This window comes from Marinovum sp. 2_MG-2023 (assembly GCF_030548265.1).
GTDB lineage: Bacteria > Pseudomonadota > Alphaproteobacteria > Rhodobacterales > Rhodobacteraceae > Marinovum.
The window spans coordinates 228,418-273,714 of sequence record NZ_JAUOSD010000004.1 but is presented as its reverse complement, the minus strand read 5'-3'; the positions used below and the strand labels follow the sequence as shown (position 1 = coordinate 273,714).

General features: G+C 59.5%; 44 protein-coding genes (1 of these 44 only partly in view). 13 read left to right on the top strand and 31 right to left on the bottom strand.

From position 1 onward, the window contains the following. Positions 1-278 (bottom strand): CoA transferase subunit A (locus Q4577_RS07520; RefSeq protein ID WP_303469096.1); only part of this gene is annotated, 278 nt, incomplete at its 3' end. Positions 279-480: 202 nt separating this feature from the next. Between Q4577_RS07520 and Q4577_RS07515 the strand changes: the two genes are divergently transcribed. Beyond that, on the top strand, positions 481-1,191 hold the full coding sequence (locus Q4577_RS07515; RefSeq protein ID WP_303469095.1) for a GntR family transcriptional regulator: 711 nt from the start codon (positions 481-483) through the stop codon (positions 1,189-1,191). 16 nt (positions 1,192-1,207) lie between these two features. Here the strand turns inward: Q4577_RS07515 and Q4577_RS07510 are convergent, their stop codons facing one another. Further along, positions 1,208-1,972, bottom strand: coding sequence for an SDR family NAD(P)-dependent oxidoreductase (locus tag Q4577_RS07510; protein WP_303469094.1), 765 nt, complete (start codon positions 1,970-1,972; stop codon positions 1,208-1,210). Positions 1,973-2,191: 219 nt separating this feature from the next. Here Q4577_RS07510 and Q4577_RS07505 point away from each other — a divergent pair, with 219 nt between their 5' ends. The 3 genes from Q4577_RS07505 to Q4577_RS07495 all read left to right on the top strand — a co-directional run bounded on the left by Q4577_RS07505 (position 2,192) and on the right by Q4577_RS07495 (position 5,897). Further along, entirely contained in the window at positions 2,192-3,073 is an 882-nt protein-coding gene (locus Q4577_RS07505; RefSeq protein WP_303469092.1) for a 3-keto-5-aminohexanoate cleavage protein, read from the top strand. A gap of 81 nt (positions 3,074-3,154) precedes the next feature. After that, on the top strand, positions 3,155-4,759 hold the full coding sequence (locus Q4577_RS07500) for a GMC family oxidoreductase (protein ID WP_303469091.1): 1,605 nt from the start codon (positions 3,155-3,157) through the stop codon (positions 4,757-4,759). Positions 4,760-4,775: 16 nt separating this feature from the next. After that, a complete protein-coding gene (locus Q4577_RS07495) occupies positions 4,776-5,897 on the top strand; it encodes a mandelate racemase/muconate lactonizing enzyme family protein (RefSeq protein ID WP_303469089.1) in 1,122 nt (373 codons plus the stop codon). A gap of 100 nt (positions 5,898-5,997) precedes the next feature. On the opposite strand, the gene Q4577_RS07490 is transcribed toward Q4577_RS07495, so the two are convergent. Then, on the bottom strand, positions 5,998-6,726 hold the full coding sequence (locus Q4577_RS07490; protein ID WP_303469088.1) for an SDR family NAD(P)-dependent oxidoreductase: 729 nt from the start codon (positions 6,724-6,726) through the stop codon (positions 5,998-6,000). A gap of 42 nt (positions 6,727-6,768) precedes the next feature. Next, on the bottom strand, positions 6,769-7,791 hold the full coding sequence (locus Q4577_RS07485) for a zinc-binding alcohol dehydrogenase family protein (protein ID WP_303469087.1): 1,023 nt from the start codon (positions 7,789-7,791) through the stop codon (positions 6,769-6,771). Between the two features lie 149 nt (positions 7,792-7,940). Here Q4577_RS07485 and Q4577_RS07480 point away from each other — a divergent pair, with 149 nt between their 5' ends. Then, on the top strand, positions 7,941-8,312 hold the full coding sequence (locus Q4577_RS07480; protein WP_303469086.1) for a helix-turn-helix domain-containing protein: 372 nt from the start codon (positions 7,941-7,943) through the stop codon (positions 8,310-8,312). Between the two features lie 54 nt (positions 8,313-8,366). Here the strand turns inward: Q4577_RS07480 and dctP are convergent, their stop codons facing one another. The 4 genes from dctP to Q4577_RS07460 form a co-directional block, all read right to left on the bottom strand. Then, on the bottom strand, positions 8,367-9,419 hold the full coding sequence (gene dctP, locus Q4577_RS07475; protein WP_303469085.1) for a TRAP transporter substrate-binding protein DctP: 1,053 nt from the start codon (positions 9,417-9,419) through the stop codon (positions 8,367-8,369). Positions 9,420-9,464: 45 nt separating this feature from the next. Next, positions 9,465-10,751: a TRAP transporter large permease gene (locus Q4577_RS07470; RefSeq protein ID WP_303469084.1), complete on the bottom strand. Its 1,287-nt coding sequence runs from the start codon at positions 10,749-10,751 to the stop codon at positions 9,465-9,467. Positions 10,752-10,827: 76 nt separating this feature from the next. Continuing rightward, positions 10,828-11,370: a TRAP transporter small permease gene (locus tag Q4577_RS07465; RefSeq protein WP_244683822.1), complete on the bottom strand. Its 543-nt coding sequence runs from the start codon at positions 11,368-11,370 to the stop codon at positions 10,828-10,830. A 69-nt stretch (positions 11,371-11,439) separates the two neighbouring features. Further along, positions 11,440-12,228 (bottom strand): SDR family NAD(P)-dependent oxidoreductase, encoded by a 789-nt coding sequence (locus tag Q4577_RS07460; RefSeq protein WP_303469083.1) that lies wholly within the window; start codon positions 12,226-12,228, stop codon positions 11,440-11,442. A gap of 393 nt (positions 12,229-12,621) precedes the next feature. On the opposite strand from Q4577_RS07460, the gene Q4577_RS07455 reads away from it, so the two are divergent. Further along, on the top strand, positions 12,622-13,476 hold the full coding sequence (locus Q4577_RS07455) for a DUF4437 domain-containing protein (RefSeq protein ID WP_303469082.1): 855 nt from the start codon (positions 12,622-12,624) through the stop codon (positions 13,474-13,476). 113 nt (positions 13,477-13,589) lie between these two features. On the opposite strand, the gene Q4577_RS07450 is transcribed toward Q4577_RS07455, so the two are convergent. The 5 genes from Q4577_RS07450 to Q4577_RS07430 all read right to left on the bottom strand — a co-directional run bounded on the left by Q4577_RS07450 (position 13,590) and on the right by Q4577_RS07430 (position 22,211). Next, on the bottom strand, positions 13,590-15,032 hold the full coding sequence (locus tag Q4577_RS07450; protein WP_303469081.1) for an NAD-dependent succinate-semialdehyde dehydrogenase: 1,443 nt from the start codon (positions 15,030-15,032) through the stop codon (positions 13,590-13,592). Between the two features lie 501 nt (positions 15,033-15,533). Further along, positions 15,534-17,573, bottom strand: a complete 2,040-nt coding sequence (locus Q4577_RS07445; protein ID WP_303469080.1) for a hypothetical protein — start codon at positions 17,571-17,573, stop codon at positions 15,534-15,536. Further along, positions 17,570-20,335: a DUF4159 domain-containing protein gene (locus tag Q4577_RS07440; RefSeq protein WP_303469078.1), complete on the bottom strand. Its 2,766-nt coding sequence runs from the start codon at positions 20,333-20,335 to the stop codon at positions 17,570-17,572. The genes Q4577_RS07445 and Q4577_RS07440 overlap by 4 nt, the downstream gene beginning before the upstream one ends. After that, on the bottom strand, positions 20,332-21,207 hold the full coding sequence (locus tag Q4577_RS07435) for a DUF58 domain-containing protein (protein ID WP_303469077.1): 876 nt from the start codon (positions 21,205-21,207) through the stop codon (positions 20,332-20,334). The genes Q4577_RS07440 and Q4577_RS07435 overlap by 4 nt, the downstream gene beginning before the upstream one ends. After that, complete coding sequence (locus tag Q4577_RS07430) at positions 21,204-22,211, bottom strand: MoxR family ATPase (protein WP_303469075.1); 1,008 nt, start codon at positions 22,209-22,211, stop codon at positions 21,204-21,206. The genes Q4577_RS07435 and Q4577_RS07430 overlap by 4 nt, the downstream gene beginning before the upstream one ends. 69 nt (positions 22,212-22,280) lie before the next feature. Between Q4577_RS07430 and Q4577_RS07425 the strand changes: the two genes are divergently transcribed. Further along, complete coding sequence (locus Q4577_RS07425; protein ID WP_303469074.1) at positions 22,281-22,871, top strand: DUF1285 domain-containing protein; 591 nt, start codon at positions 22,281-22,283, stop codon at positions 22,869-22,871. Positions 22,872-22,966: 95 nt separating this feature from the next. After that, positions 22,967-23,170: a CsbD family protein gene (locus Q4577_RS07420; protein WP_244683843.1), complete on the top strand. Its 204-nt coding sequence runs from the start codon at positions 22,967-22,969 to the stop codon at positions 23,168-23,170. Between the two features lie 102 nt (positions 23,171-23,272). Here the strand turns inward: Q4577_RS07420 and polA are convergent, their stop codons facing one another. Then, positions 23,273-26,071: a DNA polymerase I gene (gene polA / locus Q4577_RS07415; protein WP_303469072.1), complete on the bottom strand. Its 2,799-nt coding sequence runs from the start codon at positions 26,069-26,071 to the stop codon at positions 23,273-23,275. Between the two features lie 180 nt (positions 26,072-26,251). On the opposite strand from polA, the gene Q4577_RS07410 reads away from it, so the two are divergent. Both Q4577_RS07410 and Q4577_RS07405 read left to right on the top strand, forming a co-directional pair. Continuing rightward, positions 26,252-26,809, top strand: a complete 558-nt coding sequence (locus Q4577_RS07410) for a GAF domain-containing protein (protein WP_303469070.1) — start codon at positions 26,252-26,254, stop codon at positions 26,807-26,809. Positions 26,810-26,920: 111 nt separating this feature from the next. Then, positions 26,921-27,481: a GAF domain-containing protein gene (locus tag Q4577_RS07405; protein WP_303469069.1), complete on the top strand. Its 561-nt coding sequence runs from the start codon at positions 26,921-26,923 to the stop codon at positions 27,479-27,481. Positions 27,482-27,490: 9 nt separating this feature from the next. Here Q4577_RS07405 and Q4577_RS07400 read toward each other — a convergent pair whose 3' ends face one another. Beyond that, positions 27,491-28,114 carry a Pr6Pr family membrane protein gene (locus Q4577_RS07400; RefSeq protein ID WP_303469068.1) on the bottom strand — a complete coding sequence of 208 codons (624 nt, stop codon included), beginning with the start codon at positions 28,112-28,114 and terminating at the stop codon, positions 27,491-27,493. Next, entirely contained in the window at positions 28,114-28,299 is a 186-nt protein-coding gene (locus Q4577_RS07395; RefSeq protein WP_244683860.1) for a zinc-finger domain-containing protein, read from the bottom strand. The genes Q4577_RS07400 and Q4577_RS07395 overlap by 1 nt, the downstream gene beginning before the upstream one ends. A 127-nt stretch (positions 28,300-28,426) precedes the next feature. On the opposite strand from Q4577_RS07395, the gene Q4577_RS07390 reads away from it, so the two are divergent. After that, positions 28,427-29,359 carry an ABC transporter ATP-binding protein gene (locus tag Q4577_RS07390; RefSeq protein WP_303469065.1) on the top strand — a complete coding sequence of 311 codons (933 nt, stop codon included), beginning with the start codon at positions 28,427-28,429 and terminating at the stop codon, positions 29,357-29,359. A 7-nt stretch (positions 29,360-29,366) separates the two neighbouring features. On the opposite strand, the gene Q4577_RS07385 is transcribed toward Q4577_RS07390, so the two are convergent. From Q4577_RS07385 to Q4577_RS07340, 10 genes are all read right to left on the bottom strand, one after another. Beyond that, positions 29,367-29,858, bottom strand: a complete 492-nt coding sequence (locus Q4577_RS07385; protein WP_244683862.1) for a murein L,D-transpeptidase family protein — start codon at positions 29,856-29,858, stop codon at positions 29,367-29,369. A 62-nt stretch (positions 29,859-29,920) separates the two neighbouring features. Next, positions 29,921-30,694 carry an ion transporter gene (locus Q4577_RS07380; RefSeq protein ID WP_244683864.1) on the bottom strand — a complete coding sequence of 258 codons (774 nt, stop codon included), beginning with the start codon at positions 30,692-30,694 and terminating at the stop codon, positions 29,921-29,923. Positions 30,695-30,717: 23 nt separating this feature from the next. Beyond that, positions 30,718-31,941 (bottom strand): class I SAM-dependent RNA methyltransferase, encoded by a 1,224-nt coding sequence (locus Q4577_RS07375; protein ID WP_303469063.1) that lies wholly within the window; start codon positions 31,939-31,941, stop codon positions 30,718-30,720. 22 nt (positions 31,942-31,963) lie between these two features. Then, positions 31,964-32,491 carry an AAA family ATPase gene (locus tag Q4577_RS07370; RefSeq protein WP_303469061.1) on the bottom strand — a complete coding sequence of 176 codons (528 nt, stop codon included), beginning with the start codon at positions 32,489-32,491 and terminating at the stop codon, positions 31,964-31,966. After that, positions 32,488-34,320 carry an ABC transporter ATP-binding protein gene (locus tag Q4577_RS07365; protein ID WP_303469060.1) on the bottom strand — a complete coding sequence of 611 codons (1,833 nt, stop codon included), beginning with the start codon at positions 34,318-34,320 and terminating at the stop codon, positions 32,488-32,490. The genes Q4577_RS07370 and Q4577_RS07365 overlap by 4 nt, the downstream gene beginning before the upstream one ends. Next, a complete protein-coding gene (locus Q4577_RS07360) occupies positions 34,317-36,173 on the bottom strand; it encodes an ABC transporter ATP-binding protein (protein WP_303469059.1) in 1,857 nt (618 codons plus the stop codon). The genes Q4577_RS07365 and Q4577_RS07360 overlap by 4 nt, the downstream gene beginning before the upstream one ends. Before the next feature lie 183 nt (positions 36,174-36,356). Continuing rightward, the gene (locus Q4577_RS07355) at positions 36,357-36,935 is read right to left on the bottom strand and encodes a LysE family translocator (RefSeq protein ID WP_244683887.1); all 579 of its coding nucleotides are present in this window, start codon (positions 36,933-36,935) and stop codon (positions 36,357-36,359) included. Beyond that, the gene (locus Q4577_RS07350; RefSeq protein WP_303469057.1) at positions 36,928-38,124 is read right to left on the bottom strand and encodes a CCA tRNA nucleotidyltransferase; all 1,197 of its coding nucleotides are present in this window, start codon (positions 38,122-38,124) and stop codon (positions 36,928-36,930) included. The genes Q4577_RS07355 and Q4577_RS07350 overlap by 8 nt, the downstream gene beginning before the upstream one ends. Then, positions 38,121-38,720, bottom strand: a complete 600-nt coding sequence (locus Q4577_RS07345) for a CoA pyrophosphatase (protein ID WP_244683893.1) — start codon at positions 38,718-38,720, stop codon at positions 38,121-38,123. Before Q4577_RS07345 ends, Q4577_RS07350 begins: the two co-directional genes overlap by 4 nt. Then, positions 38,710-39,696, bottom strand: a complete 987-nt coding sequence (locus Q4577_RS07340; protein ID WP_303469056.1) for an Hsp33 family molecular chaperone HslO — start codon at positions 39,694-39,696, stop codon at positions 38,710-38,712. Before Q4577_RS07340 ends, Q4577_RS07345 begins: the two co-directional genes overlap by 11 nt. A 75-nt stretch (positions 39,697-39,771) precedes the next feature. Between Q4577_RS07340 and Q4577_RS07335 the strand changes: the two genes are divergently transcribed. After that, positions 39,772-40,224, top strand: a complete 453-nt coding sequence (locus tag Q4577_RS07335; protein ID WP_303469054.1) for an NUDIX domain-containing protein — start codon at positions 39,772-39,774, stop codon at positions 40,222-40,224. Here Q4577_RS07335 and Q4577_RS07330 read toward each other — a convergent pair. Continuing rightward, positions 40,221-41,441 carry a PP2C family protein-serine/threonine phosphatase gene (locus Q4577_RS07330; protein ID WP_303469053.1) on the bottom strand — a complete coding sequence of 407 codons (1,221 nt, stop codon included), beginning with the start codon at positions 41,439-41,441 and terminating at the stop codon, positions 40,221-40,223. The two genes, Q4577_RS07335 and Q4577_RS07330, sit on opposite strands and share 4 nt — an antisense overlap. A gap of 206 nt (positions 41,442-41,647) precedes the next feature. Between Q4577_RS07330 and Q4577_RS07325 the strand changes: the two genes are divergently transcribed. Further along, complete coding sequence (locus Q4577_RS07325) at positions 41,648-41,974, top strand: Hpt domain-containing protein (RefSeq protein ID WP_303469052.1); 327 nt, start codon at positions 41,648-41,650, stop codon at positions 41,972-41,974. Positions 41,975-41,988: 14 nt separating this feature from the next. Here Q4577_RS07325 and Q4577_RS07320 read toward each other — a convergent pair whose 3' ends face one another. From Q4577_RS07320 to Q4577_RS07305, 4 genes are all read right to left on the bottom strand, one after another. Beyond that, entirely contained in the window at positions 41,989-43,230 is a 1,242-nt protein-coding gene (locus Q4577_RS07320) for a glycerate kinase (protein ID WP_303469051.1), read from the bottom strand. Further along, a complete protein-coding gene (locus Q4577_RS07315; protein ID WP_303469049.1) occupies positions 43,227-43,937 on the bottom strand; it encodes a 4'-phosphopantetheinyl transferase in 711 nt (236 codons plus the stop codon). Before Q4577_RS07315 ends, Q4577_RS07320 begins: the two co-directional genes overlap by 4 nt. Next, positions 43,918-44,442, bottom strand: coding sequence for a flavin reductase family protein (locus tag Q4577_RS07310; protein WP_244683917.1), 525 nt, complete (start codon positions 44,440-44,442; stop codon positions 43,918-43,920). Before Q4577_RS07310 ends, Q4577_RS07315 begins: the two co-directional genes overlap by 20 nt. Before the next feature lie 134 nt (positions 44,443-44,576). Beyond that, a protein-coding gene (locus Q4577_RS07305) for a hypothetical protein (protein ID WP_303469047.1) crosses the window boundary here: on the bottom strand, positions 44,577-45,297 show its 3' portion. Its footprint extends 23 nt past the window's final position; 721 of the gene's 744 nt are visible here — the last part of the coding sequence; the start codon falls outside the window, past its right edge — the gene reads right to left on this strand; the stop codon is at positions 44,577-44,579.

Here is a 45,297-nt window from a genome sequence, read left to right as displayed (position 1 = left end):
TCACCCGAGAGATATTGCCGCATGAATTCAGCATTTTCGCCGACATAAGACGACATCATCTTCTTGATCTGACGCGTATCGAGCAGCTTGCCCAGACCAAAACCATCCACGCCGCAATTGTTCGACGCCACGGTCAGATCCTTGACCCCGCTTTCCACCAGCGCGTCGATCAGCAACTCGGGAATACCGCAAAGCCCGAAACCACCCGCCGCAATCAACATGCCGTCATGCAACACGCCCTCCAGCGCCTGCTGTGGTGTCTCAAAAATTTTGTTCATGAAGATCCTTTCGTACCGCCCCGCCGTAACCGGGCGAAAAGTTGGGGTTTGACCCTTGGCCACAGCTTCTGCCAAAGGGTCGTGAAAGGGTCAGCGCGACCCCCGCTTCGCCCGGCGCGCCGACAATTTCATGCCGTGTTGTGCCGCAACGCGAATAGTTATATATGTCTTTATGTTTTCGGCTTTTGAAAGGTCCGCTACCGTGTCTCTCCGTTCCATGCGCCGGGCCCATGTGCCCCTGCACGTCGAAGTTGCCTCGCTTTTGCGCAACCGTATCCGCAACGGCGAGCTGAAGAGCGGCGACAAACTTCCGACGCTCAAGGAACTGGCCGAGGTCTTTGGCGTCACCAGCCTGACCGTGCGCGAAGCGATGAATGCGCTGGACGCCGAAGGGTTGATCGAGCGGACATCCGGGCGCGGCACCTTTGTCAAACAGGTCGATATTCTGCCGCGCCGGGTGTTTTCGGTAAAATCGGACCTCAGCCAGCTTTTGGGTGGCGACAAACCGTTGGAGGTGGACCTGAACACCGACGCCGCGCCGCTGGACGATATCATCCTTGATGGCGTCACCTTCAAACGGTTGAAACGGCGGCACCAATTGGGCGGCAAACCGTTCTGCATGTTGGATGTGCATCTCAAGAAAGACATCTATGAAAGCGCTCCTGAAAAGTTTGAGTCAGAATTGATTGTCCGGGCGTTCAAGGAACTGGGCATTACGCTTGGCTCGGCGACGCAAACGGTGGCACTGGCCTCGGCGGATCTGGAAATGGCCGAAGGATTGCAGGTCGAGGTGAACTCTCCGGTGTTCAAGGTCGTGCGCAAGGTCAAGGATGACGCCGATCAGCTGATCTATTTTGGCGATCTGATCTATCCGGGAGAGGCGCTGGAATTTCGCATCGACTTTCTCGGATAGTCAGATCGCCAAAGGGTCATGACACGGTCATGCCGCCATCAACAACGATGGTTTGGCCGGTGATCATCGGCGCGCCGGTCAGCAGATATACGATGGTTTGCGCCACATCTTCGGCCTGAACATGCCGTTTGATCAACATCTTGGAAAGCGCAGCATCCTTGCGCTCTTGCGGCCAGTTTTGGGTCCAGGGGGTTGCCACCTGGCCGGGGGCCACCGCATTCACCCGCACATCCGGCGCAAGACCCCGCGCTAAGGATCGGGTGACGCTGACAACGCCGGATTTGCTGGCGGCATAGGGCGTGCTGCTGCCCTGAAGACCCATGCCGGCGGTTGAAGCTGTGTTCACAATCGCCCCGCCAGAGGCACGCAGTGCGCCTGCCGCGGCTTTGGAACAGCGGAACACCCCAATCAAATTGGTGTTGAGCAGTGCCATCCACAGGTCTTCGTCAATACGGTCCAATTCCGATGCGGGGATCGGATCGCGGGTGCCGGCAATCCCGGCATTGTTGACTAGATAGTCCAGCCCGCCCAGATCCGCGACCGCCTTTTCCACCATGGCCTCTGCATTGCCGGGGATCGAGACATTGCCCGGCGCAGAAATCACATCCAGCCCCTGTGCGCGCAGGTTTTCAATCTGCTCCGGGCCCTGCGAATCGTCCTCCAGATGGTTCATGGCAACCCGAACACCCATTTTCGCCAGCGCGGTCACACTGGCAAGACCAATGCCCGACGCCCCGCCGGTAACAAGGGCGGTTTTCGCTTTATCAGATTGATTTTCCATATGTTTCTCCCGCTTCGGTGTGGTGGCGCCATGCTGGGGCGCCGGTGTCCGCATTGCCGGCCGACCAAAATTTGGCGGCTGGCATATTTACAAACATTAAAACATATAGTAGTTTATAACAATAGAAATTTGCCGGGCCGTTTTGAAGGGCCGACCAAGGGCAAAATTTTCCGGAATTCACGCCCGGAAAGATGCCGAAATCACGAAAGGACGCCTGTCTTGGCTCAGAAAACCATCATGACCTGCGCGGTCACCGGAAACGGAACCATGCCATCGCAAAACGAAAATCTTCCGGTGACGCCGACGGAAATCGCCCAGGCCGCCATAGACGCGGGCAAGGCCGGCGCCGCAATCGCGCATATGCATGTGCGTGACGCGGACACCGCCAAAGGGTCGATGGATATCAACCTCTATCGCGAGGTCGTGGACCGCATCCGCGACGCAGGCTCCGACATTGTCATCAACCTGACCACCGGCGAGGGCCAGCGCTTCGTCCCCAGCGAAGAAGACCCCAGCATCGCCGGCCCCGGCACTACCCTGTGCCACCCCAGCCTGCGGTCGGCGCATGTCAAGGAATTGAAACCCGAAATCTGTACGCTGGATTTCAACACCATGGTCAACAAGACCTGGACCGTGATCAACACGCCCCCGACGCTAAAGGTGATGGCCGATATCGCCACCGAGGCCGGCACCAAGCCAGAGATCGAAATCTTTGACTCGGGCGATTTGAACATGGCCAAGGATTTCATCGCCAAGGGCATCCTGAAATCACCCGCGATGTTCCAGTTTGTGATGGGGATCAACTTTGGCTCTGCGGCCAATTACCAGACACTGGCCTATCTGATTTCCCAGCTTCCCGAGCAAAGCGAATGGGCCGCCTTTGGCATTGGCAAAAATGCGTTCCGCATGATGGCGCTGTCCTATTTGATGGGCGGCCATGTGCGCATCGGGATGGAAGACACAGTTTATATCGACAAGGGCGAGCTGTGCAAAAGCAATGCCCAACTGGTGGAAAAGGGTGTCAGCATCGTGACATCGCTGGGCGGGTCCATGGCCACCCCGGCCGAGGCCCGGGAAATTCTGGGGCTAAGGCCCCTCTGATCATCGCCTAAATCGCCCATTTGGCGGGGGATTTTTCCCCGGCCTGTTGACGTGCGCCACGTTCCACACGCAGGAGATCACATGCAAGCGGATTTCATCATTGTCGGGGCCGGGTCTTCTGGCTGTGTTCTGGCCAACCGGCTTAGCGCGAACCCAAAGCACCGGGTCTTGCTGATCGAGGCCGGGCCAAGGGACCGCTATCCCTGGATTCACGTGCCCGCCGGGTATTTCAAGACCATGAACAACCCCGGCTATGATTGGTGTTACAAGACCGAGCCGGTGCCCGGTCTCAACCGGAAAACCATCAACTGGCCCCGCGGCAAGGTTTTGGGCGGGTCGTCTGCATTGAACGGCCTGCTCTATGTGCGTGGTCAGGCGCAGGATTATGACCGCTGGCGGGATTTGGGCAATATGGGGTGGGGCTGGGACGATGTCCTGCCGTATTTCAAGAAGTCAGAAGATAACGAACGCGGCGGCGATGATCTTCATGGTGCGGGTGGGCCGCTGGCCGTGTCCGATCCGAAATACACCCACCCAATCTGTGATGCCTGGATACGTGCCGCGCAAGAGGCGGGGTATCCGGCAAACAATGACATCAACGGCGCCACACAGGAAGGTGTCGGATATTACCAGCTGACCATCCGCAACGGGCGGCGGTGCAGCACGGCGGTGGGGTATCTGAAGCCGGTCAAAAACCGGGCAAATCTGGAGATCATGACAAACGCCCAGGTGCGCAAGGTCGTGTTGGACGGCACCCGCGCCACCGGCGTGGAAATCACTGATCGCGCCGGTCAGACCCACACCATCACGGCGGCGCGCGAGGTCATATTGTCCTCTGGTGCAATAGGCTCGCCCCAGATCCTGATGCTGTCGGGCATTGGCAACGATCCCGAACTGCGCAAGGCCGGTGTCGCGCCGAAACATGATTTGCCCGGTGTGGGCAAGAACCTTCAGGATCATTTGCAGGCCCGCACCACGTTCAAAACCCGAAACAAGACCGTCAACGACGAGGTCCGCAGCCCGCTGGCCAAGGTGAAAACCGCCCTGCGCTATGGGCTGAACCGTACTGGCCCGATGACGATGGGCGCCAGCATGGTGGCCGGGTTTTTGCGCAGCGCACCCGAACTGGACAGCCCGGATATCCAGTTTCACATCAATCCATGGTCCGCCGACAGCCCCGCCGAAGGCGTGCATGGGTTTTCTGCCTTTACCGCCACGGTCTGTGTGCTGCGCCCGGAAAGCAAAGGCGAGGTCACGCTGGCCAGTGCCGATCCCGCCATGGCGCCCAAAATCCAGCCAAACTATCTGGCGACCGATAGAGATTGCCGCAAAACCGTCGAAGGCGTGCGGATTTCACGCAATATCGCACGGCAAAGCGCATTGGCCGGCGAAATTGTCGAAGAATTCCGCCCGCCCCGCGATCTTGATCTCGATAACTACGATGCGGCGCTGGACTGGGTGCGCGACAACACCACTACCGTCTATCACCCCACCGGATCGTGCAAAATGGGGGCCGATCCGATGGCCGTGGTCGATGACCGGCTGCGGGTGCATGGCATCACCGGGCTTCGGGTGGTGGATTGTTCGATCATGCCGGAAATTGTATCCGGCAACACCAACGCCCCCGCCGTGATGATCGCAGAAAAAGCCAGCGACATGATCCTGGAAGACGCGCGCAAAACATGAGCCAAGGACCAAAGACGTGACCAAATTTGACACACAACTGACCCTGACTGCGATCGAAGCGACACTGGTGCGCACGCCGATTTCGACCCCGGTGCGCACCTCATTCGGTATCATGCACGATCGGCCCACCCTGTTGATCCGGGTGACCGATGCCTCTGGCGTGCAGGGCTATGGCGAGGTCTGGTGCAACTTTCCGGTCTGTGGCGCCGAGCATCGCCAGCGCTTGGTGGAAAGCGAAATCGCACCGCGCATGGTGGGTTTGGAGTTTCCCGATCCCGCGGCCTGTTACGATGCGATGAACGCCAAACTGCGTATCCTGCGGCTTCAAACCGGCGAACCCGGGCCCATTGCCCAGATCATCGCCGGCGTCGACATCGCCGTGTGGGACATGATCGCCAAGCGCAACAACCAGCCGCTGTTTGCGCTGTTGGGGGCCAAGACCAACCGCATGCCCGCCTATGCCAGTGGCATCAATCCGGTGGGTGTGCTGGATACCGTGGCCAGGGCCCGGCAAAAGGGCCACCGCAATTTCAAGCTCAAGGTCGGCTTTGGCGACGACATGGATCGCGCCAATGTCACCGCGATTGCTGGTGACCTGCAAGCTGGCGAGCGGTTTCTGTTGGACGCCAATCAGGGCTGGACGCCGGATCAGGCGGAAATCGCGATGCAATGGATCACCCCGCATCAACCGATGTGGATCGAAGAGCCGATGGCCGTCGATGTTCACCCCGCCGCATGGCACATTCTGAGGGGGTCAACCGATGTGCCCATCGCCGGGGGCGAGAATTTTCAGACCCGCGCCGAATATGATGCGGTGGCGCGCAACAAATGGCTGGATTTCGTCCAACCCGACATCGCCAAATGGGGCGGGTTTACCGAATGTCTTCCCGTGGCGCGAGAGGCGGTGGCCAATGGGCTGACCTTTTGCCCGCATTCGCTGGGGGGTGGCATTGCGCTGGCGGCCTCGGCACATCTTTTGGCGGCTGCCGGCGGGTCTGGGTTGCTGGAATGCGACGCCAACGAAAACGATTTCCGCGACGAGGTCTTTGCGCTCGATCTGACCGACGGCTGGGTGACATTGCCCGATGCGCCCGGCCTCGGGGTGAATATCGCGGTGCTGGAACGGGCGTTTGACTGACAAAAGCCTGTGTTACAACGCCAAAGGGGGCCATCGCGGCCCCCTTTTCATGTCTGGATCAAAGCACCCTGCCCCGGAAATTCCCGAAGCGCACGGGCGATCAGGCCTTGATCGCGCCGTCGACGACAAATTCATGGCCGGTGCAGTAACTGCTGTCATCTGACGCAACAAACAGCACAACCCGCGCCACTTCGATCACCTCTGCGGTGCGGCCCAGCGGCACTTTGGCCACCAGCTGTTCGCGCGGAACGCCGTGACCGTCCAGCATCGGCGTGTCGATGAACCCGGGGTGGACCGAGTTCACGCGGATATTGGACGGACCAAACTCTACCGCAGCCGCCTTTGACATGCCGCGCACCGCCCATTTCGTGGCGCAATAGGCATGTGCCTTGGCCGATGTAAGCCCGGCAATCGACGAAATGTTCACGATGCTGCCGGATTTGCGCTGCTTCATCGCTGGCGCCACCGCGCGCATGCCCAGAAACACGCCGGTCTGATTGATCGCGACCGTTTGATCCCAAACCTTGAGGTCTGTGTCCTCCAGCGTCAGCACCTTGAAAATGCCCGCATTGTTCACCAGCACATCAATCTGGCCATGCAGATCCAGCGTTGTCTTGACCACCTGCGCCCAGTCCTCTTCCGAGGTTACATCATGGCGCACAAAGGTGCATTTGTTCCCAAGTCGCGCGGCGGTTTCTTCGCCTGCGGTGGTGTTGATGTCGGTGATGACCACCTTTGCCCCGGCTTCAATGAACAATTCGGCCTCAACAGCCCCCTGCCCATTCGCGCCGCCGGTGATGATGGCGACCTTGTTATCGAGACGGTTCATATCTTTTTCCCTTCTTGCGATGCCGCGCTTGCGGCAAATCCCTTAGCTCTCTGGATTGCCCGGACCATCCAGAACGATCTTGCCTATCGCCATGCCGCTTTCCTGTTCGCGCAATGCCGTGCGTAGGTTTTCGGCGTTTACCGGCCCAAGGTGCCGGTTGGCCGTCGTGACCAATCTGCCCGCATCCAAAAGCGCCGAAACCCGGTCCAGCAGCATGCCCTGCACCTGCATATCGCCGGTCTGGAACAGAGACCGGGCAAACATGAATTCCCAGCTGAGGGTCAGCGCCTTTGGCTTGATCGCTGTGATATCAATCGCTTGTGGGTCGTCGATCAGCGCGATGTGACCGCGCGGCTTGATCAGCTCGACGATGGATTGAAAATGCTGATCCGTCTGGTTCAACGCCGCGACGTAGCGCGGCTGAAGACCCAATGCCGCGATTTCGGTGTCCAACGGATTGCGGTGATCAATCACATGATCCGCCCCCATCTTCTTGACCCAGGCGCGGCTGTCGTCGCGCGATGCGGTGGCAATCACAACCAGCCCGGTCAATTGCTTGGCAAGCTGGATCAGGATCGACCCGACGCCACCGGCCCCGCCGATGATCAAAATCGCCTCGCCCTGGCCGCCGCCTTCGCTCAGGCGAAAGCAATCGAACAGGATTTCCCAGGCGGTAATGCTGGTCAGTGGCAGGGCCGCCGCAGCCGCAAAACCCAATGCGCCCGGCTTTTGCCCGACCAATCGTTCATCAACCAGCTGAAATGCGGCGTTGGAACCGGATCGGGTGAATTCGCCGGCGTAAAACACCGCATCGCCGGGTTTGAACCGTGTCACCGCATCGCCGGTCTGGCGCACGATTCCGGCGCCATCAAATCCCAGGATTCGCGGCCCGCCCTCGGGTGGTGGCCGATTGGCCCGCACCTTGACGTCGACCGGATTGACCGAAACGCCGCAAACCTCGACCAGGATATCCGCCGACCCCGGTGTTGGCCGATCGGTTTCAAATTCCACGACAGAGGAAGCATCGGAAATCGACCCCTGTTGCGTGTATCCAAAAGCTTTCATCTCATTCTCCAAAGCGGCAGTTTCCGGTGCGGGTTTGCATGGCCAACCCGCCTCACTTACATTTTTGTCGGTATTGGCGTTTATTGACAGTTATCTCGGTTTCTCTTAGTTTTTGACCGACCAAACCCCCAAGCATTGAGGTGCGCCACATGGCCCGGAAATATGACTGGAGAACCGGCAGCAACGTCGAAGCCACGCTGAGCGTCATTGGCGGTCGGTGGAAACCGGTGATCCTGTGCAATCTGCTTGTCGGGCGGTTGCGGTTTGGCGAGCTGTGCCGAAATATGCCCAATGCGACCCAACGCATGGTCACCCTGCAATTGCGCGAACTGGAGGCTGACGGCGTGATCAAGCGCCATGTCTTTGCCGAGGTGCCGCCAAGGGTGGAATACGAATTGACCGAATTCGGGCGGTCATTGGAACCTGTCCTTTCGGTGATGCGGGAATGGGGCATTGCCTTCAAGAAACGCAAACTTGCCGAAGAAGGCACAGACCAGACGGCAGAGGACAATGCCGCCTGATCCCGAACTGCCATGGCAAGGGCCGGCCCCGGATTTCAGGGCCGGCGCAGGCGGTTATTTCCCGACAAAGCTGGCTTTTTCGGCGTCGATGTCGGCATTGGCACGATCCACAGCGGCCTGAACCAGATCGTAGTATTCCGCACCGTATTTGCCGACAAACCAGTCGATGACCGGCTGTTGTCCGGGCAGGAATGTGGCCTTTTCCTCTTCTGACGGAATGTGCACCTCGCCCCCCGAAGCGACAAATTTCTCATATTTTTCAAGGTACAGCGCGCCGGGAAGGCCGTTGCAGGTTTTCGTCAGCTCATGAAAACCATCCGCCACCACACCTTGCAGGTCTTCGGGCAGGCTTTGCAGCCATGTGTCGGCCATCCACCAGAAGATCAGGTTGTGGGTGTGGTGGTCGGCAACCGCGTATTTGACGTAATCATTCAGTGATGTGTCGACGACATCCGACAGCGCGTTTTTGGTGCCATTCACCACGCCCGTCGCAAGCGAGGTATAGAGCTCTGGCCAGGGCACCGGCGTCGGATTCATGCCCAGCGCGCTGGCGAATTCCATCGACACCGGCGATTCCACCGTGCGCATTTTGACGCCTTCCAGATCTGCGGCGGTTTTCACAGGCGTGTCCGCAAAGAAGTCGCGCCAGCCGACGCCGCCGGTCATACCCATCAGCCGCACGGTGCCCGTCGCATCCAACACATCCGCACGCAGTTTTTCGGTCAGCGCGCGGTCGGCCATCACCTTGTCCATCACCTGATCATTGGCGAACAGATAAGGGATATCAAAGGCCTGGATCGGACCAAAGAAATTGGCAATGCCACCACCAGAGGTCAGGGTCATCTCAAGCGTGCCGATCTGCACCGCCTCGACGTTTTCGCGGAAATTGCCAAGCTGCCCTGCGGGATAATGCTGAACCTCGATGCGGCCGCCCGAATAGCGTTCCACATGGGATTTCATCACTTCGGCACAGGTCGACAGCGGCTGGCTGACGGCGGCAACATGGCCGATTTTCAACGTATAGTCAGCGGCTTGTGCGGCGGATGTCAGCGCCAGCGCGCTGGTCAACCCGATGGTAAGCGTATTGAGTTTTGTTGTGACAGACATGTGGTTCCTCCCGTTTGTCTGGTGGGTGTAATCAGGCCTCGATGCTCACATGAAGCCAACGAGTTTGGGGATCGTCAGGGTCAGGGCCGGGATCATCGAAATCAGGATGATCACCAGGAAATGCACCGCCAGATAGGGCCACAGTTCCTTTGAGATGACCTCGATTCCGGTTCGGGTCAGGCCAGACGCGACGAAAAGGATCATGCCCATCGGCGGCGTCACCAATCCAACGGTGACGTTGACGCACATGATGATGGCAAAGTGCACCGGATCAACGCCAACCTGGGCCAAAGCGGGGGCAAAGATCGGCCCAAGGATCAGGATCGCAGGCACCGCATCCAGGAACATGCCAATGAACAACAACAAGATGTTGACCAAGAGCAGCAACAGGAAAGGATTTTCGGTGATGGTGAACAACATCTTGCCCAGCGCCTGGGGCACGCCCGACACCGTCGCCGCCCAGCCAAAGATCGTGGCAGAGCCAACAATCAACAGGATCGAGGATGACACCAGACCGGTGCGGTAAAAGATGCCGATCAGGTCGGCAGGCTTGACCGTGCGGGTGATCAGCATCGACAGGACCAGCGCATAGAACACCGCCGCACCTGCCGCTTCGGTGGGTGTCACGATGCCCGACACGATGCCGCCAAGGATGATCACCGGTGTCAGAAGCGGCAGGAAGGCGGGTTTGAACGCGGTCCAGACTTCGCCGGTGGTGGCGCGCCGGTGGGCCTTGGGATAGTTGCGTTTCTTGCCGATGATCGCGGTCACAACCATCAATCCGACGCCGACCATGATGCCGGGGATGATCCCCGCCAGGAACAATGCCGCCACCGAAACATTCATCACATAGGCATAGATCACCATGATGATGCTGGGGGGAATGATCGGCCCGATGACCGAAGATGCCGCCGTCACCGCCGCCGCAAACGCCCGGGAATAGCCGTCTTTTTCCATCGCCGGGATAAAGATCGACCCCAGCGCCGAGGTATCCGCAACCGCCGACCCGGACAGACCGGCGAACATGATGGATGCCACGATATTGGCCTGCGCCAGACCGGCACGGACATGGCCGACCAACACATTGGCAAAGGTCACAAGGCTCTTGGTGATGCCGCTGACATTCATCACTTCGCCGGCCAGAATGAACAATGGAATGGCCAGGATCGGAAACTGGGCAATTCCGCCGAACATCCGCTGCGGCAGCATTTTCATGAACGCCCCCTGATCGGCCAGCAGGAACCCGGCCAGTGGCCCCGCCGCCAGGGCAAACACAATTGGTATCCCGGCGGCCATCAGGCCCAAGAAGACCCAGAAAAACGTCAAAGGCATTGTAGTCTCTCCTCCTCAGAACCCGCTGCGGTCGACGCAGGGGAACGTGCAATTGCCAAAAGGCGTCGGGGCGTCGTCAGGACAGGGAATTGTCGATCATGTTGCCCGGCTCCAGGTCGACTTCGTCTGGTTTGAAAATGCCAAGCAGGGCCGTCAGAGAGAATTCGAACGAGATCAGAGCCATGATTGCGCTGCCAAAGGGGATGGCGAAATAGATCCAGAAGAACGAAAGCTCGAACGATGAAGGTTGCTGTTTTCGCGCGATCCAGGCGAGGCTGTAGCCCTGCCAGATAAAGACGCACATCAACCCGAACACGACGGAATAGATGATCATGTAATTGATATTGCGAATGCGCGGCGGCAGCATGTTCGGAATGATGTCCAGCGCGATCTGTCCGCGATTTTTCAGCACAATCGGCGCGGCGACAAAGACCAGCCAGAACATCATGTATTTGCCCGCCTCTTCATACCAGGGCAGCGAACTGTTGAGGACGTAACGCCAGAACACGCCGACAAATACGTTCAACATGATGAGGGCCATCAAAATTATGGTCAGCCATCGCAACACCCTGCAAATCATGGTGTTGGTCTGGTTCAGGCCACTTATCAAAGATCTCATGATTGGTCCTCCTCCCCTGTGCCAACAGCGCCCGCACGACGCGCGGCTGTTGGCGTTGTTGGCGCGGCCTTACCCAAGTGGGCGGCGTGCGAGCGAAAAGCTCTGACCGGTCGGACCGCCAATGGGGCGCGTCGCCATGTACAGTGCCAATTCGCCAACTTCGTCTGGATGTTTCAGCCGTTCCCATTCGGGAAAGCCGGGCGGCACCCCTTCGGCAAACCGTTCCAGCACATCCTCTGGGCTGGTGCGGGGGCCGTCGGCTGCGTCGTGGTTCAACATGCTTGTCGCGACCGGTCCGGGGATCAGATTGTTGACATCAATCTTGCGCGGCCAAAGTTCATTCGCCAGCCCATCGGTGAACATGTTCATCGCGGCCTTGGAAATATGGTAGGCACTGTTTTTGTCGCCGGCGCGTTTGCCCATCCCCGATGATACGTTGATGATCTTGCCGCCCTCGGAAATGCCGTCCAGAAGAAAACGGGTCACAAGGTAAGGCCCGCGCACATTGATTTCGATGGTCTTCCACCATTTGCCCGGATCGGACTCTTCGATCCGACCGGTTTCAAGCTGGGCGCCGGCATTGTTCACCAGCACGTCAATCTTGCCAAATTGCGTCAGGACATCGTCACAGAAACGCTTGGTTGCAGCTTCATCCGACAGGTCGACCGCATGCATCAGGCATCGCACGCCTTCGGCCTCGACCTCTGATTTGACAGCCTCCAGCTCGGCCACGGTCCGCGAACAGATAGCAATATCTGCCCCGGCCCGCGCAAAGGACATCGCGATCGAACGCCCAAGGCCACGCCCGGCCCCGGTGATAACGGCGGTTTTTCCGGCCAGGTCTTTGTCTTTGGTCATATTGTCTCCTCCACTTCGATCGCCGCGGGCATTGGTTTCCCTTGCCGCATGGCTGCCGAGATTTTTCGGCTATGTGCATTTGGGAAAGGATCTGTTTGTCCTTATCTAAATGCAAGTACCTACAATTTTGTAAGTATAAGGTTTTCTTTCCTTTACGCTCTGGGTTGGCCTTCCCGAATCGTGATTTTTTCTGGCCTCTCCTAAATATTAAAACATATAGAACTATATAACAATAGAGATTTGAAGCTTTTTCCCACACTGCCCCGATCCCGGCGCAACGGCCCCAAATTGGTCATCAATGTCGGTATAGGTAAAAAATGTGCCTACTTGCGAAAATGTAAGTAAACTGGAAACCGTAAGCTTGTCACGAAATGTCAACATGGAGGAAATGACATGAAACTGCACAATCTTACCGCTCTTGGACTAACGCTTGCCTTGGCGGCGGCGGGCGCCACCCAAACCCAGGCCGAGGCGCATTCCGGCAACGAATTGGTCAAGGACACGGATGTCAGGTTCATAGAGCTGAACCCGGCACGCGGCGACGCAAGCCCCCGGTCCGGCGCGCTTTGGGGTGACATCCGCAAGGACGTGCCATCGGGCATGTTGGTGACTTTTGCCGAAGGGTTTCAATCGCCGCCGCACATCCACAACATCACCTATCGTGCCGTGGTCATCAGTGGCGAAGTCCACAATGACGACCCCGCCGCCGCCAAGATGTGGATGGGCCCGGGATCGTTCTGGACCCAGCCATTTGGTGAAAATCACATTACCGCCGCCAAAACCGCCGCTGGCGAACGGTCGATGATCTTTCTGGAAATTCTGTCCGGTCCTTACCTTGTTCAACCGAAAGACAAGGAATTCGACGGTGGCGAACTTCCTATCAACATCGACGCGCGCAACGTCATGTGGCTGAATGCCGAAGACGCGCAATGGATCGAGGGGGCTGGTGGCGCGCAGATGGCCTATCTTTGGGGCAGTCTTGAAGGCACCGAAAAGAACGGCACCTTTGTCAAACTGCCAGCAGGCTATGCCGGCACGATCAGCACCGAAGCACCTTTGATGCGTGCGGTCACCATTGCGGGCACCACCAGCGTAACCATGTCGGGCGAAACCGAAACCAACAGCCTGAACCCAGGCAGCTATTTCGGATCGAAAGGCGCGGCATCGCACGCCGTATCCTGTACTTCCGACGCCGATTGCATCCTCTATATGCACACCGAAGGCCGCTATACGCTCGCCGCGATGTAACGCCAGACCGCTAATAAAAACGCCGGCCGCAGTATTGGACTGCGGCCGGCACGTTTGGGGCCAAAAGGCGGGCGGACCCTTCAAAATGCCCGCCCCAAGGCCCATGCCACCCCTTACAGGAACGGCTTTTGCGCGATGGATTTCGGCACGACATAATGCTCCAGGCTCTCTGGCCCGCCCTCGACGCCGTAACCGCTTTCCTTGACGCCGCCAAACGGGGTTTCGGGAATGGCGACACCAACGGTGTTAATCCCCACCATTCCCACCTCCAGCGCATCACCAATTCGCGTGGCGCGTTCCATCGAGTTGGTCAGCGCATAAGAAGCCAGCCCAAGTTCAAGCGCATTGGCGCGTTTGGCCACCTCTTCAATCGTGGAAAACCGCGTCATCGGCGCCATCGGGCCAAAGGGTTCCTCTGTCATGATCATACTGTCGTCCGGGGCGTCCTTGATCACCGTCGGCGCAAAGAAATAGCCCCGATTGCCGATCCGTTCACCGCCGGTGGTGATGGTTGCACCGCGTTTGCGGGCATCTTCGACGAATTCATCCATCGCGCCCAGACGCCGGGCATTGGCCAGCGGACCCATCATTGTGCCAGCCTCCAGACCGTTGCCCACCTTGATTTCGGCGGCGCGGGCGGTAAAGGCATCGACGAAATCGGAATAAATCGCATCCTGTACAAAGAACCGCGTCGGCGAGATACAGATTTGCCCCGCGTTGCGGAACTTGCCCGGCACCAGAAGGTCAACCGCCTTGGCGATATCGACATCGTCAAACACCACCACCGGCGCATGACCGCCCAGCTCCATCGTCAGGCGCTGCATCCGTTCTGCGGCCAGAACCGCCAATTGCTTGCCCACCGGGACCGAGCCGGTCAACGACACTTTGCGCACAATATCGGACGACATCAGATGTTTGGTCAGCGGCCCCGACGGCCCGAACACCACGTTCACCACACCGGCGGGCAGCCCCGCATCAACCAGCGCCTGCACCAGCAAAATCGCCGAGGCCGGTGTTTCGTTTGACGCCTTCAGGATCACCGAACATCCCGCGCCCAGCGCCGCGCCCAGCTTTTTCGCAACCGTGTTGATCGGGAAATTCCATGGCGTGATCGCAAGGCAAACCCCGACGGGTTCCTTGACCACGAAATGACGCACGCCGGGCGCGCGCCCCTCGACAATGCGGCCATGCAGGCGCTTGCCCTCTTCGGCGCTGAATTCCAGAATATCGACCACCGTGCCGATTTCCATCCGCGCCTCGGCCAGCGGTTTGCCGTTTTCCAGCGTCACCGCAGTGGCAATCATCTCCGCCCGGTCCCGAACAAGATTGGCGGCGTCGATCAGAATGCGGGCACGGGCATAGGGCGACAGGGCGCGCCATGTCTCAAACCCGCGCTGGGCCGAGCTTAATGCGGCGTCCAGATCCTCTGGCGTGGCGGCGGGCAAGGCGCCAAGAACCTCTTCCGTCGCCGGGTTAATGACATCCAATGTGGCGCCACTTGTGCTTGGCCGCCAGTCGCCATCAATCAGCAAGTTCAGGTCTGGGTATGCGTTCATGATCTCTTTCCCTTTTATGGCCGTCAACATGTGGCCCTGGTGGTGCTGGCCGGTGCACAGCCCCCGTCAGTCGCGAAAATTCGCGCCCCGGTTTCCGAGCGCGGGCACATTGGGTGGCACAGTGTCGCCGGATGCGCGCGGGTTTGCGGCCACTTCGCGCCTATAACATATAAAGCTATATATGTTTTGATGTATACTTGCAAGCCGGGACTTCCAGCACAATCGCGCCCCGGCCTTGCCAAGAGACGCCCCATGGGACACAGGCAGCGCCATGTATCCTTGGATACGGCAAATTGTGGAAATGCTGCGGGGGATCAGGCCGCGAAGAGATGCCTTTGGTATCCGGGCATTCTGCGGCGTGATCTTGGCTTGATAGCGGTCTATAAGGTGCAGGTTGAAATGCGCCTGATGCGCAAGCGGCAGCCGAGGTCACATCTTTTTTGGACGTCCGGCCGGTTGCCTACGCTGGATTTTGTTGCCGTCGAAAACCCGCGATGTGCCCTAACTGCGCCCTTCGCGCAGCCAGGCCCCGACGATAAAGCCCGAAGCCAGCAGCAACACCAGCCAGGCAGGCAACAATGGCACCTGGGTCACATCCCGCGTTTCAAAGGCCCCGCGCGGTGTCAGCCCGATCCAGCCGCGTCCGGCGGCGGGCCGGCCCTCACGCACATTGCGAATGCGCGGCAGGCCGTCTTCCAATCGCAGCACCCCACCACGCATCGTGTCGATCAATGGCTGAACCACGGATGCGGTGGCAATCGTTTCTTCAAATTCCTTGGGCGCAGCGGGGCCCAACCCGATTACACTCTCCAGATCGCCATCCACAAGACGATACAGCCCGATTTCCGGCCCCTCATGTACCGCTTCGAACCGGCCCGGGCTGACCTCTTCCAGATCCAATACCACTTCGGATCCATCCGGCCCGATCACCGTGACGGGCCCGGCGGTTTCATCCAGCGTGCGGCGCACAATCCGCATGGTCTGGCCAGTTGCCTCGGCATAAAGGGTCTCTTCTTCGAGTTCCGGCTCTTTCATCATCCAATGCGCAAGACGGCGCAGCAATTCCAATTGCGGCCCCCCGCCTTCGAACCCGCGACTCCAGAGCCAAGCATGATCACTGGCCAAAAGCGCAACACGCCCCTCGCCCACCCGGTCGAGCACCAGCAACGGTTGATCTTCCGCACCGGACATCAGCGTCGTGCCGCGTTCCGGCGTGATCTCGATCTGGCGCAGCCAGCGGCCCCAATCCTCTGGGTTGCCCAATCCGGCGGTCACTGGATGACGCTCGCCCTCGTCGGTCACTTTCGGCGCATAGCCCTGTTCGATCACCCGGGATGTTGGCGCGGCCGGCACCACCACGGACAAAGGCGACCGATAGAGCGAATCCGCACTGGCAAAATCAGGACCAGCCGCGATCAACACCGCCCCCCCGTCTTCGACATATCGCGCCACGTTATCCAGATAGATCGCCGGCAGGATGCCCCGGCGTTTGTAGCGATCAAAAATGATCAGGTCGAAATCGTCGATCTTGTCGAGAAACAATTCCCGTGTTGGAAAGGCGATCAGCGACAATTCCCGCACCGGCACGCCGTCCTGTTTTTCCGGTGGCCGCAGAATGGTGAAATGCACCAGATCAACCGAGGAATCCGATTTCAACAGGTTGCGCCAGGTGCGCCCGCCGGGATGAGGCTCGCCCGAGACCAGCAGAACCCGCAAACGGTCGCGCACGCCGTTGATCTGGATCAGCGCGGTGTTGTTGCGGTCCGTCAGCTCTCCCTCGGCCTCTGGGACGATGAATTGCAGCACGTTGCGCCCACCATGTGGCAGGGTCATCGGGATTTCGATGTCTTCGTTCAGCGGCACGGTAAAGCTTTGCGATTCCGCCCCGTCGATCGACACCAACAGGGGCGTTTCCGTGTCCCCCGGCGCGGCGCCGCTGTCCTCGACCCGCAAGGTCAGGGTGACGGGTTCCCCCAGAATGGCAAAGGCCGGGGCGTTGCGCACAATCAGGCGACGATCCCAATCGGTGTCATGCCCGGTCATCAAAAGATGCAGCGGCGCAGGCAGATTCGGCGCGCGTTCCATGTCATGCACCCGGCCATCCGACAGCGCGATAATGCCGGAAATCCGTGCCTGCGGTTCCTCTGCCAGCGCGGTGTTCAACCCGGTCATCATCTGCGTGCCAAGATCGCCTTCGCCATCGCCAACCACGATGCGCCGCACCTCGGTATTGTCGCGAGCGTTCAGCATCGTTTCAATCGTGTCCGCGGCGGCGGCGGTCACCGTGGCGCGGTCATCCAGCGCCTGCGATGCGCTTTGGTCTTCGACCAGCATGACAATATCGGTCAGCGCCGCGCGGTCTTCTTCCTGATAGGCCGGTTGCGCCAGGGCCGCCAGCACCACCAAACCACCCAACAACCGCAATCCCCAGCCTGACAAGCCCCGCCACAGGGCCAAACCAGCGGCGATCAGCACCAAAACCCCGACCCCGGCCAGAACCGCCCAGGGCAGCATCGGATCAAAAACAATGGTTCCGCTCATTGGCCCAACCTGTCCAGCAACGCAGGCACATGCACCTGGTCCGATTTATAATTTCCGGTCAACACATGCATGATCAGATTGACCCCGAAACGATAGGCCAGCTCGCGTTGGCGTTCGCCGGAATAGCCGCGCCCGACAGGATAAAGCGCATTGCCGCCCGCATCCATGGCCCAGGCCGCCGCCCAATCGTTGCCGCCAATCACCACCGGCGTCACCCCGTCGTTCAGGTTGCGAAACGGCATGCCTTCGATCTGTTCGGCGTCCGGCGGCGCGGCTTCGACCCAGATATCGCGACCGGCGTGCCGACCGGGAAAATCCTGCAACAGATAGAATGTGCGGGTCAGAACGTGATCGGCCGGCACCGGTTCCAGCGGCGGAATATCCAGTGGCGCAGCCAGCCGTTGCAAACGCTGGCCATTGGGCGATGCGGCCCCGAAACTGGCCACATCCGCATCGCGGGTGTCAAACAGGATCATCCCGCCAGAGCGCAGATATTGGTTCAACTTGGCATAGGCTTCATCCGACGGGATCGGCTGATCCACACTGATCGGCCAGTACAGAAAGGGAAAAAACGCCAGTTCGTCGCGTTCCAGATCGACGCCAACCGGATCGGCAGGCTCGACCGAAGTGCGAAAGAACAGGGTTTCCGACAGGCCGCGCAGGCCGTCTTCGGCCATTTGATCCAATTGACCGTCGCCGGTCAGTACATGGGCCAACACCAGTTCCGATGTCACAGTCAGGGCAAAATCATCGTTGTCTTGTCGTTCTTGCGCATGGGCAAATTCGGGCACCAGCAACAGGGCGAACACCACGGTTGCAGCTGTGCGCACCCCACCCGACAGCCGCCCGGCCAACGCCAGTGACGCGATCACATCAACCAGAAGCATGGCCAGAGCCGCGCTCATCAAGATACCGGCCAACGGGGTTTCCTGTGGCTTGCTCAACCCTTCGACCGGTATGCGCGCGGGCCAGACCGCCGGGGCCAGTTCGGTTTCCGCGGTCACCACATTGCGCGCCAATCGACGATCCTCGTTCTGATACAAGCCCGGCAAAAGATCCGGCCCAAGTTCCGCAGTGACCAGATCCGGCCCCTCGACCCCGGGGCGCGTCCCTGCATCCCGCAAGCTGCCAAAGGCATCCATGACCTGCAAAGGTTGCCATGTGGTTCCATCCAGCGACTCGGCGCTTGGCGTGGTGGCAGAGGATGACACCGCCAACCGATCCAGCATCTGCACAAACAGACCCGACAGCGGCAGGGTCGACCATTCGGCGTTGGCGGTGACATGCACCAGCACGACCTGCCCCTGTCCAATACGTTTGCGCGTGACCAATGGCGTGCCATCGGCCAGTTGCGCGATCACCCGATCGGCCAAGGTCGGATCGGGCTGCGCCATGACCTGGGCGGTAACGCGCACTTCGTCCGGCACCGGCAATCCGGCAAATGGGCTGTCCTCGGCAAAAGGTGCCAGCGCCTTTGGCTCGCCCCAGGACATTGCGCCGCCCACGGTGCGCCCGCCCGCGCGCAGCCGCACCGGCATCAGCGCATGTTCTTCGGCCCGGCTGACATCAGACGCCGCAAGCCGCGGCCCGGCAAAACGCAATAGCAGACCGCCCTGTTCGATCCAATCCAACAGCGCATCTTCCTCGGCCGGGGCCAGCGTCGCCACATCGGCCAGCACAACCACATCCGGGTTGGCGGGCATGATATCGCCCAGCGCGCCCTGCAACAGCTCGGCATTGGGGGCCAGCGCCTTTTCCAGATAATGCAGCGGCGACAACAGCTCCAGTCCTTCGCGGTCTTCGCGTCCGGCAATCAACGCCACCTCGCGCCGTTGCAGGCTGTCGTCAGACAAAGCCACAGCCGCAACCGACCGCTGGCCTTCAACCTCAAACCGTGTGATCCGGCCGCGCAATTCCGCAGGCAAGGACAGCGAGACCTCGGCGCGGTCCGCACCAGCGGCAAATTCCACCGGCACCCGCGCCAAAACGGCGGCATTGCCCGACGGGTCGCGCCCATGGGCCACAACGCTGGCCACATAGGGGCCGGCAGTGTCCAGCCGCCGTAACGCCAACTCAATCGCGCCATCGGCAAATCCCGGCGGCGCCATCACAATCAGGGGCCGGGCAGATTGAACAACCCGCACCGCGCCATGCGTTTCCAAGGTCGCCAGCATGTCATCGCGGCCCGGATGTTCCAGCCCATCCGACAACCAAAGCGTATCGAAACGCTCTGCGCCCAATGTCGCGGCTGCGGCGGCATAAAGATCCTGGCCCGGCACCCATGGCTCTGGCCCCAAACCCGGCAGGCGCGCACGCCAGGCGTCTGCGGTTTGAAACTGCAATGGTTTCGGGTCGGTCATCCGCAACATGGCCACGGTGCGCCCATCACGCTGCGCCTCTTGCAGCAAAGCCTCCAGCGCCTCTTGTTGCGCGCCCCAATCCCCGGCACTGGCCCAGCTTGCATCCATCGCGATCAGCAGCGGCCCGGTGCCGCGTTCGCCCGCCTCGCGCGGGTTCAGGATCGGACCGGCCAGACCAATGATGATCGCCGCCACCGCCAGAATGCGCAGCAACAACAGCCACCAAGGTGTGCGGTCAGTGATCTGGTCGTCATCTTTCAGACCCAACAGCAGAACAACACCGGGAAACATCCGCCGGATCGGCGCGGGCGGCACCGCGCGCAGAATGATCCAAAGGATCGGCAGCGCGATCAGCCCCAAAAGCAGCCATGGTGTCAGGAACCCGATGCCAAAGAGGGTCATTGCCCCACCTCCATCGCGCGATACAGCCACAACAGCGCAGCATGGGCCGAGTGGTCGGTGTGGTGCACATGATATTGCCACCCCGTGACCCGCGCGATCCGGCTCAGCCAATCCTTGCGTTCGGCCAGGCGCGCCAGATAGCGATCGCGCAGCTCGCTGGCCTTTAACGTGTCATGGCGGACAGATTTGCCAACGCTTTCGAAAATCGTCCGACCGCGAAACGGAAACGCCTCCTCGCTCGGGTCGAGCACCTGCAACAGCACGCCGCGCACGCCACGATCCGCGGCTTTGGTCAACGCCGCTTCGACCGGTGCGGGATCCGCCAGAAAATCAGAGACAAAGATCGCCCGCGCATGCGGCAGCATCAATCGTGCTTCCGGCTCGGCGTAATCTTCGGGCTGATCGGTGGAAAACGCGTCGGCCAGCCGCAGGATCTGCGCCTCGCCGCGTCGCGGGGGCAACACACCGCCGGTCAATCCGACGCGTTCGCCGCCCCGGATCATCAGAATCGACGCCGCCAGCGCAATCAGCCGCGCGCGATCCCCCTTTTCCGGCAGATCCTTGGTCGAAGCGAACCGCATCGAGGCCGCCTGATCGACCCAGAGCATCACGCTTTGCGCAATCTGCCATTCGCGTTCGCGCACATAGGTGCCATCGGACCGGGCAGAGCGCCGCCAGTCGATGCTGCGCCGCCGGTCGCCCGGTTGCGCCGGACGGTATTGCCAGAAATCATCGCCCATTCCGGCCCGCCGCCGCCCGTGTTCACCCAGCAGCACAGTGCCAGCCAGTTGTTCGGCCTTGGCCAGAAGCGGCGGCAGGGTTGCTGCCTCGGCCTCGGATCTTGCGCGCAGATGGGCGGGGGTTTGGCTCACGCAGCCGCCTCGGACCGCATCAGGCCCGCTGCCGTGTCATCAATCAGCGCCGAAAGCGACATGCCCCGTGCCCGCGCCGCAAAGTTCAGCGCCATGCGGTGCGACAGCACCGGGCGCGCCATATCCAACACATCCTCGACCGAGGGCGCCAAACGCCCGTCCAACAAGGCCCGGGCGCGCACCGTCAGCATCAGGGCCTGCGCCGCACGCGGCCCCGGACCCCAGGCCACGTTTTCGCGCACAAGGTCGCTGGCCTCGGCCTCTTCGGGGCGGAAGGCACGCACCAGATCCAGGATCATCTCCATCACGCTTTCGCCCACCGGCATCCGCCGCAACAGGGTCTGCGCGGCAATCAATTCTTCGGCGGTAAAGACACCATGCGCCTCTTCCTCTGCCACGCCGGTGGTGGCCAACAGGATGTCGCGTTCGGTGTCGCGGTCGGGATAAAGCACATCAATCTGCACCAGAAACCGGTCCAATTGCGCCTCTGGCAGGGGATAGGTGCCCTCCTGCTCGATCGGGTTTTGCGTCGCCAACACATGAAACGGCGCGGTCAGCACCCGGTTTTCGCCCGCAACGGTCACTTGTTTTTCCTGCATCGCCTGCAGCAAGGCCGATTGCGTGCGCGGGCTGGCGCGGTTGATCTCATCCGCCATCAGAAGCTGACAGAAAATCGGTCCTTCGATGAATTTGAACGCGCGCCTGCCATCCTCGCTGGTTTCCAGAACCTCCGAGCCCAGAATATCGGCCGGCATCAGATCCGGCGTGAACTGAATCCGGTTGCCATGCAGGCCCATCACGGTCGACAGGGTTTCCACCAACCGCGTCTTGCCCAAGCCCGGCAAACCGATCAACAACGCATGCCCGCCACAGAGCAGCGCCGACAGTGTCAGGTCAACCACCCGTTCCTGACCGATAAACCGCTTGGTGATCGAAGCCCGCGCAAGCGCGAGCTTTTGTTCAAGCGCCTCGATGTCAGCAACTAGATCCGGGGCGTCATTCATGGAAACTGCTCCTTGCGCACTATGTCGTTGTGGGTGAGTGTATCGCTGAAAAAAGAAATGGCAAAAGCAATGACGTCACAAAATCGCGTGGTCCCCTCGGCTGACGGGCTTGCGGCCTCGGCCAAGGCGGCCAGCAAAGGTAAGGGTTTACCGCCTGTGCACCTTTGGAACCCACCTGACTGTGGTGATCTTGATATGCGGATCGCACGGGACGGGACGTGGTTTTACCTTGGCACCCCCATAGGGCGCAAGGAACTGGTGCGGCTGTTTTCAACCATTTTGCGCAAGGATGGCGACCGCTATGTGCTTGTCACGCCAGTGGAAAAGGTCGGAATTACCGTTGATGACGCGCCGTTTGTCGCCGTGGATTTCGAGGTTTCCGGCAGCGGCGCGGACCAATCCCTGACGTTTGAAACAAATGTTGGCGATTTTACCACCGCTGGCCCGGATTTTCCGATCCGGGTCGAACGCGATGCAAAAACAGGCGAACCGGCGCCATATGTCCTTGTGCGCGCAAATCTTGAGGCGCTGATCGACCGCAAGAGCTTTTACCGACTGGTTGAGATCGGGGCACATTCAGAAGTGGCGGGAAAACGCTGGTTCGGCCTGTGGTCGGGTGGCGAGTTTTTTCCTATCATCCCCTCGGAAGAGCTGCCCTGACCGGCTTGCCCTTGTCTTTGTTCGGACCTGCCATAGGTCTTTCAACGCGGCCCGATGGTCGCGTGTGAACGGAACCTTATTAAGGAGGCAAGACCATGAATTGGGATATCATCCAAGGTAAGTGGACACAGATCAAAGGCTCGGCCAAGGAAGAATGGGGCGAGCTGACCCAAGACGATATCGACGTGATCGACGGTCAGCGTGACCAGTTGGTCGGCAAGTTGCAGGAACGCTATGGCGTGGCCAAGGACGAGGCCGAAAAGATGGTGGATGATTTCGCCACGCGCGTCGCGGCCTGATACATCATCGCAACCTGACACGAATTTGTCGGACCGGTGGCGGACATGCCGCCGGTCCGGCCCAGATCATTCCAGCGCTCTGACCATTGCCCGGACGCGGTTTTAATGCGCCTCGGCCCAGTTCGCACCCTGCCCTGCGTCAACGACCAGCGGCACATCCAGATGCACCACCGGATTTGCCGCGCCTTCCATGACGTCGCGTGCCACACCGATAAGGTCATCCGCCGCCGCAGCATCCACTTCGAACAGCAATTCATCGTGCACCTGAAGCAACATCCGCGCCGGAAGGCCCGCGATTGCATCCGGCATACGGATCATGGCGCGACGAATGATATCCGCCGCTGTCCCTTGGATCGGCGCATTGATTGCAGCGCGTTTGGCGAAACCGGCATGCGGACCCTTGGCACCGATTTCCGGCGTGTGAATCCGACGGCCAAACAGGGTTTCGACCCGCTTATGCTCTTTGGCAAAGGCCACCGTGGCATCCATATATTCCTTGATACCGGGGAACCGTTCGAAATAGCGATCAATGAAACCCTGGGCCTCGGCCCGTGGAATCCGCAGATTGCGGGCAAGGCCAAAACCGGAAATCCCGTAGATCACGCCAAAGTTGATACCCTTGGCCTGGCGGCGAATCTCTGGCGTCATGTCTTCCAGCGGCACGTTGAACATTTCCGACGCGGTTGCGGCGTGAATGTCCTGGCCTTCGCGGAACGCCTGTTTCAACGAGTCGATTTCGGCAATATGCGCCAGAATGCGCAATTCGATCTGGGAGTAGTCGAGCGAGACCAGCACATTGCCCTTATCCGCGACAAAGGCCTCGCGGATGCGGCGGCCTTCCTCGCTTCGGACGGGAATGTTTTGCAGGTTGGGATCGGTTGACGCCAATCGCCCGGTGTTGGCCCCGGCGATGGAGTATGACGTGTGCACCCGACCGGTATCGGGGTGGATATGTTCCTGCAAGGCGTCGGTATAGGTCGATTTCAGCTTGCTGAGCTGACGCCAGTCCAGCACCCGCGCCGGCAGGTCATGTTCGGTCGCCAGATCGGCCAGCACATCGGCGCCGGTGGCATAGGCCCCGGTCTTGCCCTTCTTGCCGCCCTCGATTCCCATTTCATCAAACAGGATTTCGCCCAGCTGTTTCGGCGAGCCGACATTGAACTTGCGCCCGGCAAGTTCGTAAATCTCATCCTCCAGCCCGGCCATTTTCTGCGAAAATGCATTCGACATCCGGGACAGGGTGTCGCGGTCGACTTTGATGCCGTGCATCTCCATCTGGGCCAGAACCGGCACCAGCGGGCGCTCCATCCATTCGTAAACCCGCGTGACCTTTTTGCGATGCAATTGCGGCTTGAAGAGTTGCCACAGACGCAGGGTGATATCGGCATCTTCGGCGGCATAGCGCGTGGCGACATCAATCGCGACCTTGTCAAAGGTGATCTGGCTCTTGCCGGTGCCGAGCAAATCCTTAATCGGGATCGGCGTGTGCGACAGATACTTTTCCGACAGCGCATCCATGCCATGATTGTGCAGCCCGGCGTTCATCGCATAGGACATCAACATGGTGTCATCAATCGGTGCCACCGCGATGCCATTGCGGGCAAAGATCTTGGCATCATATTTCATGTTCTGGCCGATCTTGATCACCGCCGGATCTTCCAGAACCGGTTTCAACATCGCCAGACATGCCTCTAGCCCCATCTGGCCCTCGGCCAGCTCGTCCGATCCAAACAGATCATCGCTGCTTTCTGCCCGGTGGATCAGCGGGATGTAACAGGCCTGTCCCGGCTCGACGCAAAGCGAAATCCCGACAAGATCCACGCGCATTTCATTGAGACCGGTGGTTTCGGTATCCACCGCCACATAGCCACGATCCTTGATCCGGTCGATCCAGACCTGAAGCGCCGCCGCATCCCGTACACATTCATAGGCTTCCGGCGTGATTGGCAGCTGCTCGGCCTGTTCCTGCGGATCACCGTCGCCGGTGGTGGTATCGGGAATGGTCGGCGTATCGACCCCCAGCTTGTCCGCAATCCGCTTGGTCAGGGTTCGGAATTCCATCTCGGCAAGAAAGGGCAGAAGCACATCGGCTTTTGGGTCGCGGACCTCCAACTCTTCGATGGTGAATTCCAGCTTCATGTCGCAATCAAGCTGCACCAGCCGTTTCGACATTTCGATCTGGTCGCGCTTTTCCAACAGGGTCTGGCGACGCTTGGGTTGTTTGATCTCTTCTGCGCGATCCAGCAGCTCTTCGAGCGAGCCATATTCGTTGATCAGCAAAGCGGCGGTCTTGATTCCGATCCCCGGCGCACCGGGCACGTTGTCGACGCTGTCACCGGCCAGCGCCTGCACATCAACCACCCGCTCTGGCCCGACGCCGAATTTTTCGATCACGCCGTCGCGGTCGATGCGTTTGTTCTTCATCGGGTCAAGCATTTCAACGCCGTCACCGACCAGCTGCATCAGGTCTTTGTCCGACGACAGGATTGTCACCCGCCCCCCGGCCTCACGCGCCTGACAGGCAAGGGTGGCGATGATATCGTCGGCTTCAAACCCCTCGATTTCCTTGCAGGCGATATTGAAGGCCTCAGTCGCGCGACGGGTCAGCGGGAATTGCGGCACAAGATCCTCTGGCGCGGGCGGGCGGTTGGCCTTGTACTGATCGTACATGTCATTGCGGAATGATTTGCCGGAATAGTCGAAAATCACCGCGATATGCGTCGGCGCATCCGGCCCGGTGTTATCCTCGACAAACTTCTGCAACATGTTGCAGAACCCGGCGACCGCACCAATCGGCAACCCATCGGATTTGCGCGTCAACGGCGGCAGCGCGTGATAGGCGCGAAAGATATATGCCGATCCGTCGATCAGATGCAGGTGGCAGCCTTTTCCGAAACTCATGACGCGTCTCCGCTAGGGTCATTGGGTTTCGAACTTGTGCCACGACACGGGGGGCACTGCCACCCGGATTTACCTCTGGCGCAGTTTTGTGGGCGATAGGTAAAGAAATACCAGGCTGGTTAACCTTTTGTTAACCATTCGGCAAAAGGTTGTTGGGTCAACTGTAGCGAGGAAATTGTTATGACTGACCTCTCGACGCCAAGGGGTATTGGCACGTTATCGGAGCAAAGCGACGATCTTTTGAAGCAATCTGAATTGCTTGTTGCGTTGCAGTTGGTGGATGCCCCGGCCGAAGATGCCTTTGATAAATTCACCCGCTTGGTTGTCCTGGCCCTGAACACGCCTGTGGCCTTGGTCTGTGTCGTCGAAGAGGGGCGCGATCGCCAGTATTTCAAAAGCGAAATCGGGTTGGAATCGACCTGGGCCAAACTGCGCCAGACCCCGCTGACCCATTCCTTTTGCCAATATGTGAAACGCGACAATCAGCCGATGATCATCACGGATGCCCTTAACGATCCGCGGGTCCGCGACAACCTGGCGGTCCCGGACCTTGGGATAAAGGCCTATCTTGGGGTGCCGTTTCACGATTGTCATGGCCATCCAATTGGCGCGCTTTGCGCAATTGACACGGAATCCCGCAGATGGAGCGAAAATTGCGTCCGGGTGATGACCGAAATCGCCGCCTGTGTCACCGATCAGGTCCGTTTGCGCATTGCGCTGCGGCAATACCATTGGTGACCCTGACAGGCCCACATGATCCAGCCCTTTGATCCGGCTGGACAAATTAACCAAATCAACACCGACATCCGCAATGCTTGTGGCAGTGAAATACTGCGAAGGGATTCGAACATGTCAGAACTGCCCATACCGGGGGACAATACGCCATCCCCCGCGACAAGTGACTATTTGGCAAATTATGCAGAGATGTTGGTCGGACTTGAAATGGTCGATTCCCCCCCGGAAGAGGCATTTGACAAATATACCCGCCTGGTTGCCCGCACACTGGCCGCGCCGGTGGCATTGGTGTCCGTTGTAGAAGAAGGCAAAGACCGACAATATTTCAAAAGCAGTTTCGGGCTAAAAGGGATCTGGGCGTTGCAGCGGCAGACCCCGCTCAGCCATTCGTTCTGTCAATTCGTCAAACGCGACAACCGGCCGCTTATCGTGACGAACGCGCCCAAGGACGCGCGGATCTGTGACAATATGGCGATCCCGGATCTTGGGGTGCGGGCCTATCTGGGTGTGCCGTTTCACGATCGGAATGGGCATGCGATGGGCGCGCTCTGCGCCATTGATTCCAATCCACGCGACTGGACGCAGGATGACATCGACACCATCACCGATCTTGCCGCCTGTGTCACCGATCAGGTCTGTCTGCGCATGGCACTGCGCCTGTCAAACAACTGGTAGCAGCGGCAATCAGGTGGCGGTGGACCCCTGCGGCCATATCCGTGTCATCAGCCGGGCAACCCAAACGATCAGGGCACCAAGCCCGGCAAAGGCCAGCAACAGACCGGCCATATTGACCAAAATTGCCGCCACGCCGTTTTTTCCAATGTCCAGAAACGGATAGGGGTACACGCCGTCGACACTGGCCCGGACCAAAGCATAGAGACAATAGAGCGCCGGATAGGCCAGCCAAAGCGGAATATCGGCAAACCGCAACCGCGCCTTTGGTTCAAAAAGCACCCATTGCAGCGCGAACCAGATCGGCACAACCGTGTGCAGCATGGTATCAATCACCGCTTCGACCCCCTGAAAATCGGTCAGACTGGCCAGCAAAAGGTGATACACACCGCCCACAGCCGAAATCGCCAGCAACAAACCGGCTGAAATACGCCCGTCCAATCGGCCGCCAAGCGCCAGCCCGGCCGCCGCAAAACCGATCAGCGTGTTGGTCCAGATGGTGAAATAACGAAAGATCGCCCAAAGCGCGGCGCCAAGACCGACATCATTCTGATCCATGTTCAACCCGATACGGGTGAACAGCGTGGCAGCAACCGCAAGCGCCAGAAGCGCCGCAGACATGCGGCGCGCCGTCATCAGTCGGCTGCCGTGTCCGCGAAATCCTTGTGCACATATTTCGCATCGCAATACGGGCATTCAACCCAGCCAATATCCTGGGGGATCTGCAACCAAACGCGGGGATGGCCCAGCGCCACTCCGCCCCCATCACAAGCAATGCGATGGCTTTCAACGATCTTGGTCTCGGGTGCCTTTGTCGACATTCGTGCCATTTCCTTTTGGCTGAACTACGTATGGTTTCCCGCAGAGAACCGATTTCGGTTTCCGTATCCGAGAATGCGTTCTATTTGCGTTATGTGCCAAGAAGAACCGGGGGGCAAGGGGACGCGCATGTCAGACAATGCCATAGAAATAAGCAATCTGCGCAAAATTTATGCAGAACAGAAAAACACTCCGGCGAAAGAAGCGTTGAAGGGGATTGATCTCAACATCCCGCGCGGATCGGTTTTTGGTCTTCTGGGGCCAAACGGTGCCGGGAAATCCACGCTGATCAACATCCTCGCCGGTCTTGTCCTGAAAACCAGCGGATCAGTGCGGATCTGGGGATTTGATCAGGACATCAATCCACGCCAATCCCGTGCCGCGATCGGGGTCATGCCGCAAGAGCTCAATCTTGATCCGTTTTTCGCCCCGCGCGCCGCGCTTGAGGTGCAGGCCGGCCTGTATGGCGTGCCAAAATCCCAACGCAAAAGCGATGAAATCCTGGAAATGGTCGGGTTGTCAGACAAGGCCAATGCCTATGCCCGCACCCTGTCGGGCGGGATGCGGCGGCGGCTCTTGCTGGGCAAGGCGCTGGTGCATCATCCGCAAATCCTTGTGCTGGACGAACCAACCGCCGGGGTCGACATCGAATTGCGCCAGATGCTGTGGGAAAACGTGCGGCGGCTGAACCGGGAACGGGGCATGACCATCATTCTGACCACGCATTACCTCGAAGAGGCAGAGGAAATGTGCGACGAAATTGCCATCGTCAACCACGGCGAGATTGTCGCCCGCGATTCGACGCGCAATCTTTTGGGGCGGCTGGATGCCAAGGCGATGGTCATTCACCCGGAAGGCCCGGTCACAACCCTGCCTGAAGGTCCGGGAATTGAAGCCACACGCAAGGATGACGCCATCCTGCTGACCTATAAATCGGCCCAGACCACCGCCGAAGACGTGCTGGAAGCGGTGCGCAATGCGGGCATCCGCATTCGGGACGTGAAAACCCAAGAGGCCGATCTGGAGGATGTCTTCCTGTCGCTGACGCGGTCACGCGCCTAGCGGGCGATCACGGCAGGATCGAAATCGGCGTGCCGTTTTTGACCATGGCATAGACATCGCGCATTTCCGAATTGGTCACCGCGATACAACCCGCCGTCCAATCACGCCCGCCCTTGCGGTACTTGCTTGGGCGGCCATGGATAAAGATGTCGCCGCCGGGATTGACCCCGGCCTCGCGCGCGCGGGCCACATCATTTGCATTGGGATAATCAATGCCGATCGACAGGTAGAATTCGCTGTTCGGATTGCGCCGGTCGATCCGGTATTCCCCTTCCGGGGTGCGCCCGTCGCCCTGTTTTTCCTTGTGACCCACCGGGCCGAAGCCCAGGCCAACGTCATATTGTTCCAAAACCTCGGCATGATGCAGCAAATACATCTTGCGCGCGTCCTTATCGACGACGACGCGGGTCACTTCGGGGCCATTATAGGTCTTGAACTTGCTACAGGCCGTGACCGACAAAGCCAATAAAATCAGAAGGATAAAACGAAAACGAAACATTGTGCACTGCCCGGTGATTTTTTTGCCTTCATACCACGGCTGTGGCATTTGGCGAAATCACTTTATTGCCGGTTGGCCGCATCCAGACGTTTTTCAATCGCCTCCAGCCGCACCAAAACCTCGTCCCGATAGGCGTCGGTGGCAGCGACATCCTCTTCGTGGTGGGCATCCTGCATCGAATTGACAATCAAACCCACCAAAAGGTTCACCACCGCAAATGTGGTGACCATGATGAACGGGATGAAAAATGCCCAGGCGTAAGGGAAGACCTCCATCACCGGGCGCACGACGCCCATTGACCAGGATTCCAGCGTCATCACCTGAAACAGCGAATAGGCGCTGCGCCCAAGCGTGCCGAACCATTCCGGGAAGGTCGGGCCGAACAGCTGGGTCGCGATGACCGAACCGATATAGAAGATGATCGCCATCAACAGGAACACGCTGCCCATGCCGGGCAATGCGGTGATGAACCCCTCGACCACCCGGCGCAGGCGCGGCGCGGCCGACAGCACCCGCAACACCCGCAGAATACGCAGGGCGCGCAACACCGACAGGCCCTGGGCCGCAGGGATCAATGAAATGGCGACAATCACGAAATCAAACAGGTTCCAGGGACGGCGAAAGAACCCCGCGCCCTGCGCCACCAGTTTCAACGCCAGCTCCACCACAAAGATCCCAAGACAGATCCGGTCGAGCAGGTCTATGACACCACCGGCCTGTGCCATGATCGTTTCCGATGTGGCCAACCCCAGGATGACCGCATTGAACAAGATCACGCCAATGATTGAATTGCGGACCCACGCCTGATCCAACCACGCCGCCAGTTTCGCCTGCATCTATCCCACCCTTTGATTACGCGTCACATATGAGGGCGCGAAAACCGGGCTGCAAGTTCGATATGGGACGACCAGCGGAATTGGTCGACCACCTGCACCCAATCAAGGCGGAACCCCGCCGCAATCAACACCGAAGCATCACGGGCAAAGGTAACCGGGTTGCACGAAACAAAGCCGATTTGCGCAATTTTGGATTTGGCGACTTCCGCCACTTGCGCCTCGGCACCGGCGCGGGGCGGGTCCAGCACCAATGCATCAAATCGATTCAATTCATCCGGCAAAAGCGGGTTGCGGAACAGATCTCGGGGTTCGGTGGTGACTTTCTTCAGGCCTTCGGCCTTGCGCCAACTGTCATCCAGCGCCTCCAGCATGTCGCGCGCGCCTTCGATGGCATGCACCGCCGCAGCACGCGACAGCGGCAGGGCAAACGTTCCACAACCCGCAAACAGATCCGCCACCCGGTCGGCGCCCTGCACCGCCTCTGTCATGGCGGCGATCAATACCGATTGGCCATGGTCCGTTGCCTGAAGAAACGCCCCCGGCGGTGGCACAACACGGATTCCGTCGAATGATTGGGCTGGCGGGGCGCGCATGGCAATCGGTTCCTCCCCCCACACCAGCCGGGCAATGTTGTGCTGGCCGGCAAGTTCGCCCAACCCGACCTCCAGCGTGCGATCCAGAGGTTTGCCGCCGGTGGCAAGAATATCCAGACCATTGGCCGACAATGTAACCTGCACCGCCAGCGCGGCCTTGCGGCTTGCGCCAAGCACGGCCAGCGCCTCGGCCACTGGGCGGGCGGCCACAAGGTCAGGATGCAACAGGTGGCAATCCGGGATTTCCACGATCACGCCAGAGGCGCGGCCATGAAATCCGGCCATGGCCGCCTTTTTTGTGCGTCGCGCGGAAAACGTGGCCCGCCGTCGGCTGCCCGCGGGCGAGGTTTCGATCGGGCGAAACGCCGCATCAATCCCCTGGGCTGACAGCGCACGCACCACGACATCCTGCTTCCAATTTGCCACAAAACTGTCAGAGGCATGCATAAGCTGACAACCGCCGCAGGCCTTGAAGTGCCGACAAGGCGGCGCAACCCGGTCATCAGAGGGCGCGATAATCTTGACTTCGCTCAAGCGGTCGCCGTTCAACCGGCCACTGATCTGTTCGCCCGGCAGGGTCAGCGGTGCAAAAATCGGGCCTTCGGCGATGCCGTCGCCGTGATGTCCCAAACGGACAATGTCATATGTGTTCATTGTGGCTCTTTGCCCTGATCTGTCAGCCCTGTCGAGTGTTTGGCCGTTCCAGATCCGCCAGAAACGCCCGAACCGCCCTGGGCGACGTCAGAACATGCACCGGTTTGGTTTTGGCCGCCAGATCGGCCAGCGCCAGCATCCGCGCCCGGTTGGTATTGCGGGTGCGCCAGATCCAGAGCCAGAATTCGCGGTCAAACCGCTCGGGGCAGTTTTCCGGCAGATCGGCCCGCGTCCGCCCCCAAAGCCGGATCGTACGCCAGAACACCCGCCAGACCCGGCACAGAAATGGCAAATCCAACACAATCAACATATCCGCCCGCGCCATGCGGCTGGGCCAGGTGGCGGAAAGCCCGCCCTCAAAGACCCAGTTTTCGCCCGCCTCGGCCGTCCGCGCCAACGCCACCCTTTCCACCATTGGCCGTTCAACCCATCCCGGCATCCAGTGGATCATATCCACATGGATCACCGGCAGGTCCAGCCGTCGGCCCAAGGTCCGCGCCAGCGTCGATTTCCCGCTGCCGGGCTGACCGACAATCATGATGCGTGTCATTCCGCCGCTTCGGTCAGATTCAGGAACCCGCCTGATTGCCGCTCCCAATAACGGGCATAAAGCCCGTCTTGCGCCAACAATTCCTCGTGTCCGCCCTCTTCGACAATGCGGCCCCGGTCCAGCACGATAATCCGGTCCATCCGCGCAATGGTGGACAAGCGGTGGGCAATCGCCAGCACGGTCTTGCCCTCCATCACCCGATCCAGCGCAGTCTGGATTGCTGCCTCGACCTCACTGTCGAGCGCGCTTGTCGCCTCATCCAGCACAAGGATCGGCGCGTCTTTGACAATGGCACGCGCCAAGGCAATCCGCTGGCGCTGACCGCCGGACAATTTCACGCCGCGTTCACCCAAATGCGCATCATAACCGTCCCGCTTTTCGTGATCTTGCAAATCAACGATGAAATCATGCGCCTCGGCGCGGGTGGCGGCGGCGATCACCTCTTCTTCGGTGGCGTCGGGCTTGCCATATGCGATGTTGTCGCGTGCGGCGCGGTTAAACATCGCGGTTTCCTGGGTCACCATGCCGATCGCCTGTCGCAGGCTTTCCTGTGTCACGCCGGAAATGTCCTGACCGTCGATCAGGATCTGGCCACTTTCAGAATCGTAAAGCCGCAGCAACAACGCCACCAGCGTTGATTTACCGGCCCCAGACGCCCCGACAATACCCAGCTTTTCGCCCGGCTGAATGGTCAGCGTGATGTTTTCGACCCCGCCGATGTCACGGCCATAGGCAAAATTCACATCCCGAAACTCGATCTGGCCTGTGCTGACATCCAGTTTTGTCGCATTGGCCACATCCACCAGTTCATGTGGCGGGGTCAGGGTGCGCATCCCGTCCTCGATCTCGCCCACATTGGCATAAAGCCCCATCAACGTGAAACTGACCCAACCGGTCATCTGCGCCAAACGCAAACTGACCGCGCCGGTCGCGGCAATATCGCCCGCAGTGATCAAACCGCGCGACCAATACCAAAGCGCGCCGCCCACCAACAGCACAGGCAGAACACCGGCAAGGGACATCAGCCAAAAGCGGAATTTGACCGACACGGCCCCGAATTCAAGCTGCCGATCCCGAAAGCGCCCCATTGCGCCCAGCGCGGCGCGATCTTCATGATCTGCATGGGCAAAGAGTTTGACCGTCTTGATGTTGGTCACCGTATCCACAACCTGGCCTGTCACCATCGCCCGCGCCGCCGCGCGCGATTTCGACCGCTTGCGGATCATCGGCATGAAATACCGGATCATCAGGAAATACCCGATAATCCACAGCAAAAGCCCCAGCGCAATGCGCCCGTCCACAGTGCCCAGCAACAGCACCGAACCGATCACCGAGGCCAGCGCAAACAGCACGGTATGCACCACCTCGACCACGACATCGGTCATCGCGCGGGCGGTCTGCATTTCCTTTTGTGCGATACGCCCGGCAAAATCATTGTCGAAAAAGGTCACCGCCTGCCCCAGCGTGTACCGATGCAACCGCGACAACACGAGGTTCAGCACATTGGGCGCAATCACGATGGACTGCGTATAGGCCGACGCCATCAAAACCAGCGGGCGCAGCACCAGAAAAAACCCGGCCACCCCGATCATCAGCCAAAGATGTTCGGAAAACACCTGATCCGGGGAAGAGGTCAACGCCGCATCAATCACCAAGCCCAGGGTCATGGCGGCCAGCACCTCTAGCACGCCGGCAAAGGCCGAAATGCCCCCGGCAAAGCCAATGGCCGGAAAAGCACCGCGCAACCCCCAACGCATGAACCCCAACAAGCTACGCGGCGGCGGCACATCGGTGTGCGCAAAGGGATTGATCCAATCTACCGGTTTCATTCAGCGGCCTCCGCATCTTCGTCATCGTCTGTGTTCAGGAACCCGCCCGATTGGCGCGCCCAGAAGGCAGCATATAGCCCGCCTTCGGCCAAAAGCGCGTCATGACTGCCTTGTTCGACAATCCGACCTTCGTCCAACACAAGGATCCGATCCATCTGTGCAATAGTGGACAGACGGTGGGCAATGGCAATCACCGTTTTGCCCTCCATCATGCCATAAAGCGTGGTCTGGATTGCGGCCTCGACCTCGCTGTCCAATGCGCTTGTCGCTTCGTCCAGCAACAGGATCGGTGCATTTTTCAGGATCACCCGCGCCAACGTGACCCGCTGCCGTTGCCCCCCCGAAAGTTTGACCCCGCGTTCACCGACATGGGCGTCGTAGCCACGTCGGCCCTTTGGGTCCTCAAGCTCAAGGATGAAATCATGTGCCTCGGCCTGTTTGGCGGCGGCGATCATCTCCTCCTCGGATGCATCGGGGCGCCCATAAAGCAGGTTGTCACGCACCGAACGATGCAACAGCGAACTGTCCTGCTGCACCATGCCAATCTGACGCCGCAAGCTGTTTTGCGTCACATGCGCAATGTCCTGGCCGTCAATGCGGATCACGCCGGTTTCCGCATCGTAAAACCGCAACAGCAGCTTGACCAAGGTCGATTTGCCCGCACCGGATCGACCGATCAGGCCAATCTTTTCGCCCGGCTCAATCGTCAGCGTGACCCGGTCCAGCCCGCCACGCCCGCGACCATAATGATGGGACAACCCGTCAAGTTCGATCCGGCCCTTGGTCAGATCCAGCGCCGGGGCATGTGCCACGTCGCGCAGATCAATCGGCTGGGCAATCGTTTCCATGCCTTCCGCCACAACCCCCAATTCCCGAAAGAAAGAGGTCAGTGCCCACATGATCCAGCCGGTCATCGCATTCAACCGCAGGCTTAGTGCCGTTGCCGCCGCAACGATACCCACACTCGCCTGACCCTGCATCCAAAGCGCCAATGCCCAACCGACGACCCCGACAATCAGAAACCCGTTCAGGACCGTCAGCAGTAAATCCATCGTGGTGAAAATCCGCATTTCCTTTTGAAAGGTGACACGGGCATTTTCGATCGCTTCGCGGGCAAAGTTCAATTCATGATCCTGATGGGCGAACATCTTGACCGAATGAATGTTGGAATAGGCATCAACCACACGTCCGGTCACCAGTGACCGCGCATCACTGGCCTCTTTTGACGCGGGGCCAACCCGTTTCACCGTCCACCGGATCAGAACCCCATAAAGCACCAGCCAACACACCATCGGCACCGCCAGCCGCCAGTCAGCCTGGCCCAGCAGTACAAAAGCGCCAATGGCGTAAGCCAGAGAAAAGGTAATGGCGTCAAAGACCTGAAACACCGCTTCGCCCGCCGCTGGCGGGGTCTGCATGATGCGATTGGCAATGCGGCCGGCAAAATCGTTTTCAAACCAGCCCACAGATTGGCGCAGCACATGGCCATGCGCCCGCCACCGGATCAACGTGCCAAAGTTGGGCAAAATGGTATTGTTGAGGATCGCAACATCCAGCGCCTGAAGCAACGGCCGCAGCACCAACAGAAAAACCGCCAATCCAATCAACCAATTGCCATAATCGGCCCAGACCTGTTCCGGGGTGCCGGACAATATGTCCACAACCCAGCCCATGGCCCAGATCAGGCCAATTTCCACCGCCGCCACCAAAACCGACAGCACCGCCGCGATCACAAACACCCGTTTGAAGGGTTGGGAAAAATTCCACATGAACGCCCAAAGCGTCTGGGGCGGGTGATCGGTCTGGGGATAGGGGCAATAGGGATCAATCAGGGATTCGAAAAATTTGAACATGGAGACGCTCCTGCGAGCAAAGGTACGGGATCAAATGGACAAAGGCGTGGCACAAACCACGCATCAGAAAACGCGGTTCAGCCGAGGCAAAAACGGTTTACTGGCTCCATATTGATCTCTCCTGTTCAGATGGATGATTTCTTAGCCCGCCTGTGACGGTTTGTCACCCCCTTTGGGCCATCTTCACAAAAACAACAACATTGCATAGCTGGCCAGCGCCAATGCCATGCCCCGGTTAAACACCCGCCAGGCCGCAGGAGCCTTCAGCAAAAAGGCCAGCAAGGCCCCCGCACTGGTCCAGAACAGGCAGACAAACAGGTTGATACCGGAAAACGTCGCGCCCAGGCGCAGTGCCTCGGCCCAGGGTGACACACCACCGGGATAGGCCGAGGCTGCCGCCAGCGCCACGGCCCAGACCTTGGGGTTGACCCATTGGAACAAAACCGCCTGCACCAATGTCATCGGGCGCTGCCCGGTTTCGGCGTCTTTGGGTTTGGCATTCCACAACGTCCAGGCCATGAACAAGATCCACAGCGCCGCCGCAATCCGCAGCACGGTTTCCAACCGCGGTGCCGCCGCCAAGAGCGCGCCAAGACCAAACCCGGTCAATCCCGCCGTGATCCCGACCCCCAGAACCACCCCCAGCAGATGCGGCAGGGTCGCGGTGAATCCGAACCGCGCGCCCGAGGCCGTCAAAAGAATGACATTCGGCCCCGGCGAAAACAGCCCGAAAAACACAAAACCAAAAAGCGGATCAATCATCCGGCAAAAGATCTTCTCGCCCCAGCGAAAACCCAGAGGCAATCCAGCGCGCCTCAAGCTGACGCAATCGTTCGCCCAGCGCCGGTCCCTGGAATTCCGGCATCAGGTCGGCGGCGGTGATCGGAAATTGCGCAGCGGCGCCCTCTGCCACCCGCGCCAATGCCCGCGCGTCAATATGTTCCTGCATCATCGCCGCGCGCAGGACCAAAAGCTTCTCTGCCAGCTCGGCGCCAAAGCGGTAACCGATTTCACCCGGCGGGGTCATCGCGCCCACCGATTGATGAAAAAATGCCAGATCCTTGGCCTGAGGCTTGGACAGGCGCAACCGGTCGCTGACATCAATACCGCCCAGCGCCGCCAGACGCAGGATCGGATCGGGGGCAATTCCGGTTTCTTCTTCGACATAGACCAGCGGGCCAATCGCAGTATCATCCGCCCCCGGCAAAAGCCGCAGCAAAACGCCGGATTGCTTCATCGCCGCCACAGCACGCGTCGGATCGGGGGCCGCCAAAAGCTTGATCAATTCTGATCCAACCCGCTCCCGTGACAGGCTGTCGAGACCATCGAGATTGCTGGCAATCGCCGCAAGCGCATCTGCGTCAAAACCACCCTTGGCCGCGCCGTACCACGCGTTGAAGCGGAAAAACCGCAAACTGCGCAGGTAATCTTCGCGGATACGGGCATCCGCGTCGTCGATAAAACGGATATTGCGCTCTGCCAGATCGGCAAGGCCGCCAACCGGATCGGTGATCACCCCTTCGGCATCCGCATAAAGGGCGTTCATGGTGAAATCGCGCCGCCGGGCATCTTCGTCAATACTCTCGGCAAAAGCCACCACCGCGCGACGGCCATCGGTTTCCACGTCCTTGCGCCATGTGGTGATTTCATGCGGGATGTGATCGGCAACGACGGTCACCGTGCCATGGTCGATCCCGGTTGGCACCACGTGAAACCCCGCCGTCCGGGCCAGTTCCATCACCCGCTCTGGGCGGGCATCGGTGCTGATGTCGATGTCGGACACCGGGGCATCAATCAGCGCATTGCGCACACAGCCGCCGACAAAATGCGCCGCATGACCGGCATCGGTCAGCATGGCGCAGACGCTTTGTGTCACGGGATTGCGCAGCCAGTCGCCCGAAACCCGTTCCGGTAGATCAACCTTGCCTTTGATCTTGTTGACCAGTTTCATTGCGCCATCCTCTCTGCCAGGCCGCGCAAAATGCGGGCCGTCGCACCCCAGATGTAATAAGGGCCATATGGCACAGTGTAATAGTATCGCCGCACCCCGCGCCAGCGCCGAGATTGGATCAGATACCGGGTTGGATCCGCGACATGCGACAGCGGTACCGTGAACACTTCGGACACCTCGCCCGGTTCCGGGATCGCGACGAAATCGCCATGCACACGCGCCAACACCGGCGTCACCAGAAAACTGCTGACCGTTTCATGCGTTGGCAACTGGCCCAGAACCTCGACCTGATCCGGGCGCAGGCCGACCTCTTCATGCGCTTCGCGCAGGGCGGCGGCGGTGACATCTGCATCGCCCTCGTCCTGTTTGCCACCGGGAAAGGCGATTTGCCCCGGATGGTGCTTCAGCGCCGAGGACCGCTTGGTCAACACGACATGTGGTGCGCCATCGCGCAGAACAAAGGCGCACAGCACACCCGCCGGCCGCAATTTTCGGCCCGCGGGCAATTTGATGTCCGGGTTCAGATCGAAATCCGACGACGTCACGCTGGTGCAATGCAACGCCGCCAGAACAGGCGCGAGGGGGTCAGCCGCCATCAGATCCCTGTCCGACCGATTTCGGGTCCATCTCGTAATGTGCCCCGCAGAATTGGCAATCTGCGGTCACAAGCCCCTCATCCGTGGTCATCTTTTCGATGTCGCGCGCGGAATAGATCGACAGGCTCTGGCGCACCCGATCTTCGGAGCAGGTACAGCCAAAGGTCACCGGCTGGGTATCGAAAACCCTTGGCCGTTCCTCGTGAAACAACCGCACCAAAAGATCATTGGGCGGGACCGTCGGCCCGATCAATTCCAGCTGTTCAACGGAATCCAGCAGGATATTCGCCCGGTTCCAGTTCTCGCCCTCTTCATCATCCGCCAGCAAATCATCAACCGTCAAAAGCCCCTCATCCCCCGACCCACCATCCGTGGCGACAAATGGCGAGGCTTTGGGCATATGTTGCAGCATGATGCCGCCAGCGCGCCAATGTTCCGGCTGTCCCGGTTCAATCGAGGTGCCAAAGCTGAGCGAAAACCGGGTTGGCAATTGTTCCGATTGGGCAAAATAGCTTTCCGCACAGGCGCTGAGCGAGGCGCCGGCCAGCGGCGTGATCCCCTGATAGGGCTGCATGCCCTGCCCCTGGTCTATCAACACGGCGAAATACCCGCTGCCCAATTGGTCAAACGGGTTGGCGTCGGTCAAACGATCCTTGTCAAAACTGGCATAGGCGCGAATGCGGCCGGGGTCACCTTCGGCGGTGGGACCGTAATAATCGGTCGCAATCATCCGCACCGGGCCGTTCGATTGCACCTGAAGCGACAATTTCCACCGCAATTTGATGGTTTGCCCGATCAACGCGGTCAAAAGCGCCATTTCAGCAACCAGCGCCTCGACTTGCTGCGGATAGTCATGTTGTTTCAGGATACCGCCCAATACCCCGTCAAGCCGGGCAACACGTCCCCGGATGTCAGAAGCGTCAAGCTGAAACGGCAGGACAGTATCGTCCCAGGCGATGGCATTTACGGATGTCATGGGATTTCCTTGTTGCCCGTGGTCGGCGTAAGGCCTCTATATAGCGACGAGATCCCAAGGGCCAAGGGGGGCGATATGATCCGACGTGTGGGACAGGTACCAAAACCCGGCATTTCCTATCGGCTTCGGCCCGGTGTTTATGCCATTTTGCCGCTCGGCGGTCAGCTGTTGGTGACCCATCAGGGCGGCGCGGACGAGCCGCTTCAATTGCCCGGCGGCGGCATTGATCCCGGTGAATCGCCGATCCAATCACTGCACCGCGAAGTGTTTGAGGAAACCGGGTGGCACATTGCCCGCCCGCGGCGGATGGCAGCGGCGCGGCGCTATATATTCATGCCGGAATACGATCTGTGGGCGGAAAAACTTTGTACGATATATATTGCCCACCCGGTGCGCCGCCACGGCCCCCCGAGTGAGGCAAATCATTCGGTGAATTTCATTGATACCCACATGGCGCCCGACCTGCTGGACAATCCAGTAGACCGGTTGATGACCCAAAAGGCATTGCGCGCAGGGCTTATCCGTTAACCGTGAAATTCCAGCAACGCGGCAGAGACATCATCCGGAAATTCGTCCTGGCCCGCCAGTTCCGCCAAATTCCACACCATGGATTCAAGAAAGTCCTGGCCGGCCAGATGCGCCATATTGTGGCAAAGGGACTTCAACCCGTCATCCTCGACAAATCCGCCATCACGCAGCGGACATTCGGTAATACCGTCCGAATACAGGAACAACCGGTCACCGGGGTGGAGAAGTGTTTCAAACTGTTCAAATTTTGCCCCCTCAATCAACCCGACGGGAAGCCCCCCGGACCCGATTAATTCCTGACTGCCATCAGCCCGCAGCACCAGCGGATGTGGATGCCCGGCCTGCGCCATGCGCACCCGCCCCGACAACAGATCCACATCAGCCAAGAGCATGGTAAAGTAATGCTCTGTTTCCATTTCCTCCAGGACCAGGGCATTCAGCCGGGCAATCACCTCTGCCGGGGGCAGCATGATGAACAACCCGTCGCCGGTTTCGCGTAGCGCGACATTCTGCTCCGGCGTTGTCGAAGACAGGTATCCCGCCAATCTCGCGGTCATCAACGCCGAAGAAATGCCGTGACCAGAGACGTCAATCGCATAGACCCCCAACCGGGTTTTGCCGACCGGAAAGAACCCAACCAGATCGCCGCCAACATGGCCGCTGGGGTGCAACAACAACGACAGATCCGCCGTTTGAAATTGCCGGAACCGATCGCGCACCAAAGATTGCTGAAGCTTTTTTGCTTCGATCAGGTCATTGTCGAGCGCGTCATAAAGCCCCTGAAGTTCCGCCATATTCTGGGAAATGACCCGGTTTTGATCGCTAAGCTGGCGTTGCATTCGAATGATGCGTTCGCCCGCCGTGATCCGGGCCCGCAATTCGTCACCATTGACCGGTTTTGCCAGGAAATCATCGGCGCCATTGTCCAGACCACGCGCCACGGCGCCCTTTTCACTTTTGGATGTCAACAGAATGAAATAGCCATAAGCCGCGCGTTCCATTTCGCGGAACCGCTTGCAAAATTCCAGCCCATCCATCCCCGGCATCATCCAGTCGCTCAGCACCAGATCCGGCGGCATGGTTTCACACAAGGCCAGCGCCGCTTTGCCGCTTTCGGCCTCGACAACATCATAGCCCTGCCTGCGCAGCGAAGATGACAGAATCTTGCGCTGAAGCTTGCTGTCATCGACGATCAGGACACGAAACTGACTTGGCATTAATTTCGCATCCATTTGATCGGTTGGTCGTGTCGCCACATCCATTACTTGTAACCCACAGTGATTCCTTGGTTCCTTTGATATGAACCCCCAGGATTAACCTCAGGTGAAAGTCGGCATTCTTCGAAAATTTGATCTATTTCCGAAAGAGAATCTTGACTTCGAATTGCTAGCGTAAGTCTCGGGATATTTTGAAAGGCCGAAACATGATTGACTGGGCACGGGTTTCGGAACTGCGCGAAGAAATCGGCGAAGAAGACTTTGCCGAAGTTGTCGAGCTGTTCCTGGAAGAGGTAGATGGGGTCATGGACACATTGGTGTCAGACCACGAAGATCTTGAATCGCAACTGCATTTCCTGAAGGGCAGCGCCATGAACCTGGGTTTCGACCGGTTCGCCGCACTCTGCCAATCCGGTGAAACCGCAGCCGGGGCGGGCAACGGTGCCAGCGTCGACACCAACCACATTCGCGAGGTTTATATCGCGTCGCGGGCGGAATTTGCCTCGGGTCTGGAAACCCGGCTGGCCGGCTAGCGGCGCATCGGCGATCAGCCGATCAGGAACACCTGGACATCGGCGACATTGGTGCCGGTGGCCGCGGTGATCAACAAGGCCCCGGCCCGGCGCAGCGCTTCGTAACTGTCGTTATTGGCCAACAGGGTCTCTGCGTCGGCGCCGATCGCATCCGCGGTTTCGGGGCCAACAATGCCGCCGGCGGCATCGGTCGGACCATCGCGGCCATCAGTGCCGCCGGACAGGAACAACCAATTTTCCGGCAGCTCATGGTTTTTCGCCGCCATCGCGACCCGCAAAGCCAGCTCTTGATTACGACCACCACGTCCGTCACCGCGCAGAACAACCGTGGTTTCACCGCCAAAAATCAGCGCCATCGGCCCTTTGCCCCGCGCCTGCGTTGCCGCTTGCAGGACAAATTCCGCCGCATCGGCGACATCGCCCTCCAGCGCGTCAGACACGATTTCGGCTTTGCCGGTTGACGCCGCCAACATCGCCTCAAGGCTTTTGCGGTTCGAGCCGATCAAATGGTTTTGCACTGGCGGTGTGGATACAGCCACCGATTCCGCCAACAGATGGTTTCGCACATTTTCGGGACAATCGTCCCAAACACCGGCGGTTTTCAGCAACGCAACCGCTTCTTCCTTGCTGCCGATCGGGCCGACCGTGGGACCAGAGGCAATCGCCCGCAGATCGTCGCCAATCACGTCAGACAACAAATAGGCGGTGACCGGTGCCGGTGCCGCGCAATGCAGCAACCCGCCGCCTTTCAGCTGTGACAATTGTTGGCGCACCAGGTTCATGCGGACAATGTCCAACCCGGCGCCCAACAGCAATTTGTTCACCGCCGCCTTGCCATCCAGCGAAATGCCGTCCGCCGGCGCAGGCACAAGCGCCGATCCACCCCCGGACACCAAAACCACAACCGCATCCTGTGCCCCGACAGCCGCCAATCGGGTCATGATGTCCTGGCCCGCACGCAGACCTGCCGCATCCGGAACCGGATGTGCCGACCGCAGCACAGTGGCACCCGGCACATCCATTTCGTTTTCGTAATGCGTCACAGCAAGGGCCTGCACCGGGCGATCCACATGGCGCAGCGCCTCTTGCAACATGGCCGGCGCGGCCTTGCCAATGGCAATCACATGCAATTCACCGGCGGGGTCAGGCAAAGGATGCTCCCCCAAGGCATGGCGCAGGGCCAAGGCCGGATCAGCGGCTTCGACCGCTTTGGCAAACAGGTGAAGGGCAGTGTCGCGCAGGTCTTGGGATGTCATATCGGGATCTCACAGCGGCTGATGACCTTGGTGTCGTCACATTGCACGCCAATGTCAAATGTTTGCCCCACAACCAAATCCGGCGGCAGGGGTTTGGTCAACCGAAGGGTCAAACCTTCGGCGTGTTGTGTGATCACCTCGGCATGGTCGAAACCAAACACCCGGCCAACGCGCGGGAAAAGCGCTTTGAACAGCGCCTCTTTGGCCGAAAACACTGCGGTACAGGTGGCGGATTCCGGTTCGGGGCCCAGCACCGCCAAGTCACCTTTGGTCAATACCGATTGGCGAATGGCACGTGTGGCGCGGGGGTCGGCATAAGCCTCGATATCCAACCCCAGGTCGATCTGCGCCCGTCCGAGCCAGACACCGACCGTCCCGTGACTGTGGCTGATTGAACCGCGAAATCCCAACGGCCAGAGCGGATTGCCCTGGGCCCCGCGTCCGACCGCGCCATTTTTGACCCCAAACAGCGCAAGCGCACACCCCGCCAGAACACGCCCGGCCAGAAACTCGGCCCGCCGTTTTGGCACCGCCCGATCCAGAAACCCCGGCCGGGTCAGGCCGAAATGTGCAAAATGTCTGTCGTGATATTGATCAAGATCATACTGCGCCAACATCAAAACACGGGTGTCGCTTTGGCTGCGCAGCTCTGGCGGGGTTAGAAACCCCTGCCCTTCAAAGGATGGATCAGCCAGCAAAGGTGCCAAAATGCCCGCCATGAAAAACCAAAGGATCGCCGTCGCGATACCGCAGATGCGCGACCTGACCCAGAATGATCGAATGATCCCCCGCCGGGACGGTTTCATGCAGCCTGCATTCAAAGCTGGCCAGCGCATCACGCAGAACCGGCACGCCCAGCGCCCCGATCTCGCTGTTGTCTTCGGTGAAATGACCGCCGTCCTTGGCAAAGGCCATGGCCAGATCGTATTGCCCGGAATGCAGCACGTTCAACACATAGGTTTGGGCGTTGCAGAACAGATCATAGCGGTGCGACCGGTCCGAGAGGCACCAAAGCACCAGCGGCGGGGTCAGGGACACCGAGGTAAAGGAATTCACCGTCATGCCGGTCGGCCCCTGATCGGTCATTGTGGTGACCACAGTAACCCCGGTCGCGAACTGACCCAGGGCATTGCGATAAAGTCGCATATGCTCGGCATCAGGTCGAAAAGGCACAGGTGTGATCATCATATTGGTCCGAAAGGGCGTATTCATCAGCACATCGCATTCACTGGTTACAGGGTAAAGCGAAAACCAAACTGCCGGATCACCCCCGACTGTGCCCTGTTTTCGCTGATCTCATGCTGAAAATACCGGAATTTCACGACGAAAATGGGGCACAAGCGGGCTTAATCTATGCCGCGCCCCTCGACGCAATGACCAAACACCGTGGTCAAAAGCGAAATCCCGATCATTGTGGCGAACCAGCTGACGACGATGCTGTAAATCAGGCTGATCAAGGACGACGGATCGCCGCTGACCAGGGTCGGGATCTGCAACACCAGCGACATGAGGATCATCAACCCCGCCAGCCCGAAGACGGTGCTGGCATGTTCGGCAGTGACGCGCCAAGCGTCGCGAAAGGTCATATTGTCACCCAAAGCAATGGCCGGAAGGATCGGCGACAGGCGGAAAAACACATAAGATCCGACCCCCACCGCCGCCGCGATCATCAGGATCGGCGCCAGGAGAAAGCCAAACACAATGATCACCGGGACAATCGCCGCACCCACGGTCAGCCCCAAAAGGATCGACCGCCACAGATAGCCTAAAATCGCGCTGCCCGGCCATTTCGGCAACCAACCGTCCGGCGTTTCCCCCAACAAGACATAGCGATGCCACGCCACTGCGATCCACAGGCTGGCGCATGTGGCGGCCAAACTCAGGATCAGCATCATGAACCCCTCGGCCGGCGAAATCAGCGGCACCTGAACACCAAATGAATCTGTGACCATCTCGCCGCTGCTGGCATTGTGGCTATAAATCTGGGACACGACCTGAACCGCATAAAGCACCAGCGAGATCCGCAACGCCACATCCAGATTCTGCACCACCAGCCGCACAGAATGG

What these genes read in the sequence shown, in the direction of transcription:
- Q4577_RS07510 (WP_303469094.1), bottom strand. Translation starts at nt 1,972, where the DNA reads ATGGAAAATCAATCTGATAAAGCGAAAACCGCCCTTGTTACCGGCGGG.
- Q4577_RS07500 (WP_303469091.1), top strand. Translation starts at nt 3,155, where the DNA reads ATGCAAGCGGATTTCATCATTGTCGGGGCCGGGTCTTCTGGCTGTGTT.
- Q4577_RS07490 (WP_303469088.1), bottom strand. Translation starts at nt 6,726, where the DNA reads ATGAACCGTCTCGATAACAAGGTCGCCATCATCACCGGCGGCGCGAAT.
- Q4577_RS07485 (WP_303469087.1), bottom strand. Translation starts at nt 7,791, where the DNA reads ATGAAAGCTTTTGGATACACGCAACAGGGGTCGATTTCCGATGCTTCC.
- Q4577_RS07480 (WP_303469086.1), top strand. Translation starts at nt 7,941, where the DNA reads ATGGCCCGGAAATATGACTGGAGAACCGGCAGCAACGTCGAAGCCACG.
- dctP (WP_303469085.1), bottom strand. Translation starts at nt 9,419, where the DNA reads ATGTCTGTCACAACAAAACTCAATACGCTTACCATCGGGTTGACCAGC.
- Q4577_RS07470 (WP_303469084.1), bottom strand. Translation starts at nt 10,751, where the DNA reads ATGCCTTTGACGTTTTTCTGGGTCTTCTTGGGCCTGATGGCCGCCGGG.
- Q4577_RS07465 (WP_244683822.1), bottom strand. Translation starts at nt 11,370, where the DNA reads ATGAGATCTTTGATAAGTGGCCTGAACCAGACCAACACCATGATTTGC.
- Q4577_RS07460 (WP_303469083.1), bottom strand. Translation starts at nt 12,228, where the DNA reads ATGACCAAAGACAAAGACCTGGCCGGAAAAACCGCCGTTATCACCGGG.
- Q4577_RS07455 (WP_303469082.1), top strand. Translation starts at nt 12,622, where the DNA reads ATGAAACTGCACAATCTTACCGCTCTTGGACTAACGCTTGCCTTGGCG.
- Q4577_RS07450 (WP_303469081.1), bottom strand. Translation starts at nt 15,032, where the DNA reads ATGAACGCATACCCAGACCTGAACTTGCTGATTGATGGCGACTGGCGG.
- Q4577_RS07445 (WP_303469080.1), bottom strand. Translation starts at nt 17,573, where the DNA reads ATGAGCGGAACCATTGTTTTTGATCCGATGCTGCCCTGGGCGGTTCTG.
- Q4577_RS07440 (WP_303469078.1), bottom strand. Translation starts at nt 20,335, where the DNA reads ATGACCCTCTTTGGCATCGGGTTCCTGACACCATGGCTGCTTTTGGGG.
- Q4577_RS07430 (WP_303469075.1), bottom strand. Translation starts at nt 22,211, where the DNA reads ATGAATGACGCCCCGGATCTAGTTGCTGACATCGAGGCGCTTGAACAA.
- Q4577_RS07425 (WP_303469074.1), top strand. Translation starts at nt 22,281, where the DNA reads ATGACGTCACAAAATCGCGTGGTCCCCTCGGCTGACGGGCTTGCGGCC.
- Q4577_RS07420 (WP_244683843.1), top strand. Translation starts at nt 22,967, where the DNA reads ATGAATTGGGATATCATCCAAGGTAAGTGGACACAGATCAAAGGCTCG.
- polA (WP_303469072.1), bottom strand. Translation starts at nt 26,071, where the DNA reads ATGAGTTTCGGAAAAGGCTGCCACCTGCATCTGATCGACGGATCGGCA.
- Q4577_RS07410 (WP_303469070.1), top strand. Translation starts at nt 26,252, where the DNA reads ATGACTGACCTCTCGACGCCAAGGGGTATTGGCACGTTATCGGAGCAA.
- Q4577_RS07405 (WP_303469069.1), top strand. Translation starts at nt 26,921, where the DNA reads ATGTCAGAACTGCCCATACCGGGGGACAATACGCCATCCCCCGCGACA.
- Q4577_RS07400 (WP_303469068.1), bottom strand. Translation starts at nt 28,114, where the DNA reads ATGACGGCGCGCCGCATGTCTGCGGCGCTTCTGGCGCTTGCGGTTGCT.
- Q4577_RS07395 (WP_244683860.1), bottom strand. Translation starts at nt 28,299, where the DNA reads ATGTCGACAAAGGCACCCGAGACCAAGATCGTTGAAAGCCATCGCATT.
- Q4577_RS07390 (WP_303469065.1), top strand. Translation starts at nt 28,427, where the DNA reads ATGTCAGACAATGCCATAGAAATAAGCAATCTGCGCAAAATTTATGCA.
- Q4577_RS07385 (WP_244683862.1), bottom strand. Translation starts at nt 29,858, where the DNA reads ATGTTTCGTTTTCGTTTTATCCTTCTGATTTTATTGGCTTTGTCGGTC.
- Q4577_RS07380 (WP_244683864.1), bottom strand. Translation starts at nt 30,694, where the DNA reads ATGCAGGCGAAACTGGCGGCGTGGTTGGATCAGGCGTGGGTCCGCAAT.
- Q4577_RS07375 (WP_303469063.1), bottom strand. Translation starts at nt 31,941, where the DNA reads ATGAACACATATGACATTGTCCGTTTGGGACATCACGGCGACGGCATC.
- Q4577_RS07370 (WP_303469061.1), bottom strand. Translation starts at nt 32,491, where the DNA reads ATGACACGCATCATGATTGTCGGTCAGCCCGGCAGCGGGAAATCGACG.
- Q4577_RS07365 (WP_303469060.1), bottom strand. Translation starts at nt 34,320, where the DNA reads ATGAAACCGGTAGATTGGATCAATCCCTTTGCGCACACCGATGTGCCG.
- Q4577_RS07360 (WP_303469059.1), bottom strand. Translation starts at nt 36,173, where the DNA reads ATGTTCAAATTTTTCGAATCCCTGATTGATCCCTATTGCCCCTATCCC.
- Q4577_RS07355 (WP_244683887.1), bottom strand. Translation starts at nt 36,935, where the DNA reads ATGATTGATCCGCTTTTTGGTTTTGTGTTTTTCGGGCTGTTTTCGCCG.
- Q4577_RS07350 (WP_303469057.1), bottom strand. Translation starts at nt 38,124, where the DNA reads ATGAAACTGGTCAACAAGATCAAAGGCAAGGTTGATCTACCGGAACGG.
- Q4577_RS07345 (WP_244683893.1), bottom strand. Translation starts at nt 38,720, where the DNA reads ATGGCGGCTGACCCCCTCGCGCCTGTTCTGGCGGCGTTGCATTGCACC.
- Q4577_RS07340 (WP_303469056.1), bottom strand. Translation starts at nt 39,696, where the DNA reads ATGACATCCGTAAATGCCATCGCCTGGGACGATACTGTCCTGCCGTTT.
- Q4577_RS07335 (WP_303469054.1), top strand. Translation starts at nt 39,772, where the DNA reads ATGATCCGACGTGTGGGACAGGTACCAAAACCCGGCATTTCCTATCGG.
- Q4577_RS07330 (WP_303469053.1), bottom strand. Translation starts at nt 41,441, where the DNA reads ATGCCAAGTCAGTTTCGTGTCCTGATCGTCGATGACAGCAAGCTTCAG.
- Q4577_RS07325 (WP_303469052.1), top strand. Translation starts at nt 41,648, where the DNA reads ATGATTGACTGGGCACGGGTTTCGGAACTGCGCGAAGAAATCGGCGAA.
- Q4577_RS07320 (WP_303469051.1), bottom strand. Translation starts at nt 43,230, where the DNA reads ATGACATCCCAAGACCTGCGCGACACTGCCCTTCACCTGTTTGCCAAA.
- Q4577_RS07310 (WP_244683917.1), bottom strand. Translation starts at nt 44,442, where the DNA reads ATGAATACGCCCTTTCGGACCAATATGATGATCACACCTGTGCCTTTT.